The 55,673-nt window shown below is 67.9% G+C and carries 54 protein-coding genes (2 of these 54 running past the window's edge); 19 read left to right on the top strand and 35 right to left on the bottom strand.

Annotated features, from left to right (window positions below; all coding sequences use genetic code 11):
* From AB4Z48_RS24990 to cysS, 5 genes are all read right to left on the bottom strand, one after another.
* Positions 1-805: the 5' portion of an aspartate kinase gene (locus AB4Z48_RS24990; protein ID WP_441618913.1), read on the bottom strand. 446 nt of this gene lie to the left of the window's left edge; only the first 805 of its 1,251 coding nucleotides appear in the window; it begins with the start codon at positions 803-805; its stop codon lies beyond the left edge, outside the window.
* 158 nt (positions 806-963) lie between these two features.
* On the bottom strand, positions 964-2,412 hold the full coding sequence (gene tilS, locus AB4Z48_RS24985) for a tRNA lysidine(34) synthetase TilS (protein ID WP_441618912.1): 1,449 nt from the start codon (positions 2,410-2,412) through the stop codon (positions 964-966).
* Positions 2,378-3,349 carry an acetyl-CoA carboxylase carboxyltransferase subunit alpha gene (locus AB4Z48_RS24980; RefSeq protein ID WP_441618910.1) on the bottom strand — a complete coding sequence of 324 codons (972 nt, stop codon included), beginning with the start codon at positions 3,347-3,349 and terminating at the stop codon, positions 2,378-2,380. The genes tilS and AB4Z48_RS24980 overlap by 35 nt, the downstream gene beginning before the upstream one ends.
* Before the next feature lie 116 nt (positions 3,350-3,465).
* Positions 3,466-4,338, bottom strand: coding sequence for a DNA-3-methyladenine glycosylase family protein (locus tag AB4Z48_RS24975; protein WP_441618908.1), 873 nt, complete (start codon positions 4,336-4,338; stop codon positions 3,466-3,468).
* Positions 4,335-5,723 carry a cysteine--tRNA ligase gene (gene cysS / locus AB4Z48_RS24970; RefSeq protein WP_441618906.1) on the bottom strand — a complete coding sequence of 463 codons (1,389 nt, stop codon included), beginning with the start codon at positions 5,721-5,723 and terminating at the stop codon, positions 4,335-4,337. Before cysS ends, AB4Z48_RS24975 begins: the two co-directional genes overlap by 4 nt.
* Positions 5,724-6,130: 407 nt before the next feature.
* Here cysS and AB4Z48_RS24965 point away from each other — a divergent pair, with 407 nt between their 5' ends.
* The 4 genes from AB4Z48_RS24965 to AB4Z48_RS24950 all read left to right on the top strand — a co-directional run bounded on the left by AB4Z48_RS24965 (position 6,131) and on the right by AB4Z48_RS24950 (position 8,942).
* Positions 6,131-6,853 carry a tetratricopeptide repeat protein gene (locus AB4Z48_RS24965; protein WP_441618904.1) on the top strand — a complete coding sequence of 241 codons (723 nt, stop codon included), beginning with the start codon at positions 6,131-6,133 and terminating at the stop codon, positions 6,851-6,853.
* 75 nt (positions 6,854-6,928) lie between these two features.
* Positions 6,929-7,513 (top strand): peptidylprolyl isomerase, encoded by a 585-nt coding sequence (locus AB4Z48_RS24960; RefSeq protein ID WP_441618902.1) that lies wholly within the window; start codon positions 6,929-6,931, stop codon positions 7,511-7,513.
* Between the two features lie 57 nt (positions 7,514-7,570).
* Positions 7,571-8,071, top strand: coding sequence for a peptidylprolyl isomerase (locus AB4Z48_RS24955; protein ID WP_441618900.1), 501 nt, complete (start codon positions 7,571-7,573; stop codon positions 8,069-8,071).
* A 79-nt stretch (positions 8,072-8,150) separates the two neighbouring features.
* Positions 8,151-8,942, top strand: coding sequence for a UDP-2,3-diacylglucosamine diphosphatase (locus AB4Z48_RS24950; RefSeq protein ID WP_441618898.1), 792 nt, complete (start codon positions 8,151-8,153; stop codon positions 8,940-8,942).
* A 30-nt stretch (positions 8,943-8,972) separates the two neighbouring features.
* Here the strand turns inward: AB4Z48_RS24950 and cysE are convergent, their stop codons facing one another.
* From cysE to AB4Z48_RS24935, 3 genes are all read right to left on the bottom strand, one after another.
* Entirely contained in the window at positions 8,973-9,716 is a 744-nt protein-coding gene (gene cysE, locus AB4Z48_RS24945) for a serine O-acetyltransferase (RefSeq protein WP_441618896.1), read from the bottom strand.
* Positions 9,717-9,920: 204 nt separating this feature from the next.
* A complete protein-coding gene (locus tag AB4Z48_RS24940; RefSeq protein ID WP_441618894.1) occupies positions 9,921-10,556 on the bottom strand; it encodes a PrpF domain-containing protein in 636 nt (211 codons plus the stop codon).
* A gap of 3 nt (positions 10,557-10,559) precedes the next feature.
* Entirely contained in the window at positions 10,560-11,483 is a 924-nt protein-coding gene (locus tag AB4Z48_RS24935) for an RNA methyltransferase (protein ID WP_441618892.1), read from the bottom strand.
* Between the two features lie 156 nt (positions 11,484-11,639).
* On the opposite strand from AB4Z48_RS24935, the gene AB4Z48_RS24930 reads away from it, so the two are divergent.
* The 5 genes from AB4Z48_RS24930 to AB4Z48_RS24910 all read left to right on the top strand — a co-directional run bounded on the left by AB4Z48_RS24930 (position 11,640) and on the right by AB4Z48_RS24910 (position 17,428).
* On the top strand, positions 11,640-12,467 hold the full coding sequence (locus tag AB4Z48_RS24930; protein ID WP_441618890.1) for an inositol monophosphatase family protein: 828 nt from the start codon (positions 11,640-11,642) through the stop codon (positions 12,465-12,467).
* Positions 12,468-12,686: 219 nt separating this feature from the next.
* Positions 12,687-12,902 (top strand): YdcH family protein, encoded by a 216-nt coding sequence (locus tag AB4Z48_RS24925; protein ID WP_441618888.1) that lies wholly within the window; start codon positions 12,687-12,689, stop codon positions 12,900-12,902.
* Positions 12,903-12,952: 50 nt separating this feature from the next.
* Positions 12,953-13,387 carry a universal stress protein gene (locus AB4Z48_RS24920; RefSeq protein WP_441618886.1) on the top strand — a complete coding sequence of 145 codons (435 nt, stop codon included), beginning with the start codon at positions 12,953-12,955 and terminating at the stop codon, positions 13,385-13,387.
* A gap of 283 nt (positions 13,388-13,670) precedes the next feature.
* Entirely contained in the window at positions 13,671-16,361 is a 2,691-nt protein-coding gene (gene mutS, locus AB4Z48_RS24915; RefSeq protein ID WP_441618884.1) for a DNA mismatch repair protein MutS, read from the top strand.
* The gene (locus tag AB4Z48_RS24910; protein WP_441618882.1) at positions 16,358-17,428 is read left to right on the top strand and encodes a hypothetical protein; all 1,071 of its coding nucleotides are present in this window, start codon (positions 16,358-16,360) and stop codon (positions 17,426-17,428) included. The genes mutS and AB4Z48_RS24910 overlap by 4 nt, the downstream gene beginning before the upstream one ends.
* A 101-nt stretch (positions 17,429-17,529) precedes the next feature.
* On the opposite strand, the gene AB4Z48_RS24905 is transcribed toward AB4Z48_RS24910, so the two are convergent.
* Positions 17,530-18,060, bottom strand: a complete 531-nt coding sequence (locus tag AB4Z48_RS24905) for an FKBP-type peptidyl-prolyl cis-trans isomerase (RefSeq protein WP_441618880.1) — start codon at positions 18,058-18,060, stop codon at positions 17,530-17,532.
* A gap of 11 nt (positions 18,061-18,071) precedes the next feature.
* On the opposite strand from AB4Z48_RS24905, the gene AB4Z48_RS24900 reads away from it, so the two are divergent.
* Both AB4Z48_RS24900 and AB4Z48_RS24895 read left to right on the top strand, forming a co-directional pair.
* Complete coding sequence (locus AB4Z48_RS24900) at positions 18,072-19,280, top strand: ribosomal protein uL16 3-hydroxylase (protein ID WP_441618879.1); 1,209 nt, start codon at positions 18,072-18,074, stop codon at positions 19,278-19,280.
* A 199-nt stretch (positions 19,281-19,479) separates the two neighbouring features.
* Positions 19,480-19,710, top strand: coding sequence for a hypothetical protein (locus tag AB4Z48_RS24895; RefSeq protein WP_081651328.1), 231 nt, complete (start codon positions 19,480-19,482; stop codon positions 19,708-19,710).
* A 104-nt stretch (positions 19,711-19,814) separates the two neighbouring features.
* Here the strand turns inward: AB4Z48_RS24895 and AB4Z48_RS24890 are convergent, their stop codons facing one another.
* The 8 genes from AB4Z48_RS24890 to AB4Z48_RS24855 form a co-directional block, all read right to left on the bottom strand.
* The gene (locus AB4Z48_RS24890) at positions 19,815-20,603 is read right to left on the bottom strand and encodes an MBL fold metallo-hydrolase (protein ID WP_441618877.1); all 789 of its coding nucleotides are present in this window, start codon (positions 20,601-20,603) and stop codon (positions 19,815-19,817) included.
* A 79-nt stretch (positions 20,604-20,682) separates the two neighbouring features.
* Positions 20,683-21,903, bottom strand: a complete 1,221-nt coding sequence (gene bamC / locus AB4Z48_RS24885; protein WP_441618875.1) for an outer membrane protein assembly factor BamC — start codon at positions 21,901-21,903, stop codon at positions 20,683-20,685.
* Between the two features lie 46 nt (positions 21,904-21,949).
* Positions 21,950-22,834 carry a 4-hydroxy-tetrahydrodipicolinate synthase gene (gene dapA, locus AB4Z48_RS24880; protein ID WP_441618873.1) on the bottom strand — a complete coding sequence of 295 codons (885 nt, stop codon included), beginning with the start codon at positions 22,832-22,834 and terminating at the stop codon, positions 21,950-21,952.
* Positions 22,835-22,984: 150 nt separating this feature from the next.
* Complete coding sequence (locus AB4Z48_RS24875; protein WP_441618871.1) at positions 22,985-23,584, bottom strand: class I SAM-dependent methyltransferase; 600 nt, start codon at positions 23,582-23,584, stop codon at positions 22,985-22,987.
* Positions 23,581-24,783 (bottom strand): tryptophan--tRNA ligase, encoded by a 1,203-nt coding sequence (locus tag AB4Z48_RS24870; protein WP_441618869.1) that lies wholly within the window; start codon positions 24,781-24,783, stop codon positions 23,581-23,583. The genes AB4Z48_RS24875 and AB4Z48_RS24870 overlap by 4 nt, the downstream gene beginning before the upstream one ends.
* Before the next feature lie 109 nt (positions 24,784-24,892).
* Entirely contained in the window at positions 24,893-25,558 is a 666-nt protein-coding gene (locus AB4Z48_RS24865) for a site-2 protease family protein (RefSeq protein ID WP_441618868.1), read from the bottom strand.
* 77 nt (positions 25,559-25,635) lie between these two features.
* Positions 25,636-26,259, bottom strand: coding sequence for an L-threonylcarbamoyladenylate synthase (locus tag AB4Z48_RS24860; RefSeq protein WP_441618866.1), 624 nt, complete (start codon positions 26,257-26,259; stop codon positions 25,636-25,638).
* Positions 26,260-26,400: 141 nt separating this feature from the next.
* Positions 26,401-27,246, bottom strand: a complete 846-nt coding sequence (locus AB4Z48_RS24855; protein ID WP_441618864.1) for a 3',5'-nucleoside bisphosphate phosphatase — start codon at positions 27,244-27,246, stop codon at positions 26,401-26,403.
* 184 nt (positions 27,247-27,430) lie between these two features.
* Here AB4Z48_RS24855 and AB4Z48_RS24850 point away from each other — a divergent pair, with 184 nt between their 5' ends.
* On the top strand, positions 27,431-28,552 hold the full coding sequence (locus AB4Z48_RS24850) for an NAD(P)/FAD-dependent oxidoreductase (protein ID WP_441618934.1): 1,122 nt from the start codon (positions 27,431-27,433) through the stop codon (positions 28,550-28,552).
* Between the two features lie 15 nt (positions 28,553-28,567).
* On the opposite strand, the gene AB4Z48_RS24845 is transcribed toward AB4Z48_RS24850, so the two are convergent.
* A complete protein-coding gene (locus AB4Z48_RS24845; protein WP_441618863.1) occupies positions 28,568-29,461 on the bottom strand; it encodes an alpha/beta fold hydrolase in 894 nt (297 codons plus the stop codon).
* Positions 29,462-29,629: 168 nt separating this feature from the next.
* On the opposite strand from AB4Z48_RS24845, the gene AB4Z48_RS24840 reads away from it, so the two are divergent.
* Together AB4Z48_RS24840 and AB4Z48_RS24835 are read left to right on the top strand one after the other, a co-directional pair.
* Positions 29,630-31,363, top strand: coding sequence for an acyl-CoA synthetase (locus AB4Z48_RS24840; RefSeq protein WP_441618861.1), 1,734 nt, complete (start codon positions 29,630-29,632; stop codon positions 31,361-31,363).
* A gap of 496 nt (positions 31,364-31,859) precedes the next feature.
* Positions 31,860-32,231: a hypothetical protein gene (locus AB4Z48_RS24835; protein WP_441618860.1), complete on the top strand. Its 372-nt coding sequence runs from the start codon at positions 31,860-31,862 to the stop codon at positions 32,229-32,231.
* Here the strand turns inward: AB4Z48_RS24835 and AB4Z48_RS24830 are convergent.
* Entirely contained in the window at positions 32,225-33,112 is an 888-nt protein-coding gene (locus tag AB4Z48_RS24830) for a ferritin-like domain-containing protein (RefSeq protein WP_441618858.1), read from the bottom strand. The two genes, AB4Z48_RS24835 and AB4Z48_RS24830, sit on opposite strands and share 7 nt — an antisense overlap.
* Positions 33,113-33,258: 146 nt before the next feature.
* Here AB4Z48_RS24830 and AB4Z48_RS24825 point away from each other — a divergent pair, with 146 nt between their 5' ends.
* The 3 genes from AB4Z48_RS24825 (at position 33,259) to AB4Z48_RS24815 (ending at position 35,364) form a co-directional block, all read left to right on the top strand.
* Positions 33,259-33,783 (top strand): gamma carbonic anhydrase family protein, encoded by a 525-nt coding sequence (locus tag AB4Z48_RS24825; protein WP_441618856.1) that lies wholly within the window; start codon positions 33,259-33,261, stop codon positions 33,781-33,783.
* A gap of 49 nt (positions 33,784-33,832) precedes the next feature.
* Positions 33,833-34,861 (top strand): Hsp33 family molecular chaperone HslO, encoded by a 1,029-nt coding sequence (hslO, locus tag AB4Z48_RS24820; protein WP_441618854.1) that lies wholly within the window; start codon positions 33,833-33,835, stop codon positions 34,859-34,861.
* 98 nt (positions 34,862-34,959) lie between these two features.
* Positions 34,960-35,364: a hypothetical protein gene (locus AB4Z48_RS24815; RefSeq protein WP_441618852.1), complete on the top strand. Its 405-nt coding sequence runs from the start codon at positions 34,960-34,962 to the stop codon at positions 35,362-35,364.
* A gap of 179 nt (positions 35,365-35,543) precedes the next feature.
* Here AB4Z48_RS24815 and ftsB read toward each other — a convergent pair whose 3' ends face one another.
* The 12 genes from ftsB to edd form a co-directional block, all read right to left on the bottom strand.
* Complete coding sequence (gene ftsB / locus AB4Z48_RS24810; protein ID WP_441618850.1) at positions 35,544-35,885, bottom strand: cell division protein FtsB; 342 nt, start codon at positions 35,883-35,885, stop codon at positions 35,544-35,546.
* A gap of 83 nt (positions 35,886-35,968) precedes the next feature.
* Positions 35,969-37,258: a phosphopyruvate hydratase gene (gene eno / locus AB4Z48_RS24805; protein WP_441618848.1), complete on the bottom strand. Its 1,290-nt coding sequence runs from the start codon at positions 37,256-37,258 to the stop codon at positions 35,969-35,971.
* Between the two features lie 93 nt (positions 37,259-37,351).
* Positions 37,352-37,642 (bottom strand): DUF1330 domain-containing protein, encoded by a 291-nt coding sequence (locus AB4Z48_RS24800; protein ID WP_441618847.1) that lies wholly within the window; start codon positions 37,640-37,642, stop codon positions 37,352-37,354.
* A gap of 103 nt (positions 37,643-37,745) precedes the next feature.
* Positions 37,746-38,615 carry a 3-deoxy-8-phosphooctulonate synthase gene (kdsA, locus tag AB4Z48_RS24795; RefSeq protein ID WP_441618845.1) on the bottom strand — a complete coding sequence of 290 codons (870 nt, stop codon included), beginning with the start codon at positions 38,613-38,615 and terminating at the stop codon, positions 37,746-37,748.
* A gap of 32 nt (positions 38,616-38,647) precedes the next feature.
* Positions 38,648-40,300, bottom strand: a complete 1,653-nt coding sequence (locus tag AB4Z48_RS24790; protein ID WP_441618844.1) for a CTP synthase — start codon at positions 40,298-40,300, stop codon at positions 38,648-38,650.
* Positions 40,301-40,426: 126 nt separating this feature from the next.
* Positions 40,427-41,242 (bottom strand): alpha/beta fold hydrolase, encoded by an 816-nt coding sequence (locus AB4Z48_RS24785; protein WP_441618842.1) that lies wholly within the window; start codon positions 41,240-41,242, stop codon positions 40,427-40,429.
* A gap of 9 nt (positions 41,243-41,251) precedes the next feature.
* Positions 41,252-42,073: a peptidase gene (locus AB4Z48_RS24780; RefSeq protein WP_441618840.1), complete on the bottom strand. Its 822-nt coding sequence runs from the start codon at positions 42,071-42,073 to the stop codon at positions 41,252-41,254.
* Positions 42,074-42,274: 201 nt separating this feature from the next.
* Positions 42,275-43,099 (bottom strand): transglutaminase family protein, encoded by an 825-nt coding sequence (locus AB4Z48_RS24775; protein ID WP_441618838.1) that lies wholly within the window; start codon positions 43,097-43,099, stop codon positions 42,275-42,277.
* 37 nt (positions 43,100-43,136) lie between these two features.
* Positions 43,137-44,090 (bottom strand): alpha-E domain-containing protein, encoded by a 954-nt coding sequence (locus tag AB4Z48_RS24770; protein WP_441618836.1) that lies wholly within the window; start codon positions 44,088-44,090, stop codon positions 43,137-43,139.
* Positions 44,091-44,211: 121 nt separating this feature from the next.
* Complete coding sequence (locus tag AB4Z48_RS24765; RefSeq protein WP_441618834.1) at positions 44,212-45,684, bottom strand: circularly permuted type 2 ATP-grasp protein; 1,473 nt, start codon at positions 45,682-45,684, stop codon at positions 44,212-44,214.
* A 281-nt stretch (positions 45,685-45,965) separates the two neighbouring features.
* Positions 45,966-46,466 (bottom strand): gluconokinase, encoded by a 501-nt coding sequence (locus tag AB4Z48_RS24760; protein WP_441618832.1) that lies wholly within the window; start codon positions 46,464-46,466, stop codon positions 45,966-45,968.
* Between the two features lie 199 nt (positions 46,467-46,665).
* Complete coding sequence (gene edd, locus AB4Z48_RS24755) at positions 46,666-48,552, bottom strand: phosphogluconate dehydratase (protein ID WP_441618830.1); 1,887 nt, start codon at positions 48,550-48,552, stop codon at positions 46,666-46,668.
* A gap of 287 nt (positions 48,553-48,839) precedes the next feature.
* On the opposite strand from edd, the gene AB4Z48_RS24750 reads away from it, so the two are divergent.
* Positions 48,840-49,778, top strand: a complete 939-nt coding sequence (locus tag AB4Z48_RS24750) for a MurR/RpiR family transcriptional regulator (RefSeq protein ID WP_441618932.1) — start codon at positions 48,840-48,842, stop codon at positions 49,776-49,778.
* Here AB4Z48_RS24750 and AB4Z48_RS24745 read toward each other — a convergent pair.
* From AB4Z48_RS24745 to AB4Z48_RS24730, 4 genes are all read right to left on the bottom strand, one after another.
* Positions 49,690-52,149, bottom strand: coding sequence for a DNA internalization-related competence protein ComEC/Rec2 (locus tag AB4Z48_RS24745; protein WP_441618828.1), 2,460 nt, complete (start codon positions 52,147-52,149; stop codon positions 49,690-49,692). The genes AB4Z48_RS24750 and AB4Z48_RS24745 overlap by 89 nt on opposite strands.
* Before the next feature lie 62 nt (positions 52,150-52,211).
* Positions 52,212-53,093 (bottom strand): TatD family hydrolase, encoded by an 882-nt coding sequence (locus AB4Z48_RS24740; protein ID WP_441618826.1) that lies wholly within the window; start codon positions 53,091-53,093, stop codon positions 52,212-52,214.
* A 27-nt stretch (positions 53,094-53,120) separates the two neighbouring features.
* Positions 53,121-53,870: a lipoprotein-releasing ABC transporter ATP-binding protein LolD gene (gene lolD, locus AB4Z48_RS24735; protein WP_441618824.1), complete on the bottom strand. Its 750-nt coding sequence runs from the start codon at positions 53,868-53,870 to the stop codon at positions 53,121-53,123.
* Positions 53,863-55,113 carry a lipoprotein-releasing ABC transporter permease subunit gene (locus tag AB4Z48_RS24730; RefSeq protein WP_441618822.1) on the bottom strand — a complete coding sequence of 417 codons (1,251 nt, stop codon included), beginning with the start codon at positions 55,111-55,113 and terminating at the stop codon, positions 53,863-53,865. Before AB4Z48_RS24730 ends, lolD begins: the two co-directional genes overlap by 8 nt.
* A 128-nt stretch (positions 55,114-55,241) precedes the next feature.
* Here AB4Z48_RS24730 and AB4Z48_RS24725 point away from each other — a divergent pair, with 128 nt between their 5' ends.
* A protein-coding gene (locus AB4Z48_RS24725; RefSeq protein WP_441618820.1) for a hypothetical protein crosses the window boundary here: on the top strand, positions 55,242-55,673 show its 5' portion. The gene runs 696 nt beyond the window's last position; 432 of the gene's 1,128 nt are visible here — the first part of the coding sequence; it begins with the start codon at positions 55,242-55,244; its stop codon lies beyond the right edge, outside the window.

Genomic DNA, 55,673 nt, shown 5'->3' with positions numbered 1-55,673 from the left:
GGGCAAAGGCGATGCCGGAGATGACGGCTGCTTCCATTTCAGACTCTTCCTCAAAAGTGATCAGCGTGCCCGAGTGCATTTCCTTCTCGAGCGGCATCAGGGGGTCGGTCAGCGACGACAGCACGCGGGTCTTCACGCGATACTTGCCGGCGAACTCCACCGAACGGATCTGCAGCACCTTGGAACCGAGGCTGGCCATTTCCAGCATTTCCTCGAAGGTGATCTGGTCCAGGCGGCGGGCGTCCTCGACCACGCGCGGATCGGTCGTGTAGACGCCGTCCACGTCGGTGTAGATCAGGCATTCGTCGGCCTCGATGGCGGCGGCGATGGCCACTGCCGAGGTATCCGAGCCGCCACGGCCGAGCGTGGTGATGTTGCCGTCGCCGTCGATGCCCTGGAACCCGGTGATGACGACCACGCGCCCGGCGTCGAGATCGGCCAGGATGCGCTCGTCATCGATCGATTCGATACGTGCCTTGGTGTAGGCCGAATCGGTCTTCACCGGCACTTGCCAGCCGGTGTAGCTGATGGCGTCGATGTCCTCGACCTGCAGCGCAATGGCCAGCAGAGCCACGCTGGCCTGCTCGCCGGTGGAGGCCAGCATATCCAGTTCGCGCGGGTTCGGCTGTGCCGAAATCTCCTTGGCGAGACCGAGCAGGCGATTGGTCTCGCCCGACATGGCCGAAGGCACCACGACTACGCGGTGACCGGCGCGATGCCATTTGGCAACGCGCTTGGCGACATTCTTGATGCGTTCCGGAGAACCCATCGAAGTGCCGCCGTATTTGTGAACGATGAGAGCCATCTTCTTGTCGACGCCAGCGATTGTGCAAAACCCCTGAAAATACACGAAGAGCTCCGCCGAGGCAAGGCGCAGGCGGCCTCACGGGGCGCAGGATCATGTGGAGCGAGGCTCGCACGCGCGGCATCGGCGCGTCGGCGCGACAGCGATTCCTGCGGCGCCTACCCGGCCGGCACGACGCCGGCGGGCCACTCGGACCATTCGATACGCCAGCGCGGCGACGCCGGCGCGCCGGGCCACCTGCGATGCATGCCGAGGCCGGCCGCAAACAGCAGTTGATCGCCTGCCCACAGCAGCGGCAGCCGCGCGCGCCGCGCCGCCGGCACGCTGGCTTCCTGATAGGCCTGCTTGAGCGCGCGCGCGGGGCCGCCCGGACGCAGCACGATGCGCTCCCCGCCCTGCCGCTGCGCCAGCCGCAAGGGCTGGCGCAACGCGGCCTCCGGCACGCCGAAGGTGTCGTCGCGCGTGAAGCGCAGCTCGCCACGCCAGCATGGCGCCGGCAGGCTCGCCTCGCCGCGCCACTGCATGGCGAGTTCCTGCGGCGAGAGATCGCCCTCGGCACGACAAGCCAGCACGTGCCCCTGGAAACGCCGCAAGACCAGCGCCTCGTGATGGATGGCAGGCTCGCCGCCGTCGTGCCGGATCAGTTGCGCGCGCATGGCGCACAGGCGCGCGGTCGATGGCGCCTGCGTGCCGAGCTCGCGCAGCCACAGGCGCAACACGGCATCGGCCTGCGCCGGCGACAGCGCACGCAGGCCGGCGAGATCGAGTTCGGCCACGGTGCCGGCATCGCGCGGCGGGCGCACCAGAGGGGCCATCCATTCCGTAGCGAGCGCATCGAGCAACTCGCCAGCCTGGGCCAGATGCGCGGCGGCCTGAGCCACATTGGCGCGCAAGGCGGGAAACGCCGCCGCCAGCGCCGGCATGTGCTGGCGCAGCGCGTTGCGGGCGAAACGCAGATCGTGATTGGAGGGATCGTCGATCCAGGGCAGCGCATTGGCCACGCAATAGGCGTCGATCTCGTCGCGCGCCACGTCCAGCCAGGGGCGCAGCAACACGATCTGCCGGTTCGTGCCCATGCGCCGCAGGCGCGGCATGCCGCCCAGCCCGGCCAGGCCGCTGCCGCGGAACAGGCGCAGCAGCACGGTCTCGGCCTGATCGTCCTGGTGATGCGCGAACAGCAACAGGGCCGCGCCGGCCTCGCCGCACATCGACTCGAGCGCGGCATAGCGCGCGCGGCGTGCGGCGGCCTCGAGGCCTTCGCCCTGCTGCTGGCTCACCACCACGCGGCGGCTGAAGAACGGGACCTGCCACTCGCGGCACAGCGAAGCGCAGAAGGCGTCCCACTCGTCCGCGGCCGCCTGCAGGCCATGATGCACATGCAGCGCCGCCACGCGCAGCGGCAGCGCGCCGGCCAACACCGCCGCGCGCAGCGCGTGCAGCAGCGCGACCGAGTCGCGCCCGCCCGACAGCGCCACCGCCACCGTGCCTGCCCGTCCGCCGTGGCCAGAAACAACAAAGGCCGCACCGGCCTGGAGAGCCTGTGCGACCTTGTCGGTCAAGCCGGCGGACGGGTCAGCCCGGTGCGCCGGATTCCTTGAACTTGCCATAGGCCAGCAGACGCTCATGACGGCGCGCCTGCAACTCCTTCACGCCCATGCCCTGGAACTGGCGCAGCGAATCGGCCAGTGAACGCTTGAGCATGGCCGCCATGCCCTTGGTGTCGCGGTGCGCGCCGCCCAGCGGCTCGCTGACGATCTTGTCGATCAGGCCGAGCGCCTTCAGGCGATGCGCGGTCAGGCCGAGCGCCTCGGCAGCTTCCGGCGCCTTCTCGGCGGTCTTCCACAGGATCGAAGCACAGCCTTCCGGCGAGATCACGGCGTAGGTGGAGAACTGCAGCATCTGCACCACGTCGCCCACGGCGATCGCCAGCGCGCCGCCGGAGCCGCCTTCACCGATGATGGTGGCGATCAGGGGCACCTTGAGCCCGGCCATCACATACAGGTTGTGGCCGATGGCCTCGGACTGGCCGCGCTCTTCCGCATCGATGCCCGGGAACGCGCCCGGGGTGTCGACGAAGGTGAAGATCGGCAGGCCGAACTTGTCCGCCAGCTCCATCAGGCGCTTGGCCTTGCGGTAGCCTTCGGGCTTGGGCATGCCGAAGTTGCGCAGCGCGCGCTCCTTGGTGTCGCGGCCCTTCTGGTGACCGATCACCATGCACGCCTGTCCGTTGAAGCGGGCCAGGCCGCCCACGATGGAGAGATCGTCCGCAAAAGTGCGGTCGCCGTGCAGTTCGTGGAAATCGGTGAAGATCTCCCGCACATAGTCGAGCGTATAGGGACGCTGCGGATGCCGGGCGATCTGCGCCACCTGCCATGGGGTCAGGTTGGCGTAAATGTCTTTGGTCAGCTGCTGGCTCTTGCCGGCCAGCCGCGAGATTTCTTCGGAGATGTCGACAGCCGAATCGTCCTGCACAAAACGCAGTTCTTCGATCTTTGCCTCGAGTTCGGCAATGGGCTGCTCAAAATCCAGGAAGGTGGTTTTCATGAGAATCACACGTACCCGTCTGTGAAGGGGCGGATTCTACCGGAATTCGCCCCCAAAACCGCAAGTCTGCGGATGCAGTCTCGCGCACTTCCCCGTAAATTCTGTGCCCTTTCAGGCTAATAGGTCACCGGCAGCGGGTCAAGGCTGCGCCACATGTACCAGGTGGCGACGGTGCGCCAGGGCTCCCAGTTGGCGGCAACCTCGCGCGCTTCGCTGCGCGTGACGGGTTCGCCGCTGAAATAGTTGGCCGAAATGGCGTTGATCAGCCCGACATCGTCGAGCGGCAACACGTTGGGCCGCATCAGATTGAACATCAGAAACATCTCGGCAGTCCAGCGACCGATGCCGCGGATCTGCGTGAGCTCCGCGATGACGGCTTCGTCGTCCATCTCCGCCCAGTTGCCCACATGCACACGGCCGGCCTTGAAGTGCTCGGCGAGATCGACGATGTACTCTGCCTTGCGCCGCGACAGGCCGCAGGCAGCCAGGTTTTCGTGCCCGGCCTTGAGCATCTGCGCCGGGGTGAGCTTCGGACAGAGCGCGGCCAGCCGTTCCCACACGGTCTGCGCGGCCTTCACCGAAATCTGCTGGCCGACCACGGAACGGGCCAGCGTGATGAAGGGATCGCCGCGCGAGATCAGGTGCGCCGGGCCGTAGGTCGGGATCATCTTGCGCAGGATACGGTCGCGCTTCATCAGGTCGGCGCAAGCCTCGTCCCAGTACGCGGGACGCACCGCGTCCACCACGGTCTCGACCGGCAGCGGCACTGCCTGCGCCTCGGGCAAGGCGGGCACCTTGCCCGCGCGTGCGCCGGCCTTGGGTGCGGCCTTCACCGGCTTGGCGGCGGGCTTCGCTGCGGGCTTCGCTGCGGTCTTGGCCGCGGTAGTTGCCTTGAGCGGCTTTGGCGCTGCCGGCTGCCCGGCCTTGGCGGCCGCGGCAGTCTTGGCGGGCGCCGCGGGCGGCGCCGTCTTGCGCACGGCAGCGTTCAAGCGCGCCTCCACTCGGTGGCACCGCCCGGCTTGTCTTCGAGGATCACGCCGCCTGCCAGCAGTTCGGCGCGGATGCGGTCGGCCTCGGCGAAATCGCGGCCGGCCTTGGCTTGCTTGCGCGCGGCGATCAGCGCCTCGATCTGCCCGGGCTGCAGGCCGTCGGCGGCCGTGCCGCCTTGCAGGAAGGCATGCGCGTCGCGCTCGAGCAGGCCCAGCGTGGCACCCAGGCCCTTGAGCTGGCGCGCCATCTGCGGCGAGCCGGTGCGGTTGACTTCGCCGGCAAGGTCGAACAGCACGGCCATGGCGATCGGGGTGTTGAAGTCGTCGCCCATGGCTTCGACGAAGCGCCTGGCGTGCGCCTCTTCCCAGTCGAGCGGCTCACCATCGGGCTGCACATCCTTGAGCGCGGTGTACAGGCGCGTTAGCGAATGGCGTGCGTCGTCGAGATGGGCATCGCTGTAGTTCAGCGGGCTGCGGTAGTGCGCACGCAGGATGAAGAAGCGCACCACTTCGGCGTCGTACTCCTTGAGCACGTCGCGGATGGTGAAGAAGTTGCCGAGCGACTTCGACATCTTCTCGTCGTTCACGCGCACGAATCCGTTGTGCATCCACATATTGACGAAGGTCTGGCCGCTGGCCCCCTCGGACTGCGCGATCTCGTTCTCATGGTGCGGGAACTGCAGGTCGGCGCCGCCGCCATGGATGTCGAAATGCTCGCCGAGCAAGGCGCAGCTCATGGCCGAGCATTCGATATGCCAGCCCGGGCGGCCGGCGCCCCACTTCGACTCCCACTTGCTTTCGGCGGGCTCGCTCTCCTTGGCCGACTTCCACAGCACGAAGTCCAGCGGATCGTGCTTGGCCTCGTTGGTCGCCACGCGCTCGCCCGCGCGCAGGTCTTCCAGCGACTTGCCCGACAAGCGGCCGTAGTTCGGGAACTTGCGTACCGCGTAGTTCACGTCGCCATCGCTGGCGTGATAGGCCAGCCCGCGCGCCTCCAGCTTGCCGATGATGTCAAGCATCTGCGGCACGTAGTCGGTGGCACGTGGCTCGTGGTCCGGGCGCTGGATGCCAAGCGCGTCGGCATCTTCGTGCATGTAGCGGATGAAACGGTCCGTCAGCGCGCCGATGGTCTCGCCGTTCTCCGCCGCGCGGCGGATGATCTTGTCGTCGATGTCGGTGATGTTCTGGACATAGGTCACCTCGTAGCCGGCGGTGCGCAGCCAGCGCTGCACCATGTCGAACACCACCATCACGCGCGCATGGCCAACGTGACAATAGTCGTACACCGTCATGCCGCAGACATACATGCGTACACGGCCGGGTTCGATTGGCACGAAGAGCTGCTTTTCACGCGCGAGCGTGTTGTAGATATTCAGTGGATACATGAAGCGAGGTGAATGGAAGAGAAATCCTGCCGGCGGCATGACAGGTTGCGACAGCTACGGCACAACACGGCAAAGCAAACGCAGCGAGACGACAAGGCGGCAACGGCGCGCCGTCTCCTGCACAACAGGCACAACAGGTACAACAGGCACAACGACACAACAGGCATGACAGCGGCGGCGGGAGCGCAGCGCATCGTCGTCGCACCACATTGTCACGCCATCCGCGGGTCCCGCATTTTGCGCCTGARCAAATCCAGGCGCGACCCATATCTTACCGGAAGCGCCAATTCGCGGTGGCACGCCGCACGCCGCGCGGCGCACCACGGCAAAACGCGGTGCGCGTCAATACGCGGCCGGCATGCCCGCGCTTTGCTAGAATGCCGCGGAGTATAACGGACCGCCCTTACATGAGCCTGTTCCTGCCCACCTTGACATCTGCTTCATCCCAGCCCGCGCGCCGACGCATCGCGGCCGCATCGTTTGGCCTGGCGGCGATGCTGGCGGGCCTGCTTGGCGCGGCAGGGCCTGCCGGCGCGCAGAACGGCCCGCTCTCGCTGAGCGCGCCGGCCACGCCGCCTGGCGGCGTGCGTTCGGCGGACCCGGGCATGGCCGAAGCGGAGAAGGCGGCGTCGCAGAAGCGCTATGACGAGGCGATCAACCGCTTCGACCGCGTGCTGGCCACCAACCCGCGCAATGCGCAGGCGCGCTTCGAGCGCGCCTGGGCGCTGGCCCAGGCCGGGCGCGAGGATGAAGCCATCGCCGCGCTGTCGTCGATGGCCCAGGACTTCCCCGAGCTGCCCGAGCCGCACAACAACCTGGCGCTGCTGTACGCCAAGCGTGGCGACCTCAAGCGCGCCGAAGCGGAATTGTTGCTGGCGGTCGATGTCAAACCCGATTTCGCCGTCGGCTATGCCAATCTCGGCGATGTCTATCGCCGCCTGGCCGAAAATGCCTACCGCGATGCCTTGCGCCGCAACCCCAAGGACGCGGCAGCCGCGGCCGGCCTCAAGCAACTGGTGCCCGCCACGGCCACGCCGGCGGCAGCCGGCAGCGCGCGCAAGCCGGCCACCCGCGCCGGCGCCCCCGCGGCCGTGCCGGCCAGCGAAGCCGCTGCCGAGCCCGCCCGGTAGCACATTGCCCGACAGGCCCAACAGGCGCGGCGCCGCCGCCCTGCCCCTATGTTTCCCCGATCCACGGAGCCAAGCATGATCTTTTCGCGTCGCCTCGTCCTTGCCGGCATGTTCGCCGGTGCCCTGGCGCTGTCGCCGCTGGCCGCGCAGGCCCAGCAGACCAAAACCGAGCGGGTGCAGTTCGTCACCAGTGCCGGCAAGTTCACGCTCGAGGTCTACCCGGACGCCGCGCCCAAGACCGTCGCCAACTTCATGGAATATGTCAGGAGCGGCTTCTACAGCGGCACCATCTTCCACCGGGTCATCAACGGCTTCATGGTGCAAGGCGGCGGCTTCGACCGCGACATGAAGCAAAAGCCCACGCGCGCGCCGATCCAGCTCGAAGCGCAGAACGGCCTGAAGAACAAGGCCGGCACGGTGGCAATGGCCCGCACCAGCGATCCCAACTCGGCCACCGCCCAGTTCTTCATCAATGTGGTGGATAATTCCAGTCTCGACTATCCGCAGCCGGACGGAAACGGATACGCCGTGTTCGGCAAGGTGGTGGATGGCATGGATACCGTCGAAAAGATGAAGAGCGCGCCTACCACGTCATATGGCCCGATGCGCAATGTGCCGGCCACGCCGATCGTCATCGAGTCCGCCACGGTCGTCAAATAACGCCGGGCAATCACAACGCCAGGCAACCACCAGGCATCACCGAACAGAGGAAAGCAAATGTCCAAGGTAGAACTCCACACCAGCCAGGGTGTCATCACCATCGAACTCGATGCCGAGAAGGCGCCGAAGTCGGTTGAAAACTTCCTGTCGTACGTGCGCAAGGGCCACTACGACAACACCGTTTTCCACCGCGTGATCAAGAACTTCATGATCCAGGGCGGCGGCTTCGAGCCCGGCATGAAGCAAAAGGGCACCGACGCCCCGATCGAGAACGAAGCCGGCAACGGCCTCAAGAACGACCGCTACACGGTTGCCATGGCACGTACCAACGCGCCCCACTCGGCCACCGCGCAGTTCTTCATCAACACGGTCGACAATGACTTCCTCAACTTCACCTCGCCGACCCCGCAAGGCTTCGGCTACGCCGTGTTCGGCAAGGTGACCGACGGCACCGACGTGGTCGAGACGATCAAGGGCGTGCGCACCGGCAGCGCCGGCTTCCACCAGGACGTGCCGCTCGAAGACGTGGTCATCGAAAAGGCCGTGGTGGTCGAGTAACGCCACGGCGATCCCCGGCGGGACGCACCGCCGGGCCCCGCGGGTCGCGGCTGTCGAGCCGTATTCTCTTTCCATGCACATGACCGTGACCCCCTCCATGCCGGCGGCCGGCGCCCTAGCGGTGCCCGCGCCGGCGTGGTTCATTTCCGACCTGCATCTCACCCCGGGCATGCCGCGCACGCTGGCGTCCTTCGAGCGCGTGCTCGCGCGCGCCGCACTGCAAGCGCGCGCCTTGTTCATCCTCGGGGATTTCTTCGAGTTCTGGGTGGGCGACGAGGAAACCGACAGCCCCTTCGCCGCACAGGTCGCGGCAAGGCTGCATCAGCTGGCCGGGCACGGCGTGCAGGTGTACCTGATGCACGGCAACCGCGATTTCCTGCTGGGGCAGCGCTTTGCGCGCGCTGCCGGGGCCACGCTGCTGCCCGACCCTACCGTGATCGACTGCGCCGGCCAGCGCGTGGCGCTCAGCCATGGCGACATGCTCTGCACGGACGACCAGCGCTACATGCGCTTTCGCCACTGGACTCGCAAGGCCTGGGTGCAGCGCGCCTTCCTCTCGCTGCCGCTGGCGCTGCGCCTGCGCGTGGCGCGCCGCCTGCGCGCCGACAGCGAGGCCGGCCGCGCCAACCAGGCGCGCCGCGACGCCCTGCCGGACTACGGCGACACTACGCCGCAAGCCGTGGCAGCGCTGCTGCACGCCAGCCATGCGCCGGTGCTGGTGCACGGCCACACCCACCGGCCCGCCCGCCACGAGAGCGCCGAAGGCGTGCGCTGGGTGCTGACCGACTGGGACCTCGACGGCAAGCGCCCGCGCGCCGCGGTGCTGCAACTCGACGCCGGCGGCTTCAGCGTGCTGCCACAACTGGACTGAGCCGCGGCGCCGCAGCCCCTACTTCATCACCTACTTCATCAGCTTGCGCAGCTCGCTCGCATCGAAACGGTCGTTGGGCGTGTTCTCGAGATGCTCGCCGAGCCGGTCCAGCGCCGCCAGCACGGTCTCCAGCCGCTCGTGCTGCTGCGCGGCGTTGTCGATCAGGCTCTTGAGCGCCAGCGAAACCGGATCGTCCGCGTTGGGCGTGATGCCGTAGGCGGAGAATTCCTGCTTGGCGCCCTGCTGGTCGCTGGGCGCATCCGGCAAGATGATGCGCGCCGGCACGCCGACCGCGGTGGCACCCGGCGGCACCGGCTTGAGCACCACGGCGTTGGAGCCAATGCGCGCACCTTCGCCGATGGTGTAGCCGCCCAGCACCTTGGCCCCGGCGCTCACCACCACGTTGGCGCCCAGCGTCGGATGCCGCTTCACGCCCTTGTACAGCGAGGTGCCGCCCAGGGTCACGCCCTGGTAGATGGTGCAGTCGTCGCCGATCTCGGCGGTCTCGCCCACCACTACGCCCATGCCATGGTCGATGAACACGCGCCGCCCCACCGTGGCGCCCGGGTGGATTTCGATCCCGGTGAGAAAGCGCGACCAGTGCGAGATCCACCGGCCCAGCCAGTGAAAGCCGGCGTTCCAGCAGGCATGCGCGCAACGATGGAACATCACGGCATGCAGCCCGGGATAGCAGGTCAGCACTTCGAGACGGCTGCGCGCGGCGGGATCGCGCCGCATGATGGCGTCGATATCTTCCTTCAGACGAGAGAACATCTTGGTCGTGTCGTGTTGCCACGCCGTGCGCCGCGCGCCCCGGTCCATCCGGGGGAAAACGCGATCGCCGGCATGGTCATTGGCCGGTGGGAACGGGAGCAGGGAGTGTAAGAGATTTGCTGCCCTGCTGCCGTCATGGACATTGACTGCGCAAGCGCCGCTGTCGCATCCGTGCCGTGGCACGGACACCCGCGGCGCCAGTCGTCAACATCGCTCTGGCACGTGGACCAGGCCGGTCATCAGGCGCCGCGCGCTGCTGCGCACCAGGGCGCGCTCCAGCGGTTGCGAAGTAGAGGCAGGGGCGGAAGCGGAGGAAGCGGCGGAGGCGATGGAGTCCGACTCCGAATAGTCGAGCACGATTTCCGCGGCAGGGAATGGCACGCCCGCCTCGCGCAAACCGGCGGCTTCCAGCGGATGGCCATTGCGGCAAGGTACGCGCGCCACGATGGCTTCGCCCGTGTTCTGCTGCCACATGCGCACGGTGGTGATGCTGTCGCGCGCCGGCACGAAGCCGCGCCAGATCGCGAACGGCCCGACGGCCGCGGACAGGTCGTCGCAACGGCCCGACCAGTCGATCAGGGCCGCGCGGATTGCCACCGCGCCGAACAGGTAGTCCACGTCGCAGCCGGCATGCTGCGAACGGCGTACCAGCACGACATTGCCGGCACTGGAAGTGGCTCCGCCCAGGCCGTCGGCCTGCGTGCCATAAGGGTCGGGCGAGCCGATCACGCGCAGCAGCACGTCATCGCGCCCGGCGGGATCGGACGGCAGGTCGTCAGCCAGGAAGAACAGACCCTTGCTGGCGCCGCCCCGCATGTAGAAGGCAGGAATCTCCGCCACCGCTCACTTCTCCTGTTGGCCTGGCCCACTCCGGGAGCCAGGGACGCTGCCCTGCGAGGCCAGCAGCATGTGCTTGGCGATGCCACGCAGGATATTCACTTCCTCGCGCTCCAGCCCGCTGCGCGCCAGCAGCCGGCGCAGGCGCGGCATCAGCTTCTTCGGCGTGGCCGGGTCCAGGAAGCCGATCGCTTCGAGACCCGTCTGCAGATGGCCGAACATCGCCTCCACCTGCTCCGCCGTGGCCGGTTCGCCAGCATAGCCGATCTCGGCCTGCGGCGTGGCGCGCGGCTCCAGCAGCGCCAGGCGCATCTCGTAGGCCACCAGCTGCACGGCCTGGGCCAGGTTGAGCGAGGTGTAGGCCGGGTTGGCGGGGATATGGGTGACGGCCGAGCAACGGTCCACGGCCTCGTTGGGCAGGCCGAAACGCTCGTTGCCGAAGACGAAGGCCACATGGGCGCCCGGCGCGGGCATGCCCGGGACCGGGGCGGCCGCAAGCTGGAGGGCGATGCGCTGGCCGGCCTGTGCGGCGGCATCGCGCGGCAGCAGGCGCGGCGGCCCGAACTCGCGCTGGCGGGCCGTCAGCGCCACGGCATAAGCGGTACCGGACAGCGCGCTTTCGATATCGTCCACGATCACCGCGGCGGCCAGCACGTCGTCGGCGCCGCTGGCCATGGCCACGGCATCCGGGTGCGCGCGCACCTCCGGCTCGCGCGGCGAGACCAGCACCAGGCGGCCCGGCTCGGCGCCGAAACCCATGGTCTTGATCGCGCGCGCCACCGCGCCGACATTGCCGGGATGGCTGGTCTCCACCAGCACGAAGCGCACGGCGGCAAAGGCAGCGGGCGCATCGAGAGTCACATTGACTGCCTTGCGCGGCACGGCGGGGGCGTCGCCGGCGGCGGCACTCGTCTGGTTCAGCGGGTTCATATACAATCCAGGCTTCATCTTCGGTGCGCCGCCCGTCTCGCACGATCGCGACGCGCCCGTTCTTCTACAATTCGTTGTGTTGTCAGCCGCCCCCGGAGGGCAGCGCGCCGGCCTTTTGCGCCAGGCGGCGCACTCCTGGCCGGCCTGGAGAGATTCATGCATCCGATGCTAAATATCGCCGTCAAGGCGGCCCGCAAGGCAGGTTCCGTCATCAACCGCGCGTCGATGGACGTCGACCGGGTCCATGTTTCCCGCAAGCAGCACAACGATTTCGTCACCGAGGTCGACCGCGCCGCCGAGGCTGCGATCATCGAGATCATCCGCACGGCCTACCCGGAACACGCCATTCTAGCGGAAGAGTCCGGCCAGTCCTGGGCCGAGGGCGAAGAAACCAGCGAATACGTCTGGGTCATCGATCCGCTCGACGGCACCACCAATTTCATCCACGGCTTCCCCCAGTATTGCGTGTCCATCGCCCAGTTGCACAAGGGCGTGCCCGCGCAGGCCGTAGTCTACGACCCCACGCGTGACGAACTCTTCACCGCCAGCAAGGGCGCCGGGGCTTTCCTGAACAACCGCCGCATCCGCGTCTCGCGCCGCGACAAGCTGGCCGACTGCCTGATCGGCACCGGCTTCCCGTACCGTGACATGGAAGGTCTGGACCAGTACATGGAGCTGTTCGCCCTGATGACGCGCAGCTGCGCCGGCCTGCGCCGCCCGGGCGCTGCCGCGCTGGACCTGGCCTACGTGGCGTGCGGACGCACCGATGGTTTCTTCGAGCAAGGCCTCAAGCCCTGGGACATGGCCGCCGGCATGCTGCTGGTGACCGAGGCCGGCGGGCTGACCGGCAACTACGCCGGCGAAGCCCGCCAGCTGGAGCAAGGCGAAGTGCTGGCAGGCAACCCCAAGGCCTTCGCGCAAATGGTGCGCCTGCTGTCGCCATACTCGCTCGACAACGCCAAGCCCGCTAGGCCCGCCGCCTGAGCGCCTGCCAGCGGCCGCCGCCGAGCGCCACGCCCGCCCTCCACAGGGCGGGCGTTTTTGTTTGGGCGAACGTATTGTTGCGAGGCGTTTACCGGCGCATGATCCATATCAAGGCCGGCGGCTCCCCGCCGCTGCAGAATGAGGGCATGCGCTGCCGGCGCCCGTCGCACCCCCGACCGATCACCGCGCAGCCCGGATTCCCACCTGAAGGAGCCTCGCATGTTTCCCGAATTCCGCGAACTGATCTCGGTGCTCAAGGCGCAGGACGCGCACTTCGCCAGGCTGTTCCATCGCCACAATGACATGGACCAGGAGATCAAGAACATGGAAGCCAGGCTGGTGCCCGCCGACAGCGTGACCATCGAATCGCTCAAGAAGGAAAAGCTCCGGCTCAAGGACGAGCTCTACGGCATTCTGCGCAGGGCCTCGGCCTGAGCCGGCCACCCCCACGTCGTCCGTTCTTTCCAAAACACATACACACGCCCATGTTCCAACATATCCTGCTCCCCATCGACGGCTCCCCGCTCTCGCAGAAGGCTGTCGCCGCCGCCATCGAGTTCGCCCGCGCAACCGGCGCCAGGCTGACCGCCTATATGTGCGTGGAGGAATATCCCTTTCTGCAGTCCAGCGATGCCGGTCACGAGAAGCGCTCGGTATTCGAGCAACGTGTCGAGGCCGCGGCACGCAGCGATCTGGCACGCGTCGAAGCGGCCGCCGCGCTGGCCGGCGTGCCGTGCGCCGCGGTGACCTCCGTCTCCGCGGCGCCTTACCGCGGCATCATCGCCACCGCGACGGAACAGGGCTGCGACGTGATCTTCATGGCTTCGCACGGCCGCAGCGGCATCAGCGGCCTGCTGATCGGCAGCGAAACACAGAAGGTGCTCACCCACAGCACCATCCCCGTTCTGGTCTTCCGCTGAAGACGACACGCAGGCAGCGCCCCGGCTCCCCGGGCGCTCGCCCTGCGTCCCGGCAGCCGCGCCGGCCAGCCCGCGCCTCCAGACCTGGCGGCCGGTGCTGTACCATATCGCCCATCTTCCGAAATACCCCCTTGCGTCCCGAGGCAGCCCCCTCGCGCGGCCGGCTTTTTCCCGGCGCGCGCCGGCGCCATGCGCCATGTGCGCCAGTCGGGGCGGCAAGGCGATGGCAAGCACGGAAAGGCGGCGTAGCGCCGGCTTTCCGTGCCAAACAGGTTTAATGGCAATGGGATTGCAGAAAAAGACGAACCCGGATCAAACGGCGGCAGATGCTTCCGGCAGCAAGCACACCCCCATGATGCAGCAGTATCTGCGCATCAAGGCGGACCACCCGGACACCTTGCTGTTCTACCGGATGGGCGACTTCTATGAGCTCTTCCATGACGACGCCGAGAAGGCGGCGCGCCTGCTGGACATCACGCTGACGGCGCGCGGCGCCTCCAACGGCGTACCGATCCGCATGGCGGGCATCCCCTTCCACTCGGTGGACCAGTACCTCGCGCGGCTGGTCAAGCTGGGCGAATCCGTGGCGATCTGCGAGCAGATCGGCGACCCGGCCACCAGCAAGGGACCGGTCGAACGCAAGGTGGTTCGCATCGTCACCCCGGGCACGCTGACCGACGCGGCGCTGCTGCCGGACAAGGCCGACACCTTCCTGATGGCCGTGCACCAGCACACCACGCGCCGCGGCGTCAGCAAGACCGGCCTGGCGTGGCTCAACCTCGCCAGTGGCGAACTGCGCCTGATGGAGTGCGAGGTGGCGCAGCTTGGCCGCGAACTGGAACGCATCCGGCCGGCCGAGCTGCTGTTCGCGGATGGCATCGAGCTGCCGGCGCTGGCCTGCGCCCGCACGCGCCTGCCGGAGTGGCACTTCGACCAGGAAGCCGGCACCCGCCGCCTGCGCGAGCAGCTCGGCGTGGCGAGCCTGGACCCGTTCGGCTGTGCCGGGCTGGGCGCGGCGCTCGGCGCGGCGGGCGCGCTGCTGAACTATGCCGCTTCCACGCAAGGCCAATCGCTGCGCCATGTGCAAGGCGTCACGGTCGAGCGCGAATCGGAATTCGTCGGCCTGGATACCGCCACGCGGCGCAACCTGGAGTTGACCGAGACGCTGCGCGGCGGCGAGTCGCCGACGCTGTTCTCGCTGCTGGACACCTGCGCCACCACCATGGGCAGCCGCCTGCTGCGCCACTGGCTGCACCACCCGCTGCGCGACCGCGCCATGCCGCAGGCGCGCCAGCAGGCCATCGGTGCCCTGCTCGCCCAGGGCACCGAGCCGCTGCGCGCGGCGTTGCGCAGGCTGTCCGACGTGGAACGCATCACCGCGCGCCTGGCGCTGCTCAATGCGCGCCCGCGCGACCTGTCATCGCTGCGCGACACGCTGGCCGCCCTGCCCGACGTGCAGGCCTGCGTGCAGCCCGACGACGCGGCGCCGCTGCTGAACCTGACCCTGGCCGAGCTGGCCGTGCCGCAGGCCTGCCAGGACCTGCTGAGCGCGGCGGTGGCGCCCGAGCCGCCCAGCGTGGTGCGCGACGGCGGCGTGATCGCGCGCGGCTTCGACGCCGAGCTCGACGAACTGCGCGACATCTCGGAGAACTGTGGCCAGTTCCTGGTCGAGCTGGAGGCGCGCGAGCGCACCCGCACCGGCATCGCCAATCTGCGCGTGGAATACAACCGCGTGCATGGCTTCTATATCGAGGTGACCAACGGCCAGGCCGACAAGGTCCCCGACGACTACCGCCGCCGCCAGACGCTGAAGAACGCCGAACGCTACATCACGCCCGAGCTCAAGTCCTTCGAGGACAAGGCGCTGTCCGCGCAAGACCGCGCGCTGGCGCGCGAGAAGCAGCTCTACGACGCGCTGCTGCAGCAATTGCTGCCGCATATCGGCGAACTGCAGCGCGTGGCCGGCGCGCTGGCCCGGCTCGACGTGCTGGCGGCGCTGGCCGAGCGCGCGCAGACGCTGGACTGGACCCAGCCCGAGCGCGTCGACGAGAACGCCATCGACATCGTGCAGGGTCGCCATCCGGTGGTGGAAGGCCAGCTCGCCGCCGAATCCGTGCCCTTCATCGCCAACGACTGCCAGCTCAACGAAGCGCGCAAGCTGCTGCTGATCACCGGCCCGAACATGGGCGGCAAGTCGACCTTCATGCGCCAGACCGCGCTGATCGTGCTGCTGGCCTGCGTGGGTGCCTACGTACCCGCGCGGCGCGCCGTGATCGGCCCGATCGACCGCATCTTCACCCGCATCGGCGCGGCCGACGATCTCGCCGGCGGGCGCTCCACCTTCATGGTGGAGATGACCGAGGCTGCCGGCATCCTGCACAACGCCACGCCCGCCAGCCTGGTGCTGATGGACGAGATCGGCCGCGGCACGTCCACCTTCGACGGCCTCGCGCTGGCATGGGCCATCGCGCGCCACATCCTGGCGCACAACCGCAGCCATACGCTGTTCGCCACCCACTACTTCGAACTGACGCAGCTGCCGCAGGAATTCACGCAGGCAGCCAACGTGCACCTCTCCGCGGTGGAGCATGGCGACGGCATCGTCTTCCTGCACGCGGTGCAGGACGGCCCGGCCAGCCAGAGCTATGGCCTGCAGGTGGCGCAACTCGCGGGGGTGCCGCAGCCGGTGATCCGCGCGGCGCGCAAGCACCTGGCGTGGCTCGAGCAGCAGTCGGCGGATGCCACGCCCACGCCGCAGCTCGACCTGTTCGCGGCGCCGCTGTCGCCGCTGGACGACGAGGATGACTATGCGGAGCCGGCAAGTGGCACCGCGGACACAGCCATATCGCCGGAACAAGCCGCGCTGCTCGACGCCATCGGCGAACTCGATCCGGACAGCCTCACGCCGCGCGAAGCCCTCGATGCGCTCTACCGCCTGCGTGCGCTGGCCAGGGATGCGGTAGCCACCGCATGACGCCGACCGGGCTGGCAAGCCGGCGCAGCCTGGCGCGCGCGCTCGCCCGGGCGGCAGGCTGCACCGTGCTCGGCGTAGTGCTCGCGTCGCCCGCGCTGCCGGGCGACGCGCTGGCCGCGCAGGCCAATCGCGTTCGCGCGCCGGCCAGCGAGACCGTGCGCATCGCCCTGATCGCCGACCAGCCGCAGTGGCCTGCGGCCGAAGACGGTACCACGCGCCTGCTCGAATACGCCGCCGCGCGCCGGCTCGACATGGTGGTGCACCTCGGCGGCATCAAGGGCGATACCGAATCCTGCGGCGATGCCCTGCTCACGGCGCGCCAGCGCCTGCTTGACCAGTCGCCGCTGCCGCTGGTCTACCTGCCCGGCGAAACCGACTGGGCGGAATGCCAGCGCGCCGTGAACGGCCATTTCGATCCGGTGGAACGCCTGAACCGGCTGCGCGAGTTGTTCTACCCGGCAGACACCACGCTGGGCCAGCGCGTCGTGCCGCTCATGCGGCAATCCGACCAGGCCACCTTCCGCAGCTTCCGGGAGAACGTGCGCTGGAGCGCCGGGGGCGTGTTGCTGGTGGCATTGAACCTGCCTGGCGACAACAATCACTATCGCTCGGAGGGCGGCCGCAACGGCGAGTTCGAAGACCGCCGCGAGGCCAATCGCCAGTGGCTCGCGCGTGCCTTCTCCCTGGCGCAGCAGCAGAACCTGCCGGGCATCGTTGTGCTGGCCCATGCCGATCCGCAGTTCGGCAACGGCTGGGAGCAACGCGGCAAGCCTTCCCTGTTCGACGGCTTCCTGCGCCGCCGCGCGCGCGATGGCTTCCAGGAGTACAAGCGCCAGCTGCGCGATCTCGCCACGCGTTACCGCGGCCAGGTATTGCTCGTACATACCGGCCAGGGTGGGTTCGGCATCGATACACCGCTCAAGGATGCAGGTGGCAAGGTGCTGCGCAACGTCACCCGCGTGGTGCTGCCGGCCGGCACGCCCGGGCAGTTCGCCGAGCTGTCGATCACGCCGGGTTCGCCCAAGCCGTTCGAAGTGACCCTGAAGGATGGGCCGGAGGCGGAGTGATGCGGGGCGGGCCATTCATGCGCGCCCTCCATGCGTGCCACCCATGAAAAAAGCCGGCTAAGCCGGCTTTGGTAGCAGGTGCGCGCGCAGCGGGCCTGCGCTCAGTGCAGCGTGCGGTTGCCGCCGTCTTCGTCTTCATCCTCGTCCACCACCTCGACGCCCGAGGCGCCGTGGGCGTGGCCATGCTGCACTTCGTCGTCGGTGGCTTCGCGCACCTCGGACACCTGCAGCCAGAAACGCAGCGCCATGCCGGCCAGCGGATGGTTGCCGTCCAGCACGACCTTGTCCTGGGCCACGTCCGTCACCGTGTAGATGATCGAATCGTCTTCGTCACCGTCTTCGGGCACGCCTTCGAATTGCATGCCGATCTCGAGCGGCTCGGGGAAACGGTCACGCGGTTCCACCTTGACCATCTCGGCGTCGTAATCGCCGAACGCTTCTTCGGGTTCGAGCTGGAGCTGGGTCTCGAAGCCGGCTTCGTGGCCTTCGAGCGCTTCCTCGATCTTGGGGAACGTGCCATCATAGCCGCCGTGCAAGTAGACCATCGGCTCATCCGACTCCTCGATCAGATTGCCCTGCGCATCCGACAGCTTGTACACCACGGATACCACCGTGTTCTTAGCGATTTTCAATTCTTGACTCCATGAACGATTCCGCATTATACGCGCAGGCCCTGCCCCCCGGCCCCGTCGATCCCGACGTGCCGCTCCCCCTGCTGGGAGGCATGACGCCGGCCGCTTTCATGCGCGATATCTGGCACCGCAAGCCCCTGCTGATCCGACAGGCCGTACCGGGAATCGTGCCGCCGGTATCGCCAGAGTCCCTTTTCGAGCTGGCCGACCGCGACGACGTCGAGGCCCGCCTGGTGTCGCACTTCCGCAACCGCTGGAAGCTCGAGCAGGGCCCGTTCGCCGCCGACAACCTGCCCTCGCGCAAGGCGCGCCAGTGGACCTTGCTCGTGCAGGGCGTCAACCTCCACGATAGCGCAGCCGCGGCATTGCTGGGGCAATTCCGTTTCGCCCCCGATGCGCGGCTCGACGACCTCATGGTCAGCTACGCCACCGACGGTGGCGGCGTCGGCCCGCACTTCGATTCCTACGACGTTTTCCTGCTGCAAGTATCGGGCCGGCGGCGCTGGCGCATCTCCTCCCAGACCAAGCTGGATCTGGTGCCGGACCTGCCGCTGAAGATCCTGGCGGACTTCACACACGAACAGGAGTGGGTGCTGGAACCCGGCGACATGCTTTACCTGCCGCCCCAGTACGCCCACGACGGCGTCGCCGAAGGCGAGTGCATGACCTACTCCATCGGCTTCCGCGCACCGGCCTACCGCGAGCTGGCAGGGCATTTCCTCGCCTGGCTGTCGGAGACGGTAGAGGATAACGAAGACCTGAGCGGGCGCTATGCGGACCCCGGCGAACCCGCCACCGCGCGTCCGGCCCAGTTGCCCGCCAGCATGGTGCGTGCGGTAAGCGAACGCCTCGGTGCCCTGCGTTGGTCGGGTAGCATGATTTCCGAATTTCTGGGTGCGCATCTCTCCGAACCGAAACCGACCGTGGAATTCCCGGTCGTGCCCGAAATCACACTGAAGAAATACACAAAACTTGCGCTATCTCACGGCATCGTGCTAGCGCCGGGATCGATCGCATTGTATGACCGCACGCATTTCTTTATCAACGGAGAAGCCTACGAACCGCCGCCAGAACTCGCAAGATGGCTGCGGCAACTGGGAGATCGGCGCCAATTAAGTGCCGCGGAAGTAGCCGCGTGCGCCGATTTGCCCGACCTGATGGAGACCTTCCATCATTGGGCACTCGAAGGATGGCTGCAACTTGCGCCATCTACCCTGTAATAATCCGTAACAACCAAAAACAGGAAAAGACAGCGCTACACAAGCCGGGAAAACGCGGATATAATCGTCGGCTGGCTAGTACTGTGTACCACTGCATTTGTCGGCACCCGGGAGAGCCTCTATTTTGCAGTTCAAGAGCGATAATTACCGGTAATTATTCATCGCCTGTTTTTCTGTTATTAAAGTTAAAGGACGAACAATGAAGAAGTCTCTCCTGATCGCATCGCTGCTCGCCGCCGTTGCTCTCGCCGCTTGCGGCAAGAAAGAAGAAGCCGCTGCACCGGCACCGGAAGCTTCGGCTCCTGCCGCTGCTGCCCCGGCACCGGAAGCTTCGGCTCCCGCTGCTGCTCCGGCTGCTGACGCATCGGCTCCGGCCGCTGACGCTTCGGCCCCGGCTGCTGACGCATCGGCTCCGGCTGCCAAGCAGTAATCGGTCTCGACCGATAAAAAAGCCGACCTTCGGGTCGGCTTTTTTTCGTCCATGTTTTCCGCGACATTTCCGCGACACCTGACGAAGATGTCACATCGTCACTGTCAGGCCCTGACCGGCTGCCAGCCCAGGCCCTCGTGCTGGTCCGCCACCAGGATCTCGCCCGCCGACGCGGCGAGCACCGCCGCCAGCGCTCCGGTGGCCAGTTCGCGCGTGTTGTTCTGCTGGCTCAGGTGAGCGGCAACCACGCGCTGCAGCCCCGCGTGCGCCACGCGCGCCAGGATATCGGCCGCGACCTCGTTGGCAAGGTGGCCGAAATCGCCACCGATACGCCGCTTGAGCGAGGCCGGATACGCCGAATTGCGCAACATCTCGCGGTCGTGGTTGCACTCGAGCACCAATGAATGCATGCCCGCCAGACGCGCGGTGATGTAAGGCGTCTCCATGCCGGCGTCGGTCAGCACGCCGAGTCTTGCATCGCCGTCGCTCAGCACGAACTGCAGCGGCTCGCGTGCGTCGTGCGGCACCGTGTACGGCAGGATGTGCAGGCCGCCGATGACCAGCGGGTGGTCGGCGCAGCAGACGCGCACATCGGCCGTTTCCGCACCCCGCAGGTGCGAGGTCGCAAGCCATGTGCCGTGGCTGGTGTAGACCGCCAGGTCGTGGCGCGATGCAAAGGAATAGGCCGAGCCGACATGATCGCCATGCTCGTGCGTGACGAGTACCGCATCGAGCTGGTCCGGCGTGACGCCGAGCCGCTCCAGGCGCCGCGCCGTCTCGCGAATGCCAAAGCCGCAATCGAGCAGCACCCGCGTGGTGGTGGTGCCCTCTTGCGATTCGATCAACAGGGAATTGCCCTCGCTGCCGCTGCCGAGAAAGGCGAAGCGCATCATGCGCCAGCCTCGCACGGCAGTTTGCGGGAGCTTCCCGCGGCAGGACGCCGCGGGCGTACTTGCGCAGCGCTCACCGCGATCAGCGCAGTTGCTCGTCGAGCAGGGAGAGGATGCGCTTGCCGACTTCGGTGCCTTCCGGCTGGCCGGCGTCGTTCTGCACCGTCACGGTCGTGCCGGTGCCGTCGCCCTTGAGCGCAACGCGGTACTTCTTCGCCCGCTTGCTATCTTCCGTGCCGGTCTTGGTGAACAGCTTGGAGAAGAAGCCGCGGTTATCGACCGTGTCGCGCGGGTCGACATAGCGCACGAAGTACAGGCCCTGGGCGCGGTCGCGGTCTTCCACCGTGAAGTTGACGCGGTCCAGCGCCAGGCCGACGGAGCGCCATGCGCGGTCGAACGGCTCGGCCAGTTGCAGCGCCTGGGTGCCATTGACCTGCGTCAGGTTGCTGCCCGCCGCGGGTGCCTTGGCCGCCGCCGCAGGAGCAGCCGCCGCGCCAGAGGCCCCGGCCGCTGCCGGCGTGCCGCCGTTCTTCGCCATGCGGTCGGCCTGCTCCTTCTGCACGCCGAGTCGCTGCGCGAAGCGCGAGAGGAATTCCGCTTCCAGCTCGGGATCGGAGGGACGCGCGGTCCAGACCGTCTGCGACTTGTCGATGCCGGTCAGCTGTTCCTGCGCGCCGCGGTGGCTGATGAAGATCTCCATATTGCCGTTCTGCGAGCGCTCCAGGCGCGTGCGGAACTTGTCACGCTCGGAGGTCGAGTACAGGCCGTCGAAAACCTTGCCGATGGTGTTGCGGATGAAATCCTGCGGGATCTTGGCACGGTTCTCGGCCCAGTCCGTTTCCATGATGCCGGTCTCGGGCGAATCCTGGACCAGCAGGAAACCGCTTTCCTGCCAGAACTCGCGCAGCGACTGCCACAACTGGTCAGAGCGCATGCCGTTGCTGATCACCAGCCAGCGCTGGTTGCCGTCGCGCTCCATGCGCACGCCTTGCGTGGCGGGCAGCACGTTCTCGGTGCCAACCTGCTGCYGAGCTACCTTGTTCGTCTGGTTGTAGGTCGACAGCGTCGACGTGCCGTTCTGGTCGGGCACCGAGTAGCGGCGGTCACCTTCGATCTTGGTCAGGTCCGGCGGGACGTCCAGCGTGCCGGTGCGCTTGGCGTTGGACTTGTAGTCGATCTTGTCGGGTGCCATCGCATCGTTGATGCTGCTGCAGCCGGACATCGCGCTTGCCACCAGCACGGGCAAGACCAGGGCGGCACGGCGAACCTGCATTGCACCGTGGCGGTTAAGCTTGAGTTTCATTGACACGCAATCCTAGTTGATGGGACGACGGCAGGGTGCTGCGGGATCAGCCGAGAAGGCCGGCATCCGACAGCGCCTTGCGCACCACGTCGTGGTATTCCGGTGACAGCGGGGTGAGCGGAAGGCGGATACCGCCCTGCATCTTGCCCATTTGCTGGAGTGCCCACTTGACGGGAATCGGGTTGGCCTCGACGAACATCGCCTTGTTGAGCGCAACCAGTTCCATGTGGATGCGACGCGCGGTGATAGCGTCGCCCTTCAAGGCCGCCACGCAGAGCTCATGCATCTTGCGCGGCGCCACGTTGGCCGTGACCGAGATATTGCCATGGCCGCCGAGCAGCATCAGCGCAATCGCGGTGGGATCGTCGCCGCTGTAGATGGCGAAGCCTTCCGGCGCATCCTTGATCAGCTGGGCGGCACGGTCGATATTGCCCGTGGCTTCCTTCACGCCGTCGATGCCCGGCACCTGCGCCAGGCGCAGGATGGTCTCGGGCTGCATGTCGGCCACGGTGCGGCCGGGCACGTTGTACAGCAGCACGGGCAGGTCCACGCTTTCCGCGATGGTGCGGAAATGCCGGTACATGCCTTCCTGGGTCGGCTTGTTGTAGTAAGGCACGACCTGCAGCGAAGCATCGGCGCCGACCTTCTTGGCGAAGGCGGTCAGCTCGATTGCTTCCTTGGTCGAGTTGCCGCCGGTGCCGGCGATGATCGGGATGCGCTTGTCGGCCTGCTCCACGGCCACGCGGACCAGCTCGCAGTGCTCGTCCACCGTCACGGTGGGCGACTCGCCGGTGGTGCCGACGATCACGATGCCGTCGGTGCCTTCGGCAACGTGCCAGTCGACCAGGGCGCGCAGCGCGGGGAAATCCAGGCTGCCATCTTCCTGCATCGGCGTCACGATTGCGACGATGCTGCCGTTAATCTGTGTCATAACGTATGAGAATTCGGGAAACGAATACCGCGATTGTACCGGATAGCCCGGGCCTTCCGACCGCACCTTCGACCGGGGAAAACCCAAGCCGGTTCAACGCGTGAAGCCCGGGTCTCGCCGACCGGCCCGGCAAACGACCCGGGCCGCACTTCAGGCCGGCAAAGGATAACGCGGCGGCGCACGGCCGGCGGCGCCGCCAGCCTCGTCCGCCACCTCGCGAATTGCGCAGAGGCGCTGCACAAAGGCAGTTTTAGGCGCTTCGAGCATACCATCTTCGTAGCCGACCACGCGCAGGCTGCCGCGCACGACCTCCAGCAGCTCGCCCGGCTTCAGCAGGAAGTCCGGATTGGATGGCTTGCCGACGGTCTCGTTGCCGGCAGCGAACGTCTCGTAGATCAGCACGCCGCCAGGCGCCAGCGCGGCTAGCAGGTGCGGCCACAAGGGCCGGTGCAGATAGTTGGTCACCACGATGGCGTCGAACGGCGCCAGCCCTGCCAGTGGCCACGCGCCCTGCTCGAGGTCGGCCACCAGCTTCTCGACGCTTGCAGGCAGCGCAGCCAGCGCAGCGCCATCGCGGTCGACGCCAAGCACGGCATGGCCGCGGCCCGCGAACCACGCTGCATGACGGCCGCTGCCGCAGGCCAGGTCGAGCACGCGCGCTTGGGGGCGCACCAGGTGCGCCCAGCGCACCACCCATGACGAGGGCGGGGCCGGTGCATGCAGCGGCGGCATGCCGCCCGTCGTGCTCATCGGTACCCCAGGCCCATGTTGGCGCGCACGTCGGCCATGGTCTCGCGTGCCACCTGGCCGGCCCTGTCGCAGCCATGCGCGACGATGGCGCGCAGCAGCGCGGGGTCGTCCATGTATTTCTGCGCGCGTTCGAGCATCGGCTGCTGCTCGCGCAGGATGCCTTCGATCACGGGCTGCTTGCACTCGATGCAGCCGATGCCCGCGCTGCGGCAGCCCGCCTGCGCCCATTCGCGCGTGGGCGAGTCCGAGTAGACCTGGTGCAGCTGCCACACCGGGCAGCGCGCCGGCTCTCCCGCATCGGTGCGGCGCACGCGTGCCGGATCGGTCGGCATCGTGCGCACCTTCTTCTCCACCGATGCCTTGTCCTCGCGCATGCGGATGGTGTTGCCGTAGGACTTCGACATCTTCTGGCCGTCCAGCCCCGGCATGCGCGAGGCCGCGGTCAGCAGCGCCTGCGGCTCGACCAGGATGGTCTTGCGCGAGCCGCCCAGGTAGCCCAGCAGCATCTCGCGGTCCTCGGTCGAAAGGCTTTGCGACTGCGCCACCAGCGCCGCGCCCTCTTCCAGCGCTTCGGTCTTGCCCTGCTCCTGGTAGGCGCGGCGTAGCTCGAGATAGGCCTTGGTGCGCTTGCCGCCCAGCTTCCTGGCGGCCTCCTGCGCGCGCTCCTCGAAGCCCGGCTGCCGGCCGTACAGGTAGTTGAAGCGGCGTGCGATCTCGCGGGTGATCTCCACGTGCGGCACCTGGTCTTCACCCACCGGCACGCGGCCGGCGCGGTAGATCAGGATGTCGGCCGCCTGCAGCAGCGGGTAGCCGAGGAAGCCATAGGTGGAGAGATCCTTGTCCTTGAGCTTCTCGATCTGGTCCTTGTAGGTCGGCACCCGCTCCAGCCAGCCCAGCGGCGTGCCCATCGCCAGCAGCAGGAACAGCTCGGCGTGCTCGGGCACGCGGCTCTGGATGAACAGCGTGGCGCGCTCGGGATCGACGCCGGCCGCGAGCCAGTCGATCAGCATCTCCCACACCGACTCGCCGATCACCTCGGGCGATTCGTAGTGGGTAGTCAAGGCATGCCAGTCCGCCACGAAGAAAAAGCATGGATACTCGGCCTGCAGTTGGACCCAGTTTTTCAGGACGCCGTGATAATGGCCCAGGTGCAGCGCGCCGGTGGGCCGCATGCCGGAGAGAACGCGGTCGGGAAACATGTCGGTATTTGTGTGGGAATTCGGTACTTGGTACAGCGTGTTCGATGCAGCGTGTCCGGGCGTGGCTCGCAAGCGTGCCCGGATGAGGCGAAGCGCTCCGCCCCAGGCCTTATTGCACCAGTGCCAGGATGGGCTGCAGCATCAGCTGCACCAGCCCGCTGAGGGCGCCCATCACCGGCTGCATCCAGACCCTGGTGATCACGCCTGCGGCCACCAGGGCCAGCACCACGAAAATGCCATAGGGCTCGATGCGCGAGATGGCGCGCGCCAGTTGCTGCGGCAGCAGCGCAGTCAGCACGCGGCCGCCGTCGAGCGGGGGAACGGGGAACAGGTTGAAGGCTGCCATCACCAGGTTGACCAGCACGCCGGCGCGCGCCATCTGGCTGAAAAAGGGCTCCTGCACCTGCGTTAGCACCAGGCCGATCGCCATCAGCGCCCACAGGAAGGCCTGCAGCACATTGCTGCCCGGGCCGGCCAGCGCCACCCACATGCCATGCCAGCGCGGATTGCGCAGATGGTCGAAGGCAACCGGTACCGGCTTGGCGTAGCCAAACACAAACTGGCCGCTGGTCATGAAATAGAGCAACAGCGGCACCGCGATGGTGCCGATGGGATCGATGTGGCGCGCCGGGTTGATGCTGACGCGGCCCATCATATAGGCGGTGTTGTCGCCGAACAGCTTGGCCACGTAGCCGTGGGCGGCTTCGTGCAGCGTGATCGCGAACAGCACCGGCAGGGCGTAGACCGCAAGGGTCTGAATCAGGGAAGAATCCATGGGGCGCTATTGTACCGGGGTCCCGGCGTGCAGGCGACGCGCGGCGGCTGCGCCACGCGGAAAGTGAAGGCGGCGCTTTAGAGGCCGAAGCGCCCGATGTCGCCGCGACCCTGCCGGATCAGCTCGGGCTCGCCGCTCGTCAGGTCGATCACGGTGGTCGGCTGCGCCGGCGCGGCGCCGCCGCAGATGACCAGCTCGAGTTGCTTCTCCAGGCGGGCGCGGATCACCTCGGGCTCGTTGAGCGGCACCTCGTCGCCAGGCAGCTGCAGGGTGGCCGAGATCAGCGGCTCGCCCGCTTCGGCCAGCAGCGCCAGCGGGATCGGGTGGTCGGGCACGCGCACGCCGATGGTCTTGCGCGCCGGGTGCGAGAGCCGGCGCGGCACTTCCTTGCTGGCCTCGAGGATGAACACATAGGGCCCGGGCGTGGCGCCCTTGAGCCACCGGTACTGCCGGTTGTCGACGCGCGCGAAGTTGCCCAGCTCGGACAGGTCGCTGCACATCAGCGTCAGGTGGTGCTTGTCATCGATGCCGCGCAGGCGGCGCAGGCGCTCGACCGCGGCCTTGTCGTCGAGCCGGCACGCAAGTGCGTAGCTGGAGTCGGTCGGCAAGGCGATCAGCCCGCCCTTGCCGATGATCTGTGCGGCCTGCTTGATCAACCGCGACTGCGGGTTGAGCGGGTGGATATCGAAGTATTGGGACATGTGCGGGCTGAAAGCGAGTGGCCGCAGGCCCGGCGCAAAGGCCGCGTGCACGCCGGGCGGGAGCTGCGAGGAAGGGGAGCGGACGGTGCGCATGACGGGGGCGGGCCAGGGAGGCGCCGGGCGGCCGGAGGCCGCACCGGCTTACCAGTCATGCCAGACCGGTGTGACCGACGACGGCAGCGGGGGCAGCGAGCCCAGCCCGATGCGCCCTTCGCCGGGCCCGTGGAAGTCCGAGCCGCGCGAGGCCATCAGGCCATAGTGGTGCGCGACATCGACATACTGGCGGTACTGGTCCGGCGTATGGCTGCCGGTCACCACCTCGACCGCCGCGCCACCGAGCTGCACGAACTCGTCGAACAGCGCGTCATGCTGGAGCTGCGTGTAGTTGTAGCGGCCCGGATGCGCCATCACCGGAATGCCGCCGGCGGCCTGGATCCAGCCGACCGCGTCGCCCAGCCGGGCCCAGCGATGCCCGACATAGCCCGGGCGGCCTTCGCCGAGGTATTCGCTGAACACATCGCTGACGGACTTGCAGAGTCCCTGCTCCACCATCCAGCGCGCGAAGTGCGTGCGGGAGATCAGGTCCGGGTTGCCCACGTGGCGCAACGCCCCTTTGTAGGCGCCTTCGATGCCGACCGCTTCCAGTGCCTCGCCGATATCCTGCGCCCGCGAGGCGCGCCCGGAGCGCGTGGCCTCCAGGCCCTGGACCAGCGCCGGACATGCCGGATCGATCTGCAGGCCGACGATATGCACGGTCTGGCCGGCCCACGTCACGGAGATCTCCACGCCGGGCACATAGCGCATGCCGAGTGCCTCGGCGGCGGCGCGCGCCTCGGTCTGGCCCGCCACCTCGTCGTGGTCCGTCAGCGCCCAGAAAGCCACGCCGCCCGCATGGGCGCGCCCGGCCACTTCGCGTGGCGACAACATGCCGTCGGACACGGTTGAGTGGCAATGAAGATCGGCGTTGATGGCGTGAGGGTTTTGCATGCCGCTATTCTACTCCCGCGGCGGCCCGGCGCGCGTTGGACGACGCACACAGTGCATGCCGCCCGGCAGCGCCGATAGCCCTGCCACCAACGCTGGCGTCGGGCTTGTCCGGCGCGCCGCGCGGTATAGTTGGGGCCTTGCAATCCTCCTCCCCGCCGGCGCAGCGCGCGCCGTGCGCCAAGCCATGCCGACCGACGCTTCCGCCACGCCCGCCAGCCCCCCCGCCGCCGCCTTCACTGTCGGGCCCGATGTGATCCGTACCGATGTCCTGATCGTCGGCGCGGGCCCGGTCGGCCTGTTCGCGGCCTTCCAGGCAGGCGTGCTCGGCCTGAAGTGCGAACTGGTCGACGTGCTGGACCGCGCCGGCGGCCAGTGCACCGAGCTCTATCCGGAGAAGCCGATCTACGACATTCCGGCCGTGCCCGGCTGCCTGGCGCAGGACCTGGTCGACCGCCTGCTCGAACAGTGCGCGCCGTTCGCGTTTCCCATGCATTTCAACGAACGCGCCAACGGCCTGGAGGAAATCCCCCGCGCGCCCGCCGCGCCAGGGCAAGGCGCCCACGATCATCCGCACCGCCTGCTGGTCACCACCGACGGCGGCAAGCGCTTCGACGTGGCCGCCGTGCTGATCTGCGCCGGCGCCGGCGCCTTTGCCCCGCAACGCGTGGCGCTGCCCGAAGCCGCGGCGCTGGAAGACCGTCACCTGCACTACGCGGTGCGCGATGTGACGCGCTTCGCCGGCAAGCGCGTGGTGGTGGCCGGCGGCGGCGACTCCGCGCTGGACTGGGCGCTGGCGCTGCGCAAGACCGCCGCGCGCGTGACGCTGCTGCACCGCCGGGAAGGCTTTCGCGCCGCCGACGGCTCGGTGGCGGAAATGCGCGCCGCCGTGGCAGCCGGCGAGATGGACTTCGTCGTGGGCATGCTGGGCGCGCTGAAGACCGAAGGCGACGCCCTGAGCGGCGTGGATATCCGCACGCGCGACGAGACCATCAGCCTGCCCGCGGACGAGCTGGTGGCGCTGTATGGCCTGGTGTCGGAACCGGGCCCGATCGCGCAGTGGGATCTCGACATGCGCGCCGGCCGCATCGTGGTGGACACCACTACCTACGAGAGCTCGCGCCGCGGCATCTTCGTCGCCGGCGACATCGCCTTCTACCCGAACAAGCAGAAACTGATCCTGTCCGGCTTTCACGAGGCCGCGCTGGCGCTGCGCAAGGCTTATCACTACGCGTTCCCTGAAAAGGCGCTGGTGCATGTGCATACCAGCAACAACGCCGCGCTCAAGGAAAGGCTGACGCACGCCTGAGCGTGGCGCGCCGCATCACGCGCAGAACGACTCCACCAGCGCCGCCACCACGCGTGGCTGGTCGTGATGCAGCATGTGGCCCGCGGCGTCGACAATCTCCTCGCGGAAGTCGCGGAAAGCCCTGAAGCGCTGCCGGAATTCATCCAGCGGCTGGTGGCGCGCGATATGGCGCAGCGTCTGCGAGTCGCGCGCCTCCACATGCAGCACCGGCGCGGTGACCTCCGCCCAGATCGCCATCACTTCGTCGAGCCGGTACAGCACGGGGTTGATCATCTTGTGCGCCGGGTCGCCCAGGATTTCCCAGCGGCCTTGCGCATTGCGCGCCGACCAGTGCTGGGCCAGGAAGGCCGCGCGCTCGCCCGGCAGGCGCGGGTTGGTCTTCTGCAACCGCGCCGCCACGGCCTCCAGGCTGTCGTAGGTCCTGAGCTCCGGGCGCTCGCGCAGCTCGTCAAGCCAGCGCGCGTAGCGCCCGGGCGCCTGTTCCGCGCGCGTGGCCGTCATGCCGAAGCCTTCGAGGTCCACCACGCGGCGCACCCGTGCCGGACGGATACCGGCATAGATGCAGGCCACATTGGCGCCCATGCTGTGGCCCACCAGGTTCACCGGCGCGTCAGGGTGGAAATGGTCGAGCACCGCCTCCAGGTCGGCCACGTAGTCGGCGAACCAGTAAGACTCCGTGCCCGGATAGCGCGTGGGCCAGCCGGTCTGGCCAAAGCCGCGCCAGTCGGGCGCGATCACGTGCCAGTCGCGCTCCAGCGCGTCCACCATGAACTGGAACGACGCAGCCACATCCATCCAGCCGTGCAGCAGGAACAGCTTCGGCGCGCCGGGGCGACCCCAGTGGCGCACGTGCATGTCGAGCCCGCGCAACGTGATAAATTCCGAGCGCGAGGTTTCTCTGATTGTCATGGTTGTCTCCCCGGTGCCTTCCTGGCCGACGCTTTCACCCGCGACGACAGGGAAGCCCGATAAAAATAGAACGATCGTTCGTTTGCGGATTATAGCGGCAAGCCGGACCGGGCAAGCGCCCGCCGGCGGCACAGGATGCAGGACGAACACAAGAACAGGAGACCCAGCATGGCCGAATCCCCCCCGCCCTCAAGCCGGCGCGACGACTACCGCGCGCTGCACGAGAGCTTCCGCTGGCACGTGCCCGAGCACTTCAACCTGGCCGAGGCATGTTGCGGCCGCTGGGCGCGCGATCCCGCCAGCGCCGACCGGGTCGCGGTCTACACCGAACACGAAGACGGCCGCCGCGCGAGCCACAGCTACGCCTATATCCAGGCCGAAGCAAACCGCCTGTCGCGCGCGCTGCGCGCGCTCGGCGTGGCGCGCGGCGACCGCGTCGGCATCGTCATGCCGCAGCGCATCGAGACTGTGATCGCGCACATGGCGATCTACCAGCTCGGCGCCATTGCCATGCCCCTGTCGATGCTGTTCGGCCCCGAAGCGCTGGCCTATCGCTTCCAGCACAGCGAGGCCTGCGTGGCGATTGCCGACGAGAGCGCCATCGACAGCTTGCTGGCGGCGCGCCCCGAGTGCCCGGCGCTGGCTTGCGTGATCGGCGTGGGCGCCGCCGCCGGCCGCGCGGAGCATGACTGGACCGCGCTGCTGGCAGCCGAGCTGCCGTCCTTCACCGCCGAGCAGACCAAGGCCGACGAGGCCGCGGTGCTGATCTACACGAGCGGCACCACGGGGCCGCCGAAGGGCGCGGTGATTCCGCACCGCGCCCTGATCGGCAACCTGCCCGGCTTCGTCTGCTCGCAGAACTGGTATCCGCAGGCGGACGATGTGTTCTGGAGTCCGGCCGACTGGGCCTGGACCGGCGGCCTGTGGGACGCGCTGATGCCCGCGCTGTATTTCGGCAAGCCGATCGTAGGCTACCAGGGGCGCTTTTCCGCGCAGGTCGCCTTCGAACTGATGGAGCGCTACCGGGTCACCAATACCTTCCTGTTCCCGACCGCGCTCAAGCAGATGATGAAGACCTGCCCGGCGCCGCGCGCGCAATACCGCCTGCACCTGCGCGCGCTGATGAGCGCGGGCGAAGCCGTGGGCGAGACCGTGTTCGCCTGGTGCCGCGACGCGCTCGGCGTGGTGGTCAACGAGATGTTCGGGCAGACCGAGATCAACTACATCGTGGGCAATTGCACCGCGCAGAACGACGATGGCAAGCTCGGCTGGCCGGCGCGCCCCGGCTCCATGGGGCGCCCCTATCCCGGCCACCGGCTCGCCGTCGTGGATGAAGACGGCCAGCCCTGCGCGCCGGGCGACGAGGGCGAGATCGCCGTGTGCAGTACAGACGCGCACGGGCATCCGGACCCGGTGTTCTTCCTCGGCTACTGGCGCAACGAGGCGGCTACCGCCGCCAGGTACCTGGAGCACGATGGCCTGCGCTGGTGCCGCACCGGGGACATGGCACGCATCGACGAGGACGGCTACCTCTGGTACCAGGGGCGCGCCGACGATGTCTTCAAATCGTCTGGCTACCGCATCGGTCCGAGCGAGATCGAAAACTGCCTGCTCAAGCATCCCGCCGTATCGAACTGCGCCGTGGTGCCCTCGCCCGATCCGGAGCGCGGCGCGGTGGTCAAGGCATTCATCGTGCTGCTGCCGTCCGTGGCCCGCTCCCCGCAGGCCGATGCCGCGCTGACCGCGGAGCTGCAGCAGCATGTACGCGGCCAGCTCGCGCCGTACGAATACCCCAAGTCCATCGAATTCATCGCGCAATTGCCCATGACCACTACCGGCAAGATCCAGCGGCGCTTGCTGCGCGAGATGGAAGCGCAGCGCGGCACGACGCCGTCCCGCTAGGCCAGCCCCCGGGGCTGGCCACCGCACAGCCGGCCAGCCCCCCTCCTTGCTCACATCTTCCCGTTCCGGCCCGGCGGCCATCCTGCCCGGCCGGATTTTGCCGTCAAGTATTCGCCGGGACTGACGTTAGCGAATACATGGGGGTGCCGCACCGATGGTCCGCATCCATCTGCGCACGATTGCCCTGGCAACGCTCTCAATCCATCGGCCACGATCATTTCATTTTCTTTTTTAAGACTTTTCTTATAAAAAACAAAAACCAGGACACGCGCTTCAAATAAGAAAAATCCGAACTAGAAGTTGCACTCCAAAAACGCAAGCCCGCCGGAAATGGGACATGACCTGAAACAAGGCACTAGAAAAAATGCATAGGAAATTTCCACCAAGCTCGATTGTATTTCCTAATATTGAGACATAAAATTCTGAACAAATTAGAAGAAATTTCCGACGACGTAGCCTGAATTGACATCCGCTCGACCACCAACAGGGGAACAAAATGAGCACGCAACCACGCACCGGTAACGCCTCCATCCGCAATCTCCCGCGCCGCCTGCCTCTGGCCCTGGCCCTGGCATGTGCATGGCTCTCGGCGCCCGCGTGGGCTGCGGATGGCATGATCGTCTTTCGCGGCGCCATCGTCGCGCCGTCCTGCCTTCCGCAGATCAGCGGCGGGCGAACGCCCGCCGCATCGGTCAGTTGCCCGCAGAACGGCACCCAGGCTGCCGAGTTTGCGTCACTGCCGCTGATGCCGGGCAAGACGGTGCAATTGAAGTCCGCGCGCGCCTCGGTCGAGACGATGAGATTCTCCAGGGGAGATGTGCCGGACGGCGCGCAGCCGGGGCTGATGCTCGTGACCGAGCACTACTGAGCTGCCTGCGCCTCGAGCCAGGCCAGCTCGTCATCATCGAAGCCCGCGGCACGGCGGGCTCCCAGGTTGAACGGCGGACGCGGGCGCGGCGCCTGGTAGCGTACCGCCAGTTCGCCATAGGTCTCGACCGGGTCAAGCCCGCGTCCGGCGCAAAGCCAGCGGTACCAGTGGTTGCCGATCGCCACGTGCCCGACTTCGTCGCGCAGGATGATATCGATGATGGCGGCGGCTTCGTGGTCGCCGGCGGCCGCCAGCTTGGCCCGCACCGGCGGCGAGGCGTCCAGTCCGCGGGCTTCCAGGGTACGCGGCACCAGCGCCATGCGCGCCAGCACGTCGCCAGCCGTCTTGTCCGCCATTTCCCAGAGGCTGTTGTGCGCCGGGAAATCGCCATAGCACGCGTCCAGCCTGCCCAGATGATCCGCCAGCAGGGTGAAATGCAGGGCCTCCTCGTCGGCCACGCGCAGCCAGTCGTGATAGAAGGCCGCGGGCATGCCGCCGAAGCGCCAGAGGGCATCGAGCGCGAGATTGATCGCATTGAACTCGATATGGGCCAGCGCGTGGATCATCGCGGCCCGGCCGGCCGGCGTGTGGATGGAGCGGCGACGCTCTACGCGCTGCGGCGCCACCAGTTCCGGCAGCGCCGGGCGCCCGGGCACCGGCAGTTCCGCGGCGATGGTTTCGGCAACGCCAAGTGCCTCCGGCGCCATGCCGGCGGCTGCCTGGCGCAAGCGGCGCGTGGCAGCCGCCTTCTGCCGCGCGTCGTCGAGGCACAGGATGGCGAGCGCCTGGCGGCGCAGGGACAGGCCGGTGGCGTCCGGCAGGACAGGAAAGGCGGAATCGGGCGCGCCCGCGGGGGCGGCATCGGTCAGGTTGGCTGGCATAAGCGTAAAATCCGGGTTGCCGCCATTGTAGGGCCGGCGCGCAGCGCAGCCGGCACAATCTCCCGCCGCGCGGCGCCGCCGGCGTACGCTCTTTAAAGGCCGGCGGCAGACCCCATATACCCATACGAACTTGTGCAGGAGACTTCATGGCGCTTTACCAGCTCGGCGACCTCACCCCGATCATCGATCCGGACGCCTACGTGGCACCGGAGGCCACCATCATTGGCAACGTGACGCTCAAGGCGCGCGCCAGTGCATGGCCGGGCGTGGTGATCCGCGGCGACAACGAACCGATCGTGGTGGGCGAGTCCAGCAATGTGCAGGAAGGCACCGTGCTCCACACCGATCCCGGCTGCCCGCTGACCATCGGCGACAAGGTGTCGATCGGCCACCAGGCCATGCTGCACGGCTGCACCGTCGGCGAAGGCTCGCTGATCGGCATCCAGGCCGTGATCCTGAACCGCGCGGTGATCGGCAAGGAATGCCTGGTCGGCGCCGGCGCGGTGGTCACCGAGGGCAAGGTCTTTCCGGACCGCTCGCTGATCCTGGGAGCGCCAGCCAAGGTGGTGCGCGAGCTCACCGAGCAGGACGTGGCCAACCTGTACCGCAATGCCGAGACCTACGCCACGCGCCAGGCCTTGTACAAGACCCAACTAAAACGCATCGACTAAGGCGCGCCGGCCAAGGACTGCGCCCGCACCGATTTACCGACGGATCATCGTGACTGACACCACCTCCCCCGACACCCTGCAGAAATTCCTGTTCGACGCGGCCCCCGTGCGCGGCGAGCTGGTGCGCATGCACGCCACCTGGCAGGACGTGCTGCGCCGCAATCAATATCCCGCACCGGTGCGCCGGCTGCTGGGTGAAATGATGTCCGCGGCCGCCCTGCTCACCGCCAACCTGAAGTTGAACGGAGCCCTGGTGATGCAGGTGCACGGGGACGGCCCGGTGCGCATGCTGGTGGTGGAGTGCCTGTCCGACCTGTCGATGCGCGCCACGGCCAAGCTGGCCGAAGGCGTGCAGGTGGCCGACGACGCCACGCTGGAGGATCTCGTCAACGTGCACGGCGGCGGCCGCTTCGCCATCACCCTGGATCCGAAGGACAAGCTGCCGGGCCAGCAGGCCTACCAGAGTATCGTGCCGCTGGCCGATGCGCATGGCACCTTCGAATCCATGGCCGCGGTGCTCGAGCACTATATGCGCGCCTCCGAGCAACTCGACACGCGCCTGTGGCTGGCCGCCGACGACCAGGTCGCCGCCGGCATGCTGCTGCAGAAGCTGCCGAGCTACGGCGGCACCATGGAGGGCCATGCCGGACGCGGCCCCGCGCAAGTGGGTGAAACCGGCGCTCCGCTGGGCGGCAGCGCCCGCGCGCAGGATCTCGACACCTGGGACCGCGCCTGCCAGCTCGGCGCCACGCTGAAGAGCGAAGAACTGCTCGCCGAGACGCCCGACACGCTGCTGCGCCGCCTATTCTGGGAAGATCTGCAGGACACCGGCGTGCGCGTGTTCGAGCCGCTCAGCCCGCATTTCAATTGCTCGTGCTCGCGCCCCAAGGTGGCCAGCATGCTGCAGAACCTCGGCCGCACCGAGATCGAGAGCATCCTGGAAGAACGCGGCAATGTGGACATCCATTGCGACTTCTGCGGCCAGCACTATCACTTCGACCCGGTCGACTGCGCGCAATTGTTCGCACCGGCACCGATCGCCACCGGCGCCGGCGAGGGGGCCGGCCAGCACCACTGACCGGGAGCATTTTCCAGGCGGCCAGGCTGCTCAGGCGGAACCTTTGCACCGCCTGCCGGGGTCAAAGCGTCAGCGACCACAGAGTCAGGGGGAATCTCATGCCCGCTTCGTCTTCGAACCTGCTCCCCGCCGCGACATGGCGCGCGGCGGGCGCCCTTGGCGCACTGCTGCTGGGCGCCGTGCTGCTCGGCGGCTGCGCCCAGTTGCCGCGCGACATCAACGGCTCGCCCCCGACGGCGCGGCTGGCACCTGACGGCGTCCCGCCCGCGCCGATCACGCCCGAAGAAAGCCAGAAGCTGAGCGCGCTGAACCGCGACATCCTGCACGAGCAGGATGCGGCCATCGCGCGCCAGCAGCAGGCGCAGGCCTACTCGCGCGCCTACTACGCCTATCCCACGCCCAGCTGGAACCTGTTCTACGGCGGCTGGGGCGGCGGCCACTGGGGCGGCGGCGTCGGTATCAGCGGCGGCTTTCCGGGCTGGGGCGGTTATCCGTACTGGTGAGGGCGTGTGGCGACAAGGCGGCAAGCGCCCCGATGAAGCGTCCCAAGGCGCACACGCAATGCGGGCTCAATGCGGGCTGTGTGGTCGTGCGCGACCGGGCGGCAACGGCGGATGAAGACGGGGCAGAGATTGCGGCGGCCAGAGCCGGGCGCCGGCGATGAAATCCGGGCGGAAATGCCTCAATGACGGCCAGTGGCGGCCGGGGAGTTCGGCGGCGGCGGCAGCGGCGGCGTGGCGCTGACCTTAGGCGCGGGCGCCACGAACTGCACGAACACCTCGCCGTCCTTGACCATGCCCAACTCGTAGCGGGCACGCTCCTCGATGGCGCCGGTGCCGTCCTGCAGATCCTTCACTTCCCCTTCCAGCTTGGCGTTGCGCAGCTTGAGCGACTGATTGCGCGCGCTCTGTTCCTGCACATGCTTGTCCAGGTCCCACACGCGCAGCCAGCCGCCCTTGCCCAGCCACAGGGGATACTGAATGGCAAGCAAGAGCACGAACAGCAGCAGCGAGATCAGGCGCATGTGGATTCTGGCGCTTTGAAGAAGAATTCAGGATCGTCGGCGCCGGCCCGGGCATCTTGTCCGGGCCGGCGCATGACGCGAGCTTAGCGCAGATTGTAGAACGCGCTCTTGCCCGGGTAGCTGGCGATATCGCCGAGGTCTTCCTCGATGCGCAGCAGCTGGTTGTACTTCGAGATGCGGTCCGAACGCGACAGCGAGCCGGTCTTGATCTGGCCGGCATTGGTGCCCACCGCGATATCGGCGATGGTGCTGTCCTCGGTCTCGCCCGAACGGTGCGAGATCACGGCGGTGTAGCCCGCGCGCTTGGCCATTTCGATGGCGGCGAAGGTCTCGGTCAGGGTGCCGATCTGGTTGATCTTGATCAGGATCGAGTTGCCGATGCCTTTCTCGATGCCTTCCTTCAGGATCTTGGTGTTGGTGACGAACAGGTCGTCRCCCACCAGCTGCACGCGCTTGCCSAGCTTGTCGGTCAGCGTCTTCCAGCCGTCCCAGTCGYCCTCGGCCATGCCGTCCTCGATCGASACGATCGGGAACTTGTCGCACAGGTTGGCCAGGTAGTCGGCGAACTGGGTCGAGGTCAGTTTCAGGCCTTCGCCTTCCAGGTGATACAGGTCCTCGCCTTCGCGGAAGAACTCGCTGGCGGCGCAGTCCAGCGCCAGCAGCACGTCTTCGCCCATGCGGTAGCCTGCCTTCTCGACGGCTTGCACGATGGTGTTCAGGCACTCTTCGTTCGACGCGAAGTTCGGCGCGAAACCGCCTTCGTCGCCCACCGCGGTGGACATGCCCTTGTCGGCCAGGATCTTCTTCAGTGCATGGAACACTTCGGCGCCGCAACGCAGGGCTTCGCGGAAGCTCTTCTGCGACACCGGCATGATCATGAACTCCTGGATATCCAGGCTGTTGTTGGCGTGCGCGCCACCGTTGACGATGTTCATCATCGGCACCGGCATCTGCATCGCGCCCGAGCCACCGAAGTAGCGGTACAGCGGCAGGCCGGCTTCCTCAGCAGCGGCGCGGGCCACGGCCATCGACACGGCCAGCGTGGCGTTGGCGCCCAGGCGGCCCTTGTTCTCGGTGCCGTCGAGGTCGATCAGGGTGCGGTCCAGGAAGGCCTGCTCGGAAGCGTCCAGGCCCATGATGGCTTCGGAGATCTCGGTGTTGATATGCTCGACCGCCTTCAGCACGCCCTTGCCGAGATAGCGCGACTTGTCGCCGTCACGCAGCTCGATGGCTTCGCGCGAACCGGTGGAGGCGCCCGACGGCACCGCCGCGCGGCCCATCACGCCGGATTCCAGCAGGACGTCGCACTCGACCGTCGGGTTGCCGCGCGAGTCGAGAACTTCGCGACCGATGATATCTACGATTGCACTCATGAATTCCTCTCTGACTGTTTGAATCTTTCTGCCTGCCGGCTATGCCAGGAGCCGGCAAATCGGGATCAGCGCGGATGATGCCTGACCAATATGTCAGACGCCTTCCACCACGATCATGTTCATCTTCGCCGCATGCTCGCGCGAGGCGCGCGCGGCGCGATACTCTTCGGAGTCGTGGAACGATTTTGCCGCCGCGAAGCTAGGGAATTTCAGCACCACGACACGGGTCGGCGCCCATTCCCCCTCGAGTTGCCCGACCTTGCCGCCGCGCACCAGCACCTCGGCGCCGTGGGCTTGAATGGCCTTGCTCGACAGCACCTTGTACTGCTCGTACTGCTGGGGGTCCGTCACGTCGACGTAGGCGATGATATAGCCTGCGGCCATGCAGTGTCTCCGAAGCTTTTGTATTGTCTTTCGATACGATTCGTCACCACCGGCGGCTTTTCCTCAGCGGGAACGCCTGCCGGCGGTGCGAACCGGGGCCCGCTCAGGCGCAGGCCGGCCAGCCGAAATTGTCTTCGAGGAAGCCCGCGCGCTTGGTCAGCGCATCGAGATCCTTGAGCACGGACAGCAATTCCTTCATGCGCGACAGCGGCACCGCGTTGGGTCCGTCGGACATGGCCTTGCTCGGATCCGGATGGGTTTCCATGAACAGGCCGGCCACGCCGGTTGCCACCGCCGCGCGCGCCAGCACCGGCACGAACTCGCGCTGGCCGCCCGAGCTGGTGCCCTGCCCGCCCGGCAACTGCACCGAGTGAGTCGCGTCGAACACCACCGGGGCGCCGGTCTCGCGCATGATCGCCAGCGAGCGCATGTCGGAGACCAGATTGTTGTAGCCGAAGGACACGCCGCGTTCGCAGGCCATGAAGCTGTCTTCCGGCAGGCCCGCCTCGCGCGCGGCGTCGCGTGCCTTGTCGATGACGTTCTTCATGTCGTGCGGCGCCAGGAACTGTCCCTTCTTGATATTGACGGGACGGCCGCTCTGCGCGCAGGCGCGGATGAAATCGGTCTGCCGGCACAGGAAGGCCGGCGTCTGCAGCACGTCGACCACGGCGGCCACCGGCTTGACCTCGTCGATCTCGTGGATGTCGGTCAGCACCGGCACGCCGATCTCGCGCTTGACGGTGGCGAGGATCTCGAGACCCCTCTCCATGCCCAGGCCGCGGAAGGTCCTGCCCGACGAGCGGTTGGCCTTGTCGAACGAGGACTTGTAGATAAACGGGATGCCGAGTTCGCCGGTGATCGCCTTGAGCTCGCCGGCGGTATCCAGCGCCATCTGCTCGGACTCGATCACGCACGGACCGGCGATCAGGAAGAAGGGCTGGCCCAGGCCAGCCTCGAAGCCACAGAGTTTCATCGCTAGTCTCCTGCTTGCGCGGTGCCGGGCCCTCAGGCCGCCTTGCTCTTCTGGCTGGCCAGCGCCGCTTCCACGTAGGCCTTGAACAGCGGATGGCCGTCACGCGGGGTGGAGGTAAATTCCGGGTGGAACTGTACGCCGACGAACCACGGGTGCAGGCTTTCCGGCAGCTCCATCATTTCCGGCAGGTCTTCCGTCGGGGTCCGCGCCGAGATCACCATGCCCGACTTTTCCAGCGTGGGCACGTAGTGGTTGTTGACCTCGTAGCGGTGGCGATGGCGCTCGTTGACTTCCGGGCCGTAGATCTGGCCGGCCTTGGTGCCTGCCTTGACCGGCACGCGCTGCGCGCCCAGGCGCATGGTGCCGCCCAGGTCGGACTCGGCCGAGCGCTGCTCGACCTTGCCTTCGCGGTCCACCCATTCGGTGATCAGCGCGACCACCGGATGCTCGGTTTCCAGGTTGAATTCGGTCGAGTTGGCATCGGCCATCCCCGCCACGTGGCGGGCAAACTCGATCACCGCCAGCTGCATGCCCAGGCAGATGCCCAGGTACGGCACCTTGTTCTCGCGTGCGTACTGGATCGCGCGGATCTTGCCCTCGGTGCCACGCTTGCCGAAGCCGCCCGGCACCAGGATGGCATCCAGCGGCGCGAGCACTTCCAGGTGGCCCGATTCGAGCTCCTCGGAATCGATGTACTCGATGTTCACGCGGGTAGCGGTATGCATGCCGGCGTGGCGCAGCGCCTCGATCAGCGACTTGTACGATTCGGTCAGGTCGACGTACTTGCCGACCATGCCGATGGTGATCTCGTGCTGCGGATTTTCCTGGGCATTGACCAGGCGCTGCCACATGGAGAGATCCGCCGGCTTCGGATCGATACGCAGTTCTTCGCAGATCAGGCGGTCGAGGCCCTGCTCGTTGAGCATCTGCGGGATCTTGTAGATGCTGTCCACGTCCCACACCGAGATCACGGCTTCCTGCGGGATGTTGGAGAACAGCGAAATCTTGGCGCGCTCTTCGTCCGGGATCGGGCGGTCGGCGCGGCACAGCAGCGCGGTCGGCGAGATGCCGATTTCACGCAGCTTCTGCACCGAGTGCTGGGTCGGCTTGGTCTTCAGCTCGCCGGCGCTGGCAATGAACGGCACCAGCGTCAGGTGCACGAAGGCGGCATGGTTGCGGCCCATGCGCAGGCTCATCTGGCGCGCGGCTTCCAGGAAGGGCAGCGATTCGATGTCGCCGACCGTGCCGCCGATTTCCACCAGTGCCACGTCCGCCTTGCCGCCATGCGAGGCAGCCGCGCCGCGCTCGATGAAGGCCTGGATCTCGTTCGTGATATGCGGGATCACCTGCACCGTCTTGCCGAGGTACTCGCCGCGGCGTTCCTTGCGGATCACCGATTCGTAGATCTGGCCCGTGGTGAAGTTATTGGACTTGCGCATCTTGGCCGAGACGAAACGCTCGTAGTGGCCGAGATCGAGGTCGGTTTCCGCGCCGTCTTCCGTGACAAACACCTCGCCATGCTGGAAAGGGCTCATCGTGCCGGGATCGACATTGATGTAGGGATCTAGCTTGAGGAGGGTGACTTTGAGGCCRCGCGACTCGAGAATGGCCGCGAGCGAAGCAGCAGCGATGCCCTTGCCGAGAGAAGAGACGACGCCACCGGTGACGAAGACGAATTTGGTCATAAACCGAGCTTGCCGGGGAAATCGGGATTATACATGAGAGCCCGCCTGCTGCAGCGCCGCATTTGTGACAGGCGGCCGCGCCGCGGGCCGGGCGAGCGCATGCGGCGTTTGCCTCTCATCCCGTCATCAGAGCCGCTGGCCGGCCTCGCGCCGCATGCCGCCGAGCAGCTCGTGGATCAGCGCGGCGGTCTGCTCCGGGCGCTCCATCGGGTACAGGTGCCCGCCTTCGATGAAGCGCAGGCGCTCGCCCACCAGCTTGCGCGTGGCGCCAAGCCCGCATTGCCGGACCTCGCGCGAGTGCTTGCCGGCGACAAAGCCGACCGGCACCGGCGCGCCGCGCGACACGCGCGCGCCAAGGCCGGTCGGCAGCGTGCGGTAGATCTGGTATTCGATCTCGCGCTCGAAGCGCAGGCGGCGCTCGGCGTCGCGTCCGGTGGGTTCGGTGCCGTGCTCGGCATAGTCGCGCAGCACGTCTTCGTCCCACGCCGCGAACAGCGGCTTGCTGCGAAAGTGCTGCCAGACCGCCTCGGCATCGGGCCAATGCGTGCGCCGCCTGCGCGTCACCGCCGCCGGGCCGGGCGCCTCGTCCAGGCCGAAGCGCTGCCCCGCCTTGAGCAGCGCCGCGCGCCAGCCGGCGATCACCGGCGAGTCGAGCATGACCACGCCGCGCACCAGCTGCGGGCGCCGCAGGGCCGCCATCAGCGACAGGAAGCCCCCCAGGGAATGCCCCACCAGCCACACCGGCTCGCGGTACTTCTGCTCTACCGAGGCCAGCAGTTCATCCACCAGGTGCGGCCACTCGCGCGTGACCGGGTATTTCGGGTCGTGCCCGTAGCGGTCCACCGCGCGGATCTCGAACTCGTCTTCCAGGCGCGAAAACAGTTTGCGGTAGGTGCTGACCGGGAAACCGTTGGCATGCGAGAAATGCAGGATGTCACGCATGGCGAACCCTCAGCCGCGGCCGTTGCTGCGCTCGCGCTTGGCGCGCACGGGCTGGCCCCAGCGATCGGCTTCGCCCGGGCGCGCCAGCGGAAACTCCGCCGGGGCTGCCGCATCCCATTCGGGGTCGTGGATTTCGCCGAAGACCTGGCGCAGGCGCTGGCCCCAGGTATCGCGGATCATGCGGAAGTAGGCGTTCTTCTCGTCGATGTTGACGAAGCGGCTCACCCGCAGCGCATTGGCTTCATACACCAGCAGGTCCAGCGGCAGGCCTACCGAGATATTCGACTTGAGCGTGGAGTCCATCGAGATCAGCGCGCACTTGGCGGCCTCGCCCAGCGGCAGCGAAGGCTCCACCACACGGTCGATGATGGGCTTGCCGTACTTGGCCTCGCCGATCTGGAAATAGCAGTTCTCGGGCGTGGCTTCGACAAAGTTGCCGGCCGCGTACACATTGAACAGGCGCACGCGCTCCCCGCGGATCTGCCCGCCGAAGATCAGGCTGACATTGAACTCGATACCGGCATCGCGCAGCGCGTGGGCATCATGCTTGTGCACCTGGCGCACGGCGTCGCCGACGATGGTGGCGGCTTCGAACAGATCGCGCGCGGTCCACAGCGAGCGCTTCTCGTCACGCCCTTCGGCCAGGATCTGCCGCACCGCCTGGCTGATTGCCAGGTTGCCGGCCGTGAGCAGCACCATGACGCGGTCGCCGGGCTCTTCGAACACGGTCATCTTGCGCGCGCTGGAAATCGCGTCGACACCCGCATTCGTGCGCGAGTCGGAGAGAAACACCAGGCCGGCGTCCAGGCGCATGGCAACACAGTACGTCATGATCTTGTCTAGTTATGGTGAACACTCAGCGTGCACACTCGGCGCGCACATTCAGCGTGGACATTCCGCGCACGTCCGGCCTTGCCATGCCATGCCATGCCATCTGGCACGAGGCCACTTCAATGCCGCATTCTAGCGCCGCGGGGGCGCGTTCGATACCGCAACGGGCGCCCGCGCGTGGTGCGCGGCGCACCGTCCGATTCACTGTTCCGGTGCAATCGCGATCTCGACCGCCAGCCGCTCGCCACTGCCCCCCTCGCGCACGCCGCGAACCGGCGCGGCCATGCGGTAGTCGCGGCCCACGGCCAGCCGCACGTGGCGCGCATCGCTGAGGCAGCGATGGGTCACGTCGACGCTGCACCACAATTCCCTGCCCGCATCCACGCAGATATCGGCCCAGGCATGGCCGGCCAGCGCCGCGGCCGCAGGGTCGTAGAAATAACCGCTGACATAGCGCGCCGGCACGCCGAGGGCGCGGCAGCATGCCACCATCACCTGCRCCTGGTCCTGGCAGACGCCGCCGCCCAGCGCGAACGCCTCGCTGGCCGAAGTGCCGACATCGGTGCTGTCGGGCACGTAGCGCACGCGCTCGGCAATGCCGCCGGCCAGCGCCAGCAGCGCAGGCACCTCATGCCCCGCCGCGAGGTAAGGCGCGGCAAAGCGGATCATCTCGGGTTCGGCCGCGGTCAGCGGCGTGCCGCCCAGGTAATACAGCGGCGACACGCGCGCCTCGCCCGCGGGCGGCGCATCGCAGAACAGCGGCGCGCTGCCGCCCGCCGCCGGCGTCACTTCCACCACGCCGCTGGCTTCGATCACCAGGGTCCGGGCCGGACCGGCGACGGTGAAGCTGTGCACGATATTGCCGAAACCGTCGCGCGCCTCGGACAGGTTGCCCGGCACCGACAGGTGCCACTCCCGCACGGTCTGGAGCGGCCCCGAGCGCGGTGCCAGGCGCAGTTCGTGCACGCTGCGGCGGACCGGCTCGGCATAGCGGTAGACGGTCTTGTGATGGATCTTGTATTTCACGATATGGCGAGGCCGGCGCGACTACCACGCGAGTGGTTCAGGCAGCCAGCAGCGGCACGAGGAAATCCCGGCTGATGCCGTTGCCGAGGTCGCCGATGCGCTCTAGGAAACTGGTCAGGTAAGCGTGCAGGCCGACGGCGAAGATGTCGTCGATGCGCGCGTATTTCAAATCGGCGTGGAGTTTACCAGCCTGCCGCTCGGTCTCCGAGGAATGCTGGTTGCCCACCAGCGCCAGGATCGCCACCACCTCGTCCAGGCTCGACACCAGCGAACGCGGCATGTCCGGGCGCAGCACCAGCAGCTCCGCCACGCGCTCGGGCGTGATCACCGTGCGGTAGATCTTGCGGTAGACCTCGAACCCCGACACCGAGCGCAGCACCGCCGCCCAGTGATAGAAATCGTTGGCGTCGCGGTTGGGATCGCTGTCGTCGACGGTGCTGGCCTGGAACTTCACGTCGAGGATCCGCGCGGTATTGTCAGCGCGCTCGAGGAAGGTGCCCAGCCGCATGAAGTGGAAGGCGTCGTCCTTGAGCATGGTGCCGAACTGCACGCCGCGCGCCAGGTGCGAGCGGAACTTGACCCACTCGAAGAACTGCGCCGGGTCCTCGCACAGCACGCCATCTGCGATCAGGCGCTGCACATCGAGCCAGGTGGTGTTGATGGTTTCCCAGACCTCGGTGGTGAGCGAGCCGCGCACCGCGCGCGCGTTCTCGCGGGCAGCGCGCAGGCAGCTCATGATCGACGACGGATTGGTCATGTCGCGCACCATGAAGTCGATCACATCGTCGCGCGTGAGCAGGCCGTATTTGTTGTCGAACACGGCGGTCAGCTCGGAAATGTCGAGCATCGCCCACCAGCCCTGCTCCGCCACTTCCGCCGATTGCGGCAGCAGCGAAGTCTGGTAGTTCACGTCGAGCATGCGCGCGGTGTTCTCCGCGCGTTCGGTATAGCGCGCCATCCAGAACAGATGGTCGGCGGTGCGGCTTAGCATGGTCAGTCCCCTCGTACTGCGCTGTTCGTCCACGCCGCCCGCGCATGGACAGCGGCGGCGCGGCAATCCCAACAATCCGCGGGCACGCCTGGCGCGCCCCGCATCCGGCCATTCCGGCGCTTCAGCGCTCCAGCACCCAGGTGTCCTTGGTGCCGCCGCCCTGCGACGAATTGACCACCAGCGAGCCTTCGCGCAAGGCCACGCGCGTCAGCCCGCCCGGCACCATGCGCACATCCTTGCCCGACAGCACGAAGGGCCGCAGGTCGATATGGCGCGGCGCGATGCCCGCTTCCACGTAGGTCGGGCAGGTCGACAGCGCCAGCGTGGGCTGCGCGATGTACTGCTCCGGACGCGCGCGCACCACTTCACGGAAAGTGTCGATCTCCGCGCGCGTGGCGGCGGGCCCCACCAGCATGCCGTAGCCGCCGGCGCCGTGGGTTTCCTTGACCACCAGTTCGTCCATGTGGTCGAGCACGTACTGCAGGTCGTCGGGGCGCCTGCACATATAGGTCGGCACGTTGTTGAGGATCGCTTCCTCGCCGAGGTAGAAGCGGATCATGTCGGGCACGTAGGGGTAGATCGACTTGTCGTCGGCCACGCCGGTGCCGATGGCATTGCAGATGGTCACGTTGCCGGCACGGTAGACCGACAGCAGCCCCGCCGCGCCCAGCGTGGAGTCGGGACGGAACACGAGCGGATCGAGGAAATCGTCGTCGACGCGACGGTAGATCACGTCGATGCGCTGCGGCCCCTGCGTGGTGCGCATGTAGAGGTGCTCGTCCTGCACGAACAGGTCGCTGCCCTCGACCAGTTCCACGCCCATCTGCTGCGCGAGGAAGGCGTGCTCGAAGTAGGCCGAGTTGTACATGCCCGGCGTGAGCACCACCACGGTCGGATCGGCGATGTTCTGCGGCGAGACGCCGCGCAGCATGTCGAGCAGCAGGTCGGGATAGTGGGCCACCGGCGCCACGCGGTTGCGCGCGAACAGGTCCGGGAACAGCCGCATCATCATCTTGCGGTTTTCCAGCATGTAGGACACGCCGGAGGGCACGCGCAGGTTGTCTTCCAGCACGTAGAACTCGCCCTCGCCCGCGCGCACCACGTCGATGCCGGCCACGTGGGCGTAGATGTCGCGCGGCACGTCGATGCCGAGCATCTCTGGCCGGTACTGGGCGTTGTTGTAGATCTGGTCGGGCGGGATCACGCCGGCGCGGATGATGTCCTGGCCGTGGTAGATGTCATGGATGAAGCGGTTCAGCGCCGATACGCGCTGGCGCAGCCCGCGCTCCAGCGTGGCCCACTCGCTGGCGGGAAAGATGCGGGGAATCACGTCGAACGGAATGGTGCGCTCGGTGCCGCTGTTGGACTCGTCCTTGTCGCCGTAGACAGCGAAGGTGATGCCCACGCGCCGGAAGATCAGGTCCGCCTCCGCGCGCTTGTTGCCCATGGTTCCTTCGGACTGGCGCGCCAGCCAGTCCGCGAACTGCTTGTAGTGCCCGCGCACCGCCCCTGCCGGCAGGGGCTGCCCCGCGTGGATTGCCGCTGCCACGCCATCTTGCCAATCGAGCATCTCGTCGAAAAACCGCGCCGCCATGATGGCCGTTCCCCCATGATTTGGGCGCCGCCCAAGCTGCCGGCGATCCCGTTTTGATTGGCTTGTTCTTCCCGGCACAGCATTTCGAGGCCACCACCCGGGCCGGCGAAGCCGCTGGCCATGCGTCATGCGTCGAAGTGCTGTCCTGATTGGGATGATACCCATGGCCACGAAAGCCGCAAGCAGCAAGCGTCCGCGCCATCGATGATATATGTAGCAAGATGCCTGCCAGCCCCGGCGCGCCCAAGGGGAAAAGCGCGCCCCGGACCGGAGTCACCCCCCTAGCGCACCGCCGCGGTCGCGGGCACCTGGGCCAGGATGCGCTGCACCAGCGCCTCCGGCGTCTGCCGGATATCGAGCACCAGCGCGTCGCTCGGCTCTTCCAGCGTCTCGAACTGGCTTTGCAGCAAGGCCGGGTTGAAGAAGTGGTCGCTGCGCTCGGACAGGCGCCCGCCGATCACCGCGGCGTCGCCTTTCATATAGACGAAGGTCACGCCGCCCTCGGACGGCAACAGGCGGTCGCGGTAGACCTGGCGCAGCGCCGAGCAGGTGAACACATGGGTACGGCCCTCGGCGCGGGCCGCGTCGATCGCCGCGCGCATGGCGGCCAGCCAGGGCCAGCGGTCTTCGTCGGTCAGGGGGATGCCGTTATGCATCTTCTCCTTGTTGGCCGCGCTGTGGAATTCATCGGCGTCATGGAAGCCGCAATGCAGGTTCTTGGCCAGCAACTGGCCGACCGTGGTTTTCCCGCTGCCGGAAACGCCCATCAGGATGTAGATCATGTCTGCTCCAACGATCGTGATCGGATGGTTTTCCCATCCTTGTCGGTAGTCCCCGCGCCGTGCGACGGGTGGTTCCTGGAAACCGCCCGTCCCTGCAGCCATGTTCCATGATAGGTCTGGCGTGCGCAGGCTTGGGGTCGCCCCTGCCCGCCGGACGGCGGACAGGGGCACAAAACGGATGAATTGCCCGGGGCGCGGCCTATTGTGCGACGGCCACGGCGGTTTGGACAGCGCCAGGCGCGTCGGCCTCGGACAGGTCGAGCGCGCTGCCGCCCTCTTCGGCGATCCGCGCATGGCGGCGGAACAGCCCGAACAGGCCGCGGCCGACGCTGAAACTGGCGAAGTCGTCGTCCGGCGAGGGCGCCAGCGCGCGCGCCTCGAGCGCGGATTCGCCGGGCGCGCCGCCAAGCCATTCGAGCGTGCCGGCGACAGCGTCGACGCGGATGCGGTCACCGTCGCGCACGCGCGCCAGCGGTCCGCCAGAAAGCGCCTCCGGACACACATGAATCACCGCCGGCACCTTGCCGGAGGCGCCCGACATGCGGCCGTCGGTCACCAGCGCGACCTTGTGCCCGGCGTCCTGCAGCGAGCCCAGCACCGGCGTGAGGCGGTGCAGTTCGGGCATGCCGTTGGCGTTGGGCCCCTGGAAGCGCACCACCGCGACCATGTCGCCGGTCAGCTCGCCGGCCTCGAAGGCGGCCTGCAGGCCTTCCTGCGAATCGAACACGCGCGCCGGCGCCTCCACCACGCGGTGCTCGGGCGCCACCGCCGACACCTTGATCATGCCGCGGCCGAGATTGCCCTGCAGCAGGCGCAGCCCGCCTTCGGGCGAGAACGGCTCGACCGCGCTGGCCAGCACCGCCGCGTCGCCGCTGGCGGTGGGGCCGTCGCGCCACCGCAGCACGCCGTCGGTCATGACCGGTTCCTGCGTATAGCGCGCCAACCCGCGGCCGGCCACGGTTTCCACGTCTTCGTGCAGCAGCCCGGCTGCGAGCAGCTGGCGGATCACGTAGGCCACGCCGCCGGCGGCATGGAAATGGTTCACGTCGGCCGAGCCGTTGGGATAGACCCGTGCCAGCAGCGGCGTGATGCGCGACAGGCGGTCGAAATCGTCCCAGTCGATCACGATCCCGGCCGCGCGTGCCATCGCCACCAGGTGGATGGTGTGGTTGGTCGAGCCACCGGTGGCCAGCAGGCCGACGATGGCGTTGACCACCGCGCGTTCGTCGACGATGCGTGCCAGCGGCAGGTAGTCCGGGCCACGGGCCGTGAGCGCCAGCGCGCGCTGCGCGGCGGCCGCGGTCAGCGCGTCGCGCAGGCCGCTGTCCGGATGGACGAAGGCCGAGCCCGGCATATGCAGGCCCATGATCTCCATCAGGAACTGGTTGCTGTTGGCGGTACCGTAGAAGGTGCAGGTGCCGGCCCCGTGATAGGCCTCGCACTCTGCCTCCAGCAAGGCTTCGCGGCCAACCTGTCCGGTCGCGTAGAGCTGGCGCACGCGCGCCTTTTCCTTGTTGGACAGGCCCGTCGCCATGGGCCCGGCCGGCACGAACACCACCGGCAGGTGGCCGAACTGCAGCGCGCCCATCAGCAGGCCCGGCACGATCTTGTCGCACACGCCAAGCATCACGGCGGCGTCGAAGGTGTTGTGCGACAGCGATACCGCCGTGGCCATGGCGATGGCGTCGCGCGAGAACAGCGACAGCTCCATGCCGGCATTGCCTTGCGTGATGCCGTCGCACATCGCCGGCACGCCGCCCGCCACCTGCGCCACCGCGCCCACCGCGCGGGCGGCCTCGCGGATCACGCCGGGATAGCGCTCGTACGGCTGGTGGGCGGAAAGCATGTCGTTGTAGGCCGTGACAATGCCGAGATTGGCGGCATGTTCGACCCGCAGCTTGAGCTTGTCATGCGCGGGCAGCGCAGCGATGCCGTGCGCCACGTTGGCACACGACAAGCCACGCAGCGGCCCCAGTTCTTGCTGGGCCCGCTCGCAGCGCGCCAGGTAGGCAGCGCGACCGCGCTGGCTGCGCGCGACCACGCGCGCGGTGACGGCCTGCACTTCGGAATGGAGGGCTTGCGACATTCGTGGGAGTTCCTGGTTTGTAGATCCGTGAACGTGTTTTCTTGTAGATTTTCTACATTATATAGAAAGGATCGACAAAAGCATCTCGCGCATGGATCACAATGCGTCGACTAATCCTCAAATATGGCCGGAATAGGTGAAATCCCTAGCAGAAACGCGGGCTCACAGGCGCGGCATTCCATCGCCATTTATGTAGAATATCTACATACTCATCGAACCGCCGGCACATGAATCCGGCAGGCATGCCCGACGAAATCGCCGGCACGCCAACACCGGCCTCCCCCACCATGCGCGACCGAATTCTTGCTGTCTACGACACGCTTCGCCCCTCCGAACGCCGCCTGGCGGATTACGTGACCCGCCACGGCGCCAGCGTGATCCGCTTGTCCATGCCCGAACTGGCCGAACGCGCGGGCGTCTCGCAACCCACCATCGCGCGCTTCTGCGCCGCGCTCGGCTACGACGGCTTCCGCGAGTTCAAGCTGCAGTTCGCCCAGAACGTCGGTGGCGGCACGCCCTTCGTGCACCAGGACGTCAAGGCCGAGGACCGCCCCGCCGATATCGCCGGCAAGGTGTTCGACCGCACCATCGCCACCCTGATGACGGTGCGCAACGCGCTGTCCGCGGATCAGATCGAGCACGGCATCAAGCTGCTCGCCGCGGCGCATCGCATCGAGTTCTATGGCTGCGGCAATTCCGGCATCGTCGCGCTGGACATCCAGCACAAGTTCTTCCGCCTCGGCATCCCCACCACCGCCTACTCGGATTCGCACGTGTTCAGCATGTCCGCCGCCCTGCTCGGCCCGGGCGACGTTGCCGTGCTGGTGTCCAACAGCGGCCGCACCTGGGACATGCTGGCCGCCGCCACGCTGGCCCGCGCGAGCGGCGCCAGCGTGCTGGCGCTGACGCACAGCGGCTCGCCGCTGGCCAAGCTGGCCGATGTCTGCGTGTTCTCCGACGTCGAGGAAGACAGCGAGGTCTACACCCCGATGACCTCGCGCATCTGCCACCTGGTGCTGGGCGACGTGCTGGCGGCGGGCGTTGCGCTGGAGCGTGCCGACATTGTCTCTGCCGGCCTGCAGCGCGCCAAGGCCCACCTGCGCGAGCGCCGCATCGCCCAGGCCGAACCCGCCCAGGTCAACGGGGCGCAGGCGGCGCCGCGCGCCAGTAGCGCCGCTCGTGCTGACGGTAAGCCTGCAGCGCGTAAGCGCCGCCCCGCGTCGTGATCTGCACCGCGCCGGTCTCGTCGCTGCGGTAGCGGGCGATCTCGCGCGAGGCGTAGCGCTCCCACACGTCCGCGCGCGGATGCCGGTAGCGGTTGCCGTGGCCGAGCTGGAACAACGCCAGCTCGGGCGCCACCACGGCCAGGAACGACGCGCTCGATGAGGTGCCGCTGCCATGGTGCGGCACCTGCAGGAAGTCCGCGCGCAGGTCTTGCCCCGGCAGGCGCGCCAGCAAGGCGGCCTCATCGCGCCGGCCGATGTCTCCGGTCAGCAAGAGGCTGCGCCCGCTGCCCGCCACCTTCAGTACGCACGAACGCGCATTGCTGTCGAACGCGGCATTGCCTGCCGCCTGCGGCAGCGGATGCAACATCGAAAAGCGTACGCCGTCCCATTCCCACGCCTGCCCCGCCGCGCAGGGACCGACAGCGGGCAATGCCATGCCGGGGGGCAGCACCAGCAGCGGGTGCGCCGCTGGCGCGGCCGTCAGCACTGCCTGCACCGGCAGCGCCGCCATCACGTCGCGCGCGCCGCCGGCATGGTCGGCGTCTTCATGGCTGATCACCAGGCGGTCGAGCGCGCGCACGCCGGCGCCGCGCAGGTAAGGCACGATGACGCGCGCACCGGCGCTGTTGCCCGGCTGCGCCGCGTCGGCGCCCCAGCCATAGGCTGGCCCGGCGTCGTAGAGCAGCACGTGCGAGCGCGTCTCCACCAGGACCGCGGTGCCCTGGCCGATATCGAGCGCGGTGGCGCGGAATTCGCCATGCGCCACCGGCTGCCGCCCGGCCAGCACCATCGGCAACAACAACATGGCGCCGTGCAGGCGCGCACGCAGTCCGCAGCGCATCGGGGCCAGCAACACCAGCGCGCCGGCCAGCGCCAGGGCAACCGCCAGCGGGCCGGCGCGCGCCGCCTGCCAGACCGCCCACGGCGGCGCCGCCATCGCCTCGAGCGCAACCATCAGCCAGTCCAGCAGCAAGTGCGCCGGCGCCAGCAGCCAGCCGGCCGCCGGTGCCGGCAAGGCAGCCGCAAGCAGTGCCAGCGGCGTCACCAGCAGGCTGATCAGCGGAATCGCCACCGCATTCGCCAGCGGGGAGATCACGGAAACCTGCTGGAACAACAGCAGGGTCAGCGGCACCAGGCCGATGGTCACGACCCATTGCGTGCGCGCGGCCTGCGCCAGCGCGTGGCGCGCGCGCTGCCACCGCGACGCTCCGGGCCCGCGGGCGGGCGCCGTGGCGCACAGGAAGATCACGCCCACCGCGCCGAACGAAAGCCAGAACCCCGGCGACAATACCGCCCACGGATCGAGCGCGACCGCCACGAACGCGGCCCAGGCCAGCACCAGCGAGGCCGGCGGCGCGCGTCCGCTCCACAGCGCCAGCGCCGCCACCGCCAGCATCGATACGGTGCGCTGGGCCGGCACCTGCATGCCCGCCAGCAAGCTGTAGGCGAAGGCCGCCAGCACCGCCACCACCAGCGCCGCGCGCCGCGCCGGCCACCACAGCGGCAAGGGCCGGCGCAGCCAGCGCCCCAGGCCGAAGGAATGCCGCCATAGCCAGGCCGCCAGCGTGGAACAGAGACCGGAGATCATGGTGATGTGCAAGCCCGAGATGCTGATCAGGTGGCCGATGCCGGTGCGCGTGAACAAGGTCCAGTCCTGCGGCCGGATGCCGCGCTGGTCGCCCACCACCAGCGCCGCCAGCACGGGCGCAAAGCGGGCGTCGTCGGGCAGGCTGCCGAGCACGTGGTCGCGCACGCGGGCGCGCCAGCGCGCGATCCGCCATTCGAGGCGTTCGCCGACGGCCTCGCGCACGGGCCCGCGCTCGGCGCGGACGTAGCCTGTCGCCCCGAACCCGCCCGCCAGCAGCCAGAATTCGTAGTCGAAGCCGTGCGGATTGGCCAGGCCATGTGGCCGCGTCAGGCGCAGCGCGAAGACCCGCCGCTGGCCGGGCAGCAGGTCGTCCGGCGCATCCTCCCAGCCCAGCACGACGCGCGGCGGCAGCTGCGGCGCGCGCGCCGTCCCCGCAGCCGGCTCGTCAGGTGCGAATTCGAAGCGCTGGCCACGTGCCGCCTGCGCGGGCAGGCCCGCAACCACGCCGCCGACAACCAGGTTGACGCCCTGGAGCTCCGGCGCGAGCCGCTCTTGCAGGCGCGCGTCCGCGCGCCACGCCGACCAGCCGAAGCCGGCCAGCACCGCAACAGGAAGAAGGGCCAGGCGTGACCAGGCCGGATGCCGGTTGCGCAGGAGGATGGCCATGAGCAGCGCCGCCGTGCCCGCCATCGACAGCACGCAGGCGGCCGCGCGGCCCGGCAGCGCGCCTTGCTGTTGCAGCCACCAGCTCCCCGCCACGAAGGCGAGCAGGACCAGGCGCATGCCAGTCTCCGCAGAGATTCACAAGCGCCCGTTTATACGGTCAATGCACGGTGAGGAGCGTGTCAGGAGGAAACCGGAAGGTTGCCGTTTGTGTCGCCAGCCGAGGCCAAAGACGATGCCTCCGGGAACATGACGGCCTCGAACGCCGCCAGGCGCGGCAGCGCCGCCACCGAGTTGCGCCACATTGCCCGCGCCAGCGGCGCGGCGTCGATGCCGCGCAATTCGCCCAGCACCCGGGCCACCCCGACCACCTCGGCAGGCGTGTTGCGCGCCTTGTACTGCTCGCCGAACTGGTCGTCGGAGAGCCAGGCCGGCGCGATGTCGGGCGCGTCAGTCTCCAGCACGATGGCATCGAGCGGCAGCTCCTGCGCCAGGCGCCGGATCTGCTTCGCGCGGCTGAAGGTCAGATTGCCGCCGAAGCCCAGTTTCAGGCCCTGGTCGACAAAACCCTGCGCCTGCTGCGCGCTGCCGTTGAAGGCGTGGGCGATGCCCTGGCGCACGCCGGCGCGACGCAACTGGGCAGCGACCTGGTCCTGCGACTTGCGCACGTGCAGCAGCACCGGCAGCTCGAACTCGCGGGCGATCCTGAGCTGCTCGGCATAGATCCACGTCTGGTGCGCGGCATCGAGCCCCGGCACGAAGAAATCGAGGCCGATCTCGCCGATGCCGACAAAGCGCGGATCGCCGAGCGAGGCCTCCACTTCGCGGCGCAGGGCGTCGAGGTCGGCCTGCCCGGTGCCCGGCGTGTACAAGGGATGGATGCCCAGCGCATAGACGCAGCTGGCATGGCGCCGCGCCAGCGCGCGCACCGCGGCGAAGTTCGACACGGCCACCGCCGGCAGCACGATGCCGCTGACGCCGGCCGCGGCCGCGGCTTCGGTCACGGCCTCGCGGTCGGTGTCGAACTCACTCGCATCGAGATGGCAATGGGTATCGATCCACATGGCGGCTGCGGCGGCGCGGTGAACGGCTCAGCGTTCGCGGTGGAGATGCCCGTCGCGCAGGCGCAGCACGCGGTCGCAGCGGCTGGCGAGGTCGAGGTCATGGGTCACGATCACGAAGCTGGTGCCGAGCGTGCGCGACAGCTCCAGCATCAGGTCGTAGACGCCGCCCGCGGTGTGGTCGTCGAGGTTGCCGGTCGGTTCGTCGGCCAGCACGCAGGCCGGGCTACCCACCAGCGCGCGCGCGATCGCCACGCGCTGACGCTCGCCGCCGGAGAGCTCGCCGGGGCGGTGCTGCGCGCGGTCGCCCAGGCCCACGCGCTCCAGCACGCCCTGCGCGGCCGCGCGCGCCTCGCGTTGCCTGAGACCGCGGATGCGCATCGGCATGGCCACGTTGTCCAGCGCGGTGAATTCGGGCAGCAGGTGGTGGAACTGGTAGATAAAGCCCAGGTCGCGGTTGCGCGCGATATTGCGCTCGCTTTCGCGCAGCGAGGTGAAAGGCTTGCCCTTCAGGGCCACCCTGCCGCTGTCCGGGTTGTCGAGCCCGCCCAGCACATGCAGCAGCGTGCTCTTGCCTGAACCGGATGCGCCGACGATGGCGACCTTCTCGCCGGCGTCGACGTGCACGTCCACGCCCCTGAGCACGGTCACGTCCAGCCCGCCCTGACGGAAGCGCTTGGTCAGGCCTTCGCCCTGCAGCACCGGGGTGCCGGTGGCGGCAGCGACGGGACTGGAGGCGGCATCGCCTTGCGGCGCGTTGCGCAGCATGGTCTCACTCATAGCGCAGCGCCTCCGCCGGGTTGACGCGGGCAGCGCGCCAGCTGGGGTAGAGCGTGGCCAGCGTGGCCAGCACGAAGGAGAGGATGCCGATGGTGGCGATGTCGTTCACGCGGGGGTCCGAAGGCAGTTCGCTGATGAAGTAGATGTCGCGCGGCAGGAACTGCACGTGCAGCAGCCGCTCGATGAAGGGCACGATCACATCGATATTGCAGGCGATCAGGGCACCGCCCGCCACGCCCGCCAGGGTGCCGATGAAGCCGATGGCGACGCCCTGCACGATGAAGATCTTGGTGATCGAACTCGGCTGCGCGCCCATGGTGCGCAGGATGGCGATGTCGGCCTGCTTGTCGGTCACCGTCATCACCAGCGTGGACACCAGGTTGAAGGCCGCCACCGCGATGATCAGCGTCAGGATGATGAACATCATGCGCTTCTCGGTCTGTACCGCGGCGAACCAGTTGCGGTTCTGCTTGGACCAGTCGCGCAGGTAGAGCTCGCCGGAGAGCGTGCCGGCCAGCGCGTCGGCTACCTGCGGCGCGCGCTGCATGTCGGTCAGCTTGAGGCGCACGCCGGTCGGCCCGGTCAGGCGGAACATGGTCTCGGCGTCGTGCAGGTTGATCAGCGCCAGCGCGTTGTCGAACTCGAAATGTCCCGACGAGAAGATGCCGGTCACGGTGAACTGCTTGAGCCGCGGCAGCACGCCGGCCGGCGTGATGGTGCCCTGCGGCACCACCAGCGTCACCTTGTCGCCGACCTGCACGCCCATGGCGTTGGCCAGTTCGTTGCCCAGCGCGATGCCGAATTCGCCGGGCAGCAGGCCATCCATGCTGCCGGCACGGAACTGCTTGCCGATGTCGGAAACCCTGGGCTCCTCGCCCGGCTCGACGCCGCGCAGCAGCACGCCGCGCACCGCGTCCTCGCGGGTCAGCATGGCCTGCGCCGCCACATAGGGCGCCGCGCCGATCACTTCCTTGTTCTGCATGGCCTCGGCGGCGGTCTTCTGCCAGTCCGGTAGCGCGCCGGGGCCGACCACCTCGATATGCGAGAGTACCGACAGCATGCGGTCGCGCACTTCTTTCTGGAAGCCGTTCATGACCGACAACACCACGATCAGCGCCGCCACGCCAAGGGCGATGCCTAGCATGGAGATCATCGAGATGAAGGAAATGAAGGTGTTGCGGCTGGCGCGCTTGCTTGCGCGGGTATATCGCCAGCCGATCTGCCATTCGTACGGAAAGTTCAAGAAGGATCCCTGTCGTTGAGGAGGAACGCCGGCGCCACATTGCCGGCAACATCTGCCATTGTCTGCCACAGCCTGTCCGGACGATATTTCAGCCGCCCGCCAGCCGGAAGTTTACAATCTCGGCCACCATGATGACGCACCTGACCCTGATTGTGCCCTTTTCCGTCCCGCCGGGCGCCGCCACAGAAGCGCACGGCGGCGGCAACAACGCCATGCTCGAGGCGCTCCTGCGGCAGTTGGAGTTGCCGGCGCTGGGAAAGTTGCTTACCCGCGCCAGCCCCGGCCCGCGCGAACGGCACGACGATCCCTTCCTGCGCTCGCTGCCGCACGAGCGATGGCTGGCCGGACGCGCCGGGCTGGATACCGTCCGCGTGCCCAGCGCCCCGTTCATGCGGCTGGCCGACATGGCCGCCGCCGGCACCCCGGGGGCCGACGACGGCCAGGCCTGGGCCTGCCTGCAGCCGGTCCATATCCATGCCGCGCGCGACCACCTGGTGCTGATGAACCCGGTCCACCTGCGCTTGCGCGCCGGCGAGGCGGCTGCCCTGTACGAGGCGGTC

Source organism: Cupriavidus sp. 2TAF22 (assembly GCF_052115045.1).
In the GTDB taxonomy this organism is placed as follows: Bacteria; Pseudomonadota; Gammaproteobacteria; order Burkholderiales; family Burkholderiaceae; genus Cupriavidus.
Note: the sequence above shows the minus strand (reverse complement) of the source record. Positions and strands in the feature narration are given on the sequence as shown.

Excerpts from the sequence above, each read along its gene's own strand:
- tilS (WP_441618912.1), bottom strand. The coding sequence starts at position 2,412 with ATGGCAAGTTCAAGGAATCCGGCGCACCGGGCTGACCCGTCCGCCGGC.
- AB4Z48_RS24980 (WP_441618910.1), bottom strand. The coding sequence starts at position 3,349 with ATGAAAACCACCTTCCTGGATTTTGAGCAGCCCATTGCCGAACTCGAG.
- cysS (WP_441618906.1), bottom strand. The coding sequence starts at position 5,723 with ATGTATCCACTGAATATCTACAACACGCTCGCGCGTGAAAAGCAGCTC.
- AB4Z48_RS24965 (WP_441618904.1), top strand. The coding sequence starts at position 6,131 with ATGAGCCTGTTCCTGCCCACCTTGACATCTGCTTCATCCCAGCCCGCG.
- AB4Z48_RS24960 (WP_441618902.1), top strand. The coding sequence starts at position 6,929 with ATGATCTTTTCGCGTCGCCTCGTCCTTGCCGGCATGTTCGCCGGTGCC.
- AB4Z48_RS24955 (WP_441618900.1), top strand. The coding sequence starts at position 7,571 with ATGTCCAAGGTAGAACTCCACACCAGCCAGGGTGTCATCACCATCGAA.
- AB4Z48_RS24950 (WP_441618898.1), top strand. The coding sequence starts at position 8,151 with ATGACCGTGACCCCCTCCATGCCGGCGGCCGGCGCCCTAGCGGTGCCC.
- cysE (WP_441618896.1), bottom strand. The coding sequence starts at position 9,716 with ATGTTCTCTCGTCTGAAGGAAGATATCGACGCCATCATGCGGCGCGAT.
- AB4Z48_RS24935 (WP_441618892.1), bottom strand. The coding sequence starts at position 11,483 with ATGAACCCGCTGAACCAGACGAGTGCCGCCGCCGGCGACGCCCCCGCC.
- AB4Z48_RS24930 (WP_441618890.1), top strand. The coding sequence starts at position 11,640 with ATGCATCCGATGCTAAATATCGCCGTCAAGGCGGCCCGCAAGGCAGGT.
- AB4Z48_RS24925 (WP_441618888.1), top strand. The coding sequence starts at position 12,687 with ATGTTTCCCGAATTCCGCGAACTGATCTCGGTGCTCAAGGCGCAGGAC.
- AB4Z48_RS24920 (WP_441618886.1), top strand. The coding sequence starts at position 12,953 with ATGTTCCAACATATCCTGCTCCCCATCGACGGCTCCCCGCTCTCGCAG.
- mutS (WP_441618884.1), top strand. The coding sequence starts at position 13,671 with ATGGGATTGCAGAAAAAGACGAACCCGGATCAAACGGCGGCAGATGCT.
- AB4Z48_RS24910 (WP_441618882.1), top strand. The coding sequence starts at position 16,358 with ATGACGCCGACCGGGCTGGCAAGCCGGCGCAGCCTGGCGCGCGCGCTC.
- AB4Z48_RS24900 (WP_441618879.1), top strand. The coding sequence starts at position 18,072 with ATGAACGATTCCGCATTATACGCGCAGGCCCTGCCCCCCGGCCCCGTC.
- AB4Z48_RS24895 (WP_081651328.1), top strand. The coding sequence starts at position 19,480 with ATGAAGAAGTCTCTCCTGATCGCATCGCTGCTCGCCGCCGTTGCTCTC.
- AB4Z48_RS24890 (WP_441618877.1), bottom strand. The coding sequence starts at position 20,603 with ATGATGCGCTTCGCCTTTCTCGGCAGCGGCAGCGAGGGCAATTCCCTG.
- dapA (WP_441618873.1), bottom strand. The coding sequence starts at position 22,834 with ATGACACAGATTAACGGCAGCATCGTCGCAATCGTGACGCCGATGCAG.
- AB4Z48_RS24875 (WP_441618871.1), bottom strand. The coding sequence starts at position 23,584 with ATGAGCACGACGGGCGGCATGCCGCCGCTGCATGCACCGGCCCCGCCC.
- AB4Z48_RS24870 (WP_441618869.1), bottom strand. The coding sequence starts at position 24,783 with ATGTTTCCCGACCGCGTTCTCTCCGGCATGCGGCCCACCGGCGCGCTG.
- AB4Z48_RS24865 (WP_441618868.1), bottom strand. The coding sequence starts at position 25,558 with ATGGATTCTTCCCTGATTCAGACCCTTGCGGTCTACGCCCTGCCGGTG.
- AB4Z48_RS24860 (WP_441618866.1), bottom strand. The coding sequence starts at position 26,259 with ATGTCCCAATACTTCGATATCCACCCGCTCAACCCGCAGTCGCGGTTG.
- AB4Z48_RS24855 (WP_441618864.1), bottom strand. The coding sequence starts at position 27,246 with ATGCAAAACCCTCACGCCATCAACGCCGATCTTCATTGCCACTCAACC.
- AB4Z48_RS24850 (WP_441618934.1), top strand. The coding sequence starts at position 27,431 with ATGCCGACCGACGCTTCCGCCACGCCCGCCAGCCCCCCCGCCGCCGCC.
- AB4Z48_RS24845 (WP_441618863.1), bottom strand. The coding sequence starts at position 29,461 with ATGACAATCAGAGAAACCTCGCGCTCGGAATTTATCACGTTGCGCGGG.
- AB4Z48_RS24840 (WP_441618861.1), top strand. The coding sequence starts at position 29,630 with ATGGCCGAATCCCCCCCGCCCTCAAGCCGGCGCGACGACTACCGCGCG.
- AB4Z48_RS24835 (WP_441618860.1), top strand. The coding sequence starts at position 31,860 with ATGAGCACGCAACCACGCACCGGTAACGCCTCCATCCGCAATCTCCCG.
- AB4Z48_RS24830 (WP_441618858.1), bottom strand. The coding sequence starts at position 33,112 with ATGCCAGCCAACCTGACCGATGCCGCCCCCGCGGGCGCGCCCGATTCC.
- AB4Z48_RS24825 (WP_441618856.1), top strand. The coding sequence starts at position 33,259 with ATGGCGCTTTACCAGCTCGGCGACCTCACCCCGATCATCGATCCGGAC.
- AB4Z48_RS24815 (WP_441618852.1), top strand. The coding sequence starts at position 34,960 with ATGCCCGCTTCGTCTTCGAACCTGCTCCCCGCCGCGACATGGCGCGCG.
- ftsB (WP_441618850.1), bottom strand. The coding sequence starts at position 35,885 with ATGCGCCTGATCTCGCTGCTGCTGTTCGTGCTCTTGCTTGCCATTCAG.
- AB4Z48_RS24800 (WP_441618847.1), bottom strand. The coding sequence starts at position 37,642 with ATGGCCGCAGGCTATATCATCGCCTACGTCGACGTGACGGACCCCCAG.
- kdsA (WP_441618845.1), bottom strand. The coding sequence starts at position 38,615 with ATGAAACTCTGTGGCTTCGAGGCTGGCCTGGGCCAGCCCTTCTTCCTG.
- AB4Z48_RS24785 (WP_441618842.1), bottom strand. The coding sequence starts at position 41,242 with ATGCGTGACATCCTGCATTTCTCGCATGCCAACGGTTTCCCGGTCAGC.
- AB4Z48_RS24780 (WP_441618840.1), bottom strand. The coding sequence starts at position 42,073 with ATGACGTACTGTGTTGCCATGCGCCTGGACGCCGGCCTGGTGTTTCTC.
- AB4Z48_RS24770 (WP_441618836.1), bottom strand. The coding sequence starts at position 44,090 with ATGCTAAGCCGCACCGCCGACCATCTGTTCTGGATGGCGCGCTATACC.
- AB4Z48_RS24765 (WP_441618834.1), bottom strand. The coding sequence starts at position 45,684 with ATGGCGGCGCGGTTTTTCGACGAGATGCTCGATTGGCAAGATGGCGTG.
- AB4Z48_RS24760 (WP_441618832.1), bottom strand. The coding sequence starts at position 46,466 with ATGATCTACATCCTGATGGGCGTTTCCGGCAGCGGGAAAACCACGGTC.
- edd (WP_441618830.1), bottom strand. The coding sequence starts at position 48,552 with ATGTCGCAAGCCCTCCATTCCGAAGTGCAGGCCGTCACCGCGCGCGTG.
- AB4Z48_RS24750 (WP_441618932.1), top strand. The coding sequence starts at position 48,840 with ATGCGCGACCGAATTCTTGCTGTCTACGACACGCTTCGCCCCTCCGAA.
- AB4Z48_RS24745 (WP_441618828.1), bottom strand. The coding sequence starts at position 52,149 with ATGCGCCTGGTCCTGCTCGCCTTCGTGGCGGGGAGCTGGTGGCTGCAA.
- AB4Z48_RS24740 (WP_441618826.1), bottom strand. The coding sequence starts at position 53,093 with ATGTGGATCGATACCCATTGCCATCTCGATGCGAGTGAGTTCGACACC.
- lolD (WP_441618824.1), bottom strand. The coding sequence starts at position 53,870 with ATGAGTGAGACCATGCTGCGCAACGCGCCGCAAGGCGATGCCGCCTCC.